Below are 57,671 nucleotides of genomic sequence, written 5' to 3' on the forward strand. Positions count from 1 at the left end.
GGAACTCCGGGCCGACCAGTCCCGGATCATCGCCGGCTACCTCGGCGAGCAGCACGCCTGACCCGGCCGGGCGGCCACAACCGCCGTGCGCCACAACCGCCATGAGCCTCAACCGCTCGGGCCGGCCCACCTGTACAACCCGGCCGGACGCTCAGGGCTGCCCGCGTACCCAAGACAAGGAATCCGATGTTCACCTTCCACAGCGAAGACGGCGTCCAGATCCACGTGCACGAATGGAAGCCGGACACCCCACCGCGAGCCGTCGTGCAGATCGCCCACGGCATGGGAGAGCACGCCGGCCGTTACGCCCCACTCGCGGCAGCACTGACCACTCGGGGCTACGCCGTCTACGCCAACGATCACCGCGGACACGGGCTGAGCAGGCACGCCGAGCCCGGTCATCTCGGAGACGACGGCTGGAACCGACTCGTCGGTGACATGGTCACCCTGTCAGAGACCATCCGCGAGCAGCACCCCGGCCTGCCCCTGGTGCTGCTCGGACACAGCCTCGGTTCCTTCGCCTCACAGCAGTACGTCCTGGACCACGCCCACCTGATCGACGCCCTTGCCCTCGCCGGTACCACCGCGGTCGACGTCATGCTCGCGGCACAGGCGCAGGCGGACGCGGAGGGAGGAGACCCGCTGCTCGCGCTCAACCAGGCGTTCCAGCCCAGCCGCACGCCGTTCGACTGGCTCAGCCGGGACGAACCGGCCGTCGACGCCTACCTCGCCGACCCCATGTGCGGCTTCAGCCTCGACGCCCAGGGCATGGCCGACATCACCATCGCCTCGGCGTCACTTGCCCAGCCCAAAGGCATCCCGGCAGATCTGCCCATCTGCGTCCTGGTCGGGGATCACGACCCGCTGAACGCCGATCTCTCACTCAGCAACCTGCTTGTCGAACGCTACGGCGAGGCCGGCCTCACCGACGTGACCTACCTCATCTATCCCGCAGCCCGCCACGAGTTGTTCCACGAGACCAACAAACAGGAGATCGTCAGCGACCTGCTGGCCTGGCTGAAACGCGTCCTCGCCCGCTGACCCCGGCGCTGGAGACAGCGTCCCCAGGACCGCAAACAGTTATGGGGCGGGCGGCTGCCAGGACCACGCCCCCATGCAAGTTGGCTACCCGGGGCCGCAACCCGTCGAAGCACCCGCCGACGGGATCGCCGACGCAGGCGAGGTCGTCGATCGAGGCACTGTGGATCACGCTTCTGAGCCGGCGGGGAGGCGCTCGTAGTCGCGGGCCGAACGTCGGCGGAGCATGATCCCTCCCAGGCTGGTCGCGGGCCTTGGTCGGTTACTGCTTCCTGACGAAAGCTGCCGGTGTCGATCTCGGTGAGGACGCCGAGCCTGACGAAGCGTTTCAGCGTGGTGCGGGTGCCTTCGATGCTCTTGGGCAGCGGTGCTCGGGCAGGTCGGGCGAGGCGGGGCTGGGTGGGAAGCCTGTACCAGTGGATTCCGCCCGCGCCCACACCATCAGGCGACACCAGAACCACCCACTCACGAACCGCTCCCAGCCGACGGCGGCGGCAGCCCCGGTGAGCCGGAAGTCGCCCAGCATCCCGGTGGCCCGCCACCACACCGCACCGACCCCGCCGCCCACGGCCAGAGCAGCGTAGGCGAAGGTCCCCAGGCAGCCACTTCCGCTGACCTGCGTCCCATCAGCGTCCCAACTTCGGCGTCCACTCGCTCGCAGAGCCCTCCTGCGGCGGCTTGCGCCGGCAGTGGGCTGATACGTGTATGCCGGTCAGAGCGGTTCCAACCAACACCGATCACCACGCCCTTTGAACTCACCAGCAGCGGATTTCCCTTCCAACGCGCAGAGGCCCCGACCCTCTACTCCGGGCGGAGCCTCTGCGGCCATTTCCGCAGGCCAAACGCTGCCTCGTCACCCTATCCAGCTCAGTAGCCTTCTCCCAGGGCGAGCTGACGGGATCGGGGGACGTCTGACCCTCGGGTGGTCGGCCCTGTGTCGGTCGACCGCGGTCGGGCTTCCGGGCGCCGTGCCGCCGGCTGATCGCTGCTGCCGTGCGCCAGCGCGCGCTTCAGTTCCTCGACGAGTAACCAGCCGCGCGCGAAAGGCGAACGGCACGTCCTGGGCGTGTCCCCCACCCCCGAAGAACCACTTGAGTGGGGCCCGGGGTGGCGGCCGGCGGCCGGCTGGACGAGTGAAGGAGGCGCGGGGCCCGATACGGGCGAGAGCGCAAGCAGGAGACGCGGCGGCGGATCATCGAGACGGCTGGGCGTCGGTTCGGGAGCGACGGGATCGACGGCTCGGGGATCGCCGCGCTGATGGCCTGATGCCGGTCGCTCTTGTGGGGGCTGGACACGATTCGCCCCGCCCCCGGCGGCTGTCAGAACATCGTGTTGTCGTTGGCGGCGGTCTCGGGCACGGCCTGTTCGGAGTTCCAGTGCTCGACGATCCTGGCATCGCGGACCCGGAAGAGGTCGATGACCGACCGGCCACGCTCGCCCGGCGTGTCGACGTAGTGGCTGTGCACGGCGACCAGGTCGCCTTCGGCGATGACGCGTTTCGGTGTGACACTCGACTGCGGGAACTTGTCGAAGTAGCTGCCCAGGTCGGCCTTGAGGCCGGCCGCGCCGTCGGAGATGTTCGGGCTGTGTTCGTGGTAGTCGGCGCCGACGTAGGCGTCGATGGCGGTCAGGTCCTTGCGGACCAGCAGCTGGTCGACGAACGCGGTGACCAGTTCCTTGTGGTAGGCGGTGAACCAGCGCTGCCCGACCGCGTCGGTCCGCGGCTCGCTGAGCGTGGCGAACATGTCGTTGCCGCTGGCCGTGCTGGCGGGCACTTCCTGAATGACGTCCCAGTGCTCGGCGATCTTGCCGTCCTGGAAGCGGAACAGGTCGAACACGGCCAGACCCTCGGTGCCCGGCACCATGACGTAGCGGGAGTGCAGCAGCACCAGATCGCCGTCGGTGATGATCCGGCGGGGCTCGAAGGCGGCCTGCGGGAACTGCTGTCGCATGGCGCCGCTGAAGTACTTGAGGGCGTCGGCTCCGTCGGGCGCCAGGGGGTTGTGCTGGATGTAGGAATCGGGCCGCACGACCCGATCGACGATGGCCGTGTCCCCGAGGACGAACACGTCATGCAGCAGTTGGCTGGCAAGTTGCGCCTTGCTGTCTCGGACGGTCAGCACGATCTTGCCGGTGGTGCGGCCGGTCTCGCCGAGCGTGTGCGCCTTCGCGGCCTCGGCGAGCGGGAAGGTGGCGTCGACGTGGGCGCGCAGTGCGCCGGTCTCGACGAGGGCGGCGATGGCCTGCATGCCGGCGTGGTCGGCCTCGACCAGCAGCGACTCGTAGCGGATCCCCCGCTCGGCGATCGCCGCCAGTTCGCCGGCGTCGACGGGTACCGGAAGGATCGAGACGAGGGTGCCGCCCGGGCGCAGCACGGCCACGGATCGGGCGCGGGCGGCGGAGTCACGGGAGATCGGGTCGAGGACCACGTCGATGTCGCTGAGCACCTCGGTGAAGTCGACGCTGTGGTAGTCGATGACCTCGTCGGCACCGAGGGATCGCAGGAAGTCGTGTTTGGCGGCGCTGGCGGTGCCGATCACGTACGCGCCGCGGTCCTTGGCGATCTGGACGGCGAGGTGACCGACGCCGCCGGCCGCCGCGTGGATCAGGACTCGCTGCCCGGCCCGGACGCCGGCGGTGTCGACCAGTGCCTGGTAGGCGGTCAGCGCGGCCAGCGGCAGCGCACCCGCCTGGACGTGGTCGATGCCGGCGGGCTTGTGCGTGAAGACGCGGGCCGGCCCGGTCACGTACTCGGCGTGCGAGCCGACTCCGCCCGGGTAGGGCAGCATGCCGAAGACCTCGTCGCCGGGCTTGAACAGCGTGACGCCCACGCCGACGGCCTCGATGACGCCGGAGACGTCCCAGCCGAGCACCAGCGGCATCCGGGCGATGGTCGCGGACTGGGCACGGTTCCCCCAGTCGGTCGGGTTGACCCCGGCCGCGTGGACGGCGACCAGGATCTCGCTCACCCCTGGCGCCGGTTTGGGCAGCAGGGTCTCCTGCAGCACGTCGGGGGCGCCGTAGGTGTCCTGGCTGATGGCTCGCATGGTCTCGGTGTCCGTCATGGGCCCAGCCTGGCCGCCGTCACAGGCCCCTACAATGGCGTGATCGCCAATTTTCGACGGGATCCTGCCGTGATCAAGGTGCACCGGGTCGTTGTCCTCGCCTCACACGGGGTGTACCCGTTCGACCTGGGCATTCCCCACCGCGTCTTCGGCGCCGCGGACGGCCGCTACGAGGTCGTGACCTGCACCATCGACGGTCACCCGGTGCGCACCAACGCGGACTTCTCCATCAGCGTCGATCATGGCCCGGAGGCGTTGCGCACCGCCGACACCGTCATCATCGCGCCGTTCCACACCGGCAACCCCCGCCGGCAGACGTCGGTCGACCTGGCGCAAGTCCTCGCGTACGTGGCCCCCGGCACCCGGATCGTGTCGACCTGCACCGGCGCCTTCGTGCTGGCCGCGGCGGGGCTGCTCGACGGGCACCGGGCCACCACGCACTGGCACGCCACGGGCCTCTTCCGGGAGTGGTACCCGCAGGTGGAACTCGACCCGAACGTCCTGTTCGTCGACGAAGGCGACGTGCTGACCTCGGCCGGTGCCGCTGCCGGCATCGATGTCTGCCTGCACCTTGTCCGCAAGGACCACGGCAGCGAGATCGCCAACCGTGTGGCCCGCACCTGCGTCGTCCCCCCGTGGCGCGACGGAGGCCAGGCGCAGTACATCGAACACCCGGTCCCCGACGCAACGGCGAACGACACGTCCGCCGCCCGGCAGTGGGCGCTGCAGAACCTGCACAAGCCGCTGACGCTGAGCGACCTTGCCGAGCAGTCGAACATGAGCCAGCGCACCTTCGCCCGCCGCTTCAAAGAAGAAGTCGGCTTGAGCCCCGGACGCTGGCTCATCCAGCAACGCGTCGACCGGGCCCGGCAGTTGCTGGAATCCACCGACCTGCCGGTCGACGAGATCGCCGGCCAGGTCGGCTTCGCCGGCGGCACCTCGCTGCGCGAACACCTGCACGCCGCCATCGGCGTCACACCACTGGCCTACCGGCGCACCTTCCGAGGCCCACTGGCAACGAGCCGTGCCGCCGCGGCGGATGCCCGGCGGGACGGTCAAGTATGTGGCCCTGGATCGTAAAATTATGTACGCCATACCATCAGCTGTACCGGGGACCGATATCGGTCGCGGGTATGACAGCAAACGCACCCGTGAGTCGAGCTGTGTCCTGACACGCTGATCCTCAACCCGGGCCGGCACCGAAATCGCCGCCCGCGCCAAGGGCGTCGACAACGGCATCGCCGACGTCGCCACCGTGGGCTCGATGGCCCTCGCCGACCCCGACCTGGTCGAGCGCATCCGCGCCGGCGCACCCCTGAGCACCCCCGACCCCGCCACCTTCTACGACGGCGGCACGGCCGGCTACACCGACTACCCGGCCTACGCCGCCTGACCGGAACGCCTTGTGCCCGAGGAAGTCGCCTTCCTCGGGCACTTCGGCGTACGTACGACCCAGTCGGGCACCGGTGTACCGGCGATGACCGCGAGGTCGCGCCGCGCGGCTCCGATCCCCGCTGGTGAAGCAGTTCGGCGGGCTGCGGCCCGGCCGCGTGGGACTCGAGGATCCGCAGTCCGCCCGCGGCCAAGCGATCGGGCTCTTCACGATGATGGTGGGAACGCTGCAGCTGTCCCGCGCGCTCTCCGACCGGAAGTTCTCCGACGAGGTCCTCGAGCTGGGAATCGAGAACACCGGCCTCGAACAGATCGTGCGCCGGTACCTGTCCCCCTGGCACCGTGACAGCCGTGACCTCGGCTGCCCCTCCGCCGCCCTGCTCGACGAGATAGGGCGCTGCACCCACCCGGCCAGGCTGGCTTACACCGAGGGCGTACTGGTGGTCGCCGACGGCATCGCCGCCCGCCTGGCGCCGGGCGACCCACTCCCGGTCCGCACCATGGCACTCGGCGCGTACGCCATGATGGCCGGCACGCTCCAGCTCGCACGAGCCCTCGCCGACCCGCATCTCGCCGATCAAGTCCTCGAACAGGGCATCCGCAACGCCCTCGCCCTCCTCGGCGTCGAGCACGAAGGGGACACCAGGACGGCGCACTGACAGACGTACACACGGACGCCGCGGAGCGCGCGCCGCGCCCTCCGCCTGCCGGTGACGATGCACGAATGGCCGTCAGAGCAAGGGCATGAGGACGTCGCCGACGATCGCCGCGATGTCGTCGCCGCTGACCCGCCGGTCGCGGACAAGCCCCCAGTGGAGCAGCAGAGCGACGGCGGCGGAGACCGCCATCGAGCGACCTCCTGATGGATCGGCCTGGCGCGGGGGCAGATCGCCGCGCTCCACCGCGTGTGCCAGCACGCCCTCGATGACCTGGTGCAGGGAGTCGACATATCGCCGCCTGATGAGACCGCACAATTCCGGCTCCTGGCGAGCCGTGTCATGCAGGGCCTCCGCGGCGAGCTCCGCCCGGGACTTCCAGCGCCGGTACACGTTCGCATCGCGGACCGTGATGTGGTCCGGCCGTGCCACGCCCCCGCCCGGAGGGATTCCAGCGGTCGTTGCAACACGTGGTCAGTGTGAGGCGGTCGTGAGGAGTGTATGCAGGCGCTCGGCTGTGGTTTCCCAGCCGAGCGTCTTGCGTGGTCGGCCGTCGAGTTCGGCGGCGACGGCGTCGAGGGGCTGCGCTCCAGCTCGGCCGCGATCCTCCTCAACGGCGCCAGATGGTGCGCTGACCGCACGTGGCTCAGCCTTGACGAACGCGGTGCGCCGTCCACGGGACCGTTTCCTCTTCGGGCCGTTTCCCTGACCTCGGGCCTGTCTGCCCGACGCACACATCCGCGCCGCCTCCAGTGCCGGCCCGGCACTCGACCGTCCGCACGGTGGACGGCAGCTCCATGCCTCCGAACCAGCAAACGGGACAACGAAATCGGCCCGGAAACACTCTCGGCCTGACCCCGGCCGCGCCCTCCCGGCCCCTGTATGGCCCCTGGGTCTTGGGGACGACCCGCAGCGCAGTCGCCCGGACCGAGAGCGGCAACCTTAGACAACTACTCCGCCGCAGGTCAGAGGGGTTGGATCTCCCCGGAACGCTGCCGGACCTCAAACCTACGAGCAGCGGATTCAGCCCGCTCAGGCAAAGTTGACGCTCCGCCAGGACAAAATGAACGTTTCCGCAGGTCAGAGACCTACTGAAGTGGGGCGGGTGGGACTCGAACCCACGGCCGACGGATTATGAGTCCGCTGCTCTAACCGGCTGAGCTACCGCCCCGTACGGCGTGTCGCGTACATGTGTGCGCGCCGTCTGCCGCAGCATAGCCGCTCATACGATCTCCTGCTTCGGATGGTCGGCCTTCGCATGCGCTTGTTGACCTTGAGGACTTCGGCGGCGCGCACGCGGTTCCCCCGGACATGAAAAAGGACCCCGACGGGGCCCCTCCTCACTGCTCTCCCGACTGGACTCGAACCAGTAACCTGCCGGTTAACAGCCGGCTGCTCTGCCAATTGAGCTACGGAAGATCGAAGCTCCCCCGACTGGACTCGAACCAGTAACCTGCCGGTTAACAGCCGGCTGCTCTGCCAATTGAGCTACGGAGGATTGCCTCGCTGCATCGAACGTGACTCCCTGGGTATTCGCCAGGGGGCGTGCGCTCGCTGCGACACATACATTAGCGCAAGCAGGGGGGTGCTCCGCCAATCGGTATCCCCCGCGCCCGTCGCGCGCGCAGGGCACGCAAGGGACCGACGCAGACGTAAGGGAAGGGTGGCCGCCATGCGCTATCGGCTCACGTTCTTTGCCGGACTGGCCCTGGGCTACGTACTCGGGACGAAGGCCGGACGCGAACGCTACGAGCAGTTGAAGAAGTCCGCGCGACAGGTCGCGCAGAACCCCGCCGTGCGCAACACCGCCGAGTCGGCCGCCCAGCAGGGGCGCGTCTACGCGGGCAAGGCGTACCACGTGGTCAGCGAGAAGGTCGGGGACCGTGTGCCCGACCTGGTCGCCGAGCGGGTTCGCTCGCTGCGTGAACGCAACGCGAACGGCTCCGCCGCGGACGACTGGGGAACGAGCAATACCTAGGGACCGGATCGGGTCGGCCGGACCGACGCGCGGCGCCCCCACCCCTTCCGGTGCGGCAGAATTTCCGCCATGGGGATAGTCGCCGGGCTGGACAGTTCGCCCGATTTTACGCGCATTGTCGTCTGTGACTCGGACACAGGGGCCGTGCTCAGGCAGGGGTATGCCCCGCACCCGCTGGAGCCGGCGGAGGGCGGGGGGCGTCCGGCGGACGTCGACCCGCAGGCCTGGCTGCTGTCCCTGGGCGAGGCGGCCACCGGTGGGCTGCTGGAGGGTGTGCAGGCGATCGGGGTCTCGTCCCAGCAGAACGGGCTGATCGCGCTGGACGCACAGGGCAACAGCGTGCGTCCGGCGATGGTCGGCGCCGACAAGCGGACCCAGGTCGCGGCGGCCGACCTCGTCGACGCGCTCGGGGGACGCGGCGCGTGGGCGGAGGCCGTCGGCTGCGTACCGGGAGCCGCTCAGCCGGTGACGAAGCTGCGCTGGATGAGCCGTACGGAACCGGATGCCGCGATGCGGACGGCCGTCCTGCTGCAGGCGCACGACTGGCTGGTCTGGCAGTTGCTGGGGCGGCCGGTCAGAAGGACGACGGACCGGGGCGGGGCGTCCGGGACCGGGTACTGGAACGCGGCGACCGGGCAGTACCGCACGGACCTCGTCGAGATGGCGCTCGGGCACCAGGTCATGCTGCCGGAGGTGCTCGGCCCCTCCGACGCCGCCGGGACGACGCCGGAGGGGCTCCTCATCTCCGCCGGCACCGGGGAGACCATGGCCGCCGCGTTCGGACTCGGCATCGGGCTCGGGGACGCGGTCGTGTCGCTGGGGGCCTCCGGATCGGTCATGGCCGTGCACACGACGGCGCTCGTCGACTCCTCCGGGATGATCACCTCGCTGGCCGACGCGACCGGGATGCATCTGCCGGTCGTCACCACGCTCAACGCCGTACGGACCTTGCGCGGGGCCGTCGATCTGCTGGGCGTGCCCGATCTGGAGGCGCTGTCCGACCTGGCGATGAAGTCGACGCCGGGGTCGCACGGGCTGGTGATGCTGCCGTACCTGGAGGGCGAGCGGACGCCGAACCTTCCGCACACGGCGGGGACGCTGGCCGGGCTGCGGCGGGAGTCGATGAAGCCGGAGCACTTCGCGCGGGCCGCGTTCGAGGGCATGCTGTGCGGGCTCGCGGACGCGCTGGACGTGCTGCGCGGCCGGGGTGTCGACGTACGGCGGATCTTCCTGCTGGGCGCGGCGGCGGAGCTGCCGGCGGTGCAGGCGGCGGCGCCGGCGCTGTTCGGGGTGCAGGTGGTGGTGCCGCAGCCGGCGGACTACGCGGCGGTGGGCGCGGCGCGGCAGGCCGCGTGGGCGCTCGGGGTCTCGCAGGGGGCGCTCGATCCGCGTACACCACCGATGTGGCCGGGGGCGGCGGCACAGGTGCTGGACCCCGGGGACGAGCTGGCGGTGGGGCAGGCGGTACGGCAGCAGTACGTGGCGGTGCGTGAGCAGACGCATCCCGGGGCGTTCCGGGCATGAGGACCCGGCTCCCGGCCGCGCGGTCCGGTCACCGGAGCTTCACCGTCGGGTTAATTCGGTTGAGGTAACGCGGGGGGAGTGTTCGACGATGGGGGGTGGTGCGTCCCGAACCCCGTCGACTCCGAGAGATCTCGCGTGCTCATACGATTGCTGAGAAGTCATCTTCGTCCTTACCGGACACCGATCACCCTGCTGGTGCTGCTGCAGTTCGTGCAGACGTGCGCCACGCTCTACCTGCCCACACTGAACGCGGACATCATCGACAAGGGCGTGGTGGAGGGGGACACGGGCTACATCCTGTCCTTCGGCGCGCTCATGATCGGCATCTCGCTGGTGCAGGTCGTCTGCAACATCGGGGCCGTGTACTACGGCGCCCGCACCGCCTCGGCGGTCGGCCGGGACATCCGGGCGGCCGTGTTCGACCGGGTGCAGTCGTTCTCGGCGCGTGAGGTCGGTCACTTCGGGGCCCCGTCGCTGATCACGCGGACGACGAACGACGTGCAGCAGGTGCAGATGCTGGTGCTCATGACGTTCACGCTGGTGGTGTCGGCGCCGATCATGTGCGTCGGCGGCATCGTGCTGGCGCTCGGGCTGGACGTGCCGCTGTCGGGGGTGCTCCTCGCCGTCGTACCGGTGCTCGGCATCTCCGTCAGCCTGATCGTGCGCCGGCTGCGCCCCCTGTTCCGGGCCATGCAGGTGCGGCTGGACACCGTGAACCGGGTACTGCGGGAGCAGATCACCGGCAACCGGGTGATCCGAGCCTTCGTACGGGACGACTACGAGAAGGACCGGTTCCGGAAGGCGAACGCCGAGCTGACGGAGGTGTCCCTGGGCACCGGGCGGATGCTCGCCCTGATGTTCCCGATCGTGATGACCGTCATCAACCTGTCGTCGATCGCCGTGGTCTGGTTCGGCGCCCATCGCATCGACAGCGGCGGGATGGAGATCGGCGCGCTCACCGCGTTCCTCGCCTATCTGATGCAGATCGTGATGGCGGTGATGATGGCCACCTTCATGTTCATGATGATGCCGCGCGCGGAGGTGTGCGCCGAGCGCATCCAGGAGGTGCTCGACACCGACACCAGTGTGGTGCCGCCGGTCGCGCCCGTCCGGGAGCTGCGGCGGCACGGGTTCCTGGAGGTGCGGGGCGCGGGCTTCCGCTATCCGGGCGCCGAGGAGCCGGTCCTCCGGTCGATCGAGGTCGTCGCTCGGCCCGGTGAGACGACCGCCGTCATCGGGTCCACGGGCAGCGGGAAGTCCACGCTGCTGGGGCTCGTCCCCCGGCTGTTCGACGTCACCGAGGGCGAGGTGCTGGTGGACGGCGTCGACGTACGGACGCTCGATCCGCAACTGCTGGCCAGGACCGTGGGGCTGGTGCCGCAGAAGCCGTACCTCTTCTCGGGGACCGTGGCGACGAACCTGCGGTACGGCAATCCCGACGCCACCGACGAGGAGTTGTGGCACGCGCTGGAGGTGGCGCAGGCCAAGGAGTTCGTGGAGCGGCTGGAGAACGGGCTGGACTCCCCCATCGCACAGGGCGGGACGAACGTGTCCGGGGGGCAGCGGCAGCGGCTCGCGATCGCGCGGACGCTGGTGCAGCGGCCGGAGATCTACCTGTTCGACGACTCGTTCTCCGCGCTGGACTACGCGACCGACGCCGCCCTGCGCGCGGCGCTGGGGCGGGAGACCGCCGAGGCGACCGTGGTGATCGTGGCCCAGCGGGTGGCGACCATCCGGGACGCCGACCGCATCGTCGTCCTCGACGAGGGCCGGGTCGTCGGCACCGGACGCCACCACGAGCTGATGGCGCAGAACGAGACCTACCGGGAGATCGTCCTCTCCCAGCTCACGGAAGCGGAGGCAGCCTGATGGCCGGGCCGTTGGCACGGATGGCGGGGGCCGGGGCTCCCGATCAGCACTCCATGGACTTCAAGGGGTCCGGGAAACGGCTGCTCGCGCAGTTCAGGCCCGAGCGGTTCACGATGTACGCGATGATCGTGTGCGCGGTGCTCAGCGTCGGTCTCTCGGTGCTGGGGCCGTACATCCTCGGCCGGGCGACCGACCTCGTCTTCGCGGGGGTCGTCGGGCGGGAGATGCCGGCGGGTGCCACGAAGGCCGAGGTCCTGGCCTCCATGCGCGAGCGCGGGGAGGGCGCGGTCGCCGACATGCTGTCGGGCACGGACTTCACCCCGGGCAAGGGCATCGATTTCGACGCCGTCGGCGCGGTGCTGCTGGTTGCCCTCGGCATCTTCCTGGTCGCGGGGCTGTTGATGGCCGCGGCGACCCGGCTCTCCAACCGGGCCATCAACCGGACCGTCTACCACATGCGCGAGGAGCTGCAGGCGAAGCTGTCGCGGCTGCCGCTGTCGTACTTCGACCGGCGGCAGCGCGGTGAGGTGCTGAGCCGGGCGACCAACGACATCGACAACATCGGCCAGACGCTCCAGCAGTCCATGGGGCAGCTGGTCAACTCGCTGCTCACCATCATCGGTGTGCTGGTGATGATGTTCTGGGTGTCGCCGCTGCTGGCGCTGGTCGCGCTGGTGACCGTGCCGGTGTCGTTCGTGGTCGCCACCCGCGTCGGCAAGCGGTCGCAGCCGCACTTCGTGGCGCAGTGGCGGGTCACCGGGAAGCTCAACGCGCACATCGAGGAGATGTACACCGGGCACACGCTCGTGAAGGTGTTCGGGCGGCAGGAGGAGTCGGCGCAGCAGTTCGCCGAGGAGAACGAGCGGCTGTACGAGGCCGGGTTCAAGGCCCAGTTCAACAGCGGGATCATGCAGCCGCTGATGTTCTTCGTGTCGAACATCAACTATGTGCTGGTCGCGGTGGTGGGCGGACTGCGGGTCGCTTCCGGTGCCCTGTCCATCGGTGACGTGCAGGCCTTCATCCAGTACTCGCGGCAGTTCTCGATGCCGCTGACGCAGGTCGCCTCGATGGCGAACCTGGTGCAGTCCGGGGTCGCCTCCGCCGAGCGGATCTTCGAGCTGCTCGACGCGGAGGAGCAGGAGGCCGACGCGGTGCCCGGGGTGCGGCCGGAGGAGCTGCGGGGGCGGGTCGCTCTGGAAGGGGTGTCCTTCCGGTACGAGGCCGACAAGCCGCTGATCGAGGATCTGTCGCTGGTGGTCGAGCCCGGCCACACCGTGGCGATCGTGGGGCCGACCGGGGCCGGGAAGACGACCCTGGTGAACCTGTTGATGCGGTTCTACGAGGTCACGGGCGGGCGGATCACCCTGGACGGGGTCGATGTCGCGTCCATGTCCCGGGACGAACTGCGGGACGGGATAGGGATGGTGCTCCAGGACACCTGGCTGTTCGGGGGGACCATCGCGGAGAACATCGCGTACGGGGCGTCCGCCTCGCGGAAGGTGACGCGCGGGGAGATCGAGGAGGCGGCTCGGGCCGCGCACGCGGATCGGTTCGTGCGGACGCTGCCCGAGGGGTACGACACCGTGATCGACGACGAGGGGAGCGGGGTGAGCGCGGGTGAGAAGCAGCTCATCACGATCGCTCGGGCGTTCCTGTCGGATCCGGTGATCCTGGTGCTGGACGAGGCGACGTCTTCGGTGGACACGCGTACCGAAGTGCTGATCCAGAAGGCCATGGCCAAGCTGGCGCACGGGCGTACGTCGTTCGTGATCGCGCATCGGCTGTCGACGATTCGGGATGCGGACACGATCCTGGTGATGGAGAACGGTTCCATCGTGGAGCAGGGGGCGCACGAGGAGCTGTTGGCGGCGGACGGGGCGTATGCGCGGCTGTACAAGGCGCAGTTCGTCGAGGCTGTGGCCGAGGTGGACTGAGGGGGGTGGGCCGAGGGGGGCGTTGTCGGGTGCGGGTGTGTGGGGGCTGGTCGCGCGGTTCCCGCGCCCCTGAGAAGCAGGGGCTGCGCCCACCGCTTCTCAGACCCACCCGAGTCGCGCTCGGCGACGCGCCCCCTCAGTCCAGGTAGCCCCGCAGCTGGTCCGCGAAGGCGTGGTCGCGGAGTTTGTTGAGGGTCTTGGACTCGATCTGCCTGATGCGTTCCCGGGTCACCCCGAAGATGCGGCCGATCTCCTCCAGCGTGCGGGGGCGGCCGTCCGCCAGGCCGTAGCGGAGTTGCACCACCTTGCGTTCGCGTTCGCCGAGGGTGGAGAGGACCGCCTCCAGGTGCTCGCGCAGGAGGAGGAACGCCGCCGACTCCACGGGGCTCGCCGCGTCGCCGTCCTCGATGAGGTCGCCGAGGGCCACGTCGTCCTCCTCGCCCACGGGGGCGTGCAGGGAGACCGGTTCCTGGGCGAGGCGGAGCACCTCGCTGACGCGTTCGGGGGCGAGGTCGAGATGGGCGGCCACCTCGTCCGGCGTGGGCTCGTAACCGCGCTCCTGGAGCATGCGGCGCTGGACGCGGACGACCCGGTTGATCAGCTCGACCACATGGACGGGGACACGGATCGTGCGGGCCTGGTCGGCGAGGGCGCGGGACATGGCCTGACGGATCCACCAGGTCGCGTACGTGGAGAACTTGTAGCCGCGGGCGTAGTCGAACTTCTCGACGGCGCGGATGAGGCCCAGGTTCCCCTCCTGGACCAGATCGAGCATGGTCAGCCCGCGGCCGACGTAACGCTTCGCCACCGACACCACGAGCCGCAGGTTCGCCTCGATGAGGCGGCGCTTGGCCATGCGGCCCATGACGACCAGCTTGTCGAGGTCGAGGGCGAGCCGGGTGTCGAGGTCGGAGGCGTTGCCGAGCCGCTCCTCGGCGAAGAGGCCGGCCTCGACGCGGCGGGCCAGCTCGACCTCCTCCACGGCCGTCAGGAGGGGGATGCGGCCGATCTCGCGCAGGTACTGGCGGAACAGGTCGGAGGACGGGCCACTGGTGTCCGTGCGGACGCGCGGCAGTTCCACGGGCTCGGACTCGGGGAGTTCGGCCGGCCCGTCGAGTTCGGGCGGGTCGTCCGGGGCCGCCTCGGGGTGGTGCGCGGCGCGGCTCTGGGCGGGCACCGCGCCGATGACATCGGTCTGCGCGTCCGGCTCCGCGCCGTCGCCGCCGACGGCCGTACCGGTGTCGTTCTGTACGAGGGTCTGGGTCTGCACGGGGGCGACCTCCAGGAATGTCGCTGCCCGGGCATGCGGCAGCGGTACGTCTGGGATGGCGCGGGCGGCCTCTCCGCCGTCCATCCCGTACTCATCGAGCGGAACCGCGGGGATCTCGGACCCATGGGGGACGGGTCGGCCGCGCTCCGAGGACTCAGGCACCGCCACCCAGTGTGGAGTACGACACACAGCCGCCACGAGGGGCGTGCGGTGACTTTTTGCGTCCGGCCCGTGACCGCGCGGTCACCGTGGCGTACGAGTGCGCTGCTGGGAGGGCCGTGCAGCGCTGGTGGGCCGTTCGGAGCGGGGTGGCTCCGGCGCGGATTGGCATGTGCTCCGGGGACGTGCGCGGCGGGGGGCGCGTGCCGGCACGGGCTCAGAGCGCCTCCGCGCCCCGCTCCCGCAACGCCTGGTCGTACTGCTGGAGCACCCACAACTCGTTCTGTACGGCGGCCAGCTGGGCCGGGTCGCCCTGGGCGGCCGCCCTCGCCAGGCTGCCCTGGACGTCGCGCACCCGGCGCTCCACGGCCCGACGGCGCACGGTGACCAACTGCGCGCCCGCGTACACCTCGTCGACCGTCTTGCGCATGATCGCCTCGACCGCCAGCTCGGTCACCATGGCCCGCACCGTGTCGTCCGGCGCCGCCTCGCGGACCCGGACCAGATACTCCTGCGGGTCCTCGGCGCCGTACTCGACGCCACCGGCCTCGATGATCGCCACGCGGACGGCCGCGTAGGGGGCGGCGGTGAACTCGTCGACCCCGTACGCGTCGAAGGCGGGGGCGACCAACTCCGGGCGCTGGAGGGCGAGTTTGAGGAGTTCGCGCTCGGTGGCGTAGACCGGGTTGCGCAGGGTGAGGGCCGGGCCGGAGGGGGGCCGGGCGGTGGACTCGTACGGCCGGGCCGAGCGCTGTGCGGTGGGGGCGGGGCCCTGGCCGCCCCGGTCGCGGGCCCAGCGGGCGAGCTGGGCGACGCGCTTGACGACGAACTGGGTGTCGAGGATGCCGAGCATGCCGGCGAGCTGTACGGCGACCTCGTGCTGCGCGCCGCTGTTCTTGATGCGGGCCACGACGGGCGCCGCCTCGTCGAGGGCGGAGGCACGGCCCGCCGGGGTCTCCAGGTCGTAGCGGGCGACGATCTGGCGGAGCGCGAACTCGAAGAGCGGGGTGCGGGGTTCGGTCAGTTCGACCACCGCGTCGTCGCCCTTGGCCAGGCGCAGCTCGCAGGGGTCCATGCCGTCCGGGGCGATGGCGATGTAGGTCTCGGCGGCGAACTTCTGGTCGTCCTCGAAGGCGCGCAGGGCCGCCTTCTGACCGGCCGCGTCGCCGTCGAAGGTGAAGATCACGCGGGCCGAACCGTTGTCCATGAGCAGCCGGCGGAGGATCTTGATGTGGTCGCCGCCGAAGGCCGTGCCGCAGGTGGCGATGGCCGTGGTGACCCCGGCGAGGTGGCAGGCCATCACGTCCGTGTAGCCCTCGACCACGACGGCCCGGCTGGCCTTGGCGATGTCCTTCTTGGCCAGGTCGATGCCGTAGAGGACCTGGGACTTGCGGTAGATCGCCGTGTCCGGCGTGTTCAGGTACTTCGGGCCGTTGTCCGACTCGTAGAGCTTGCGGGCGCCGAAGCCGACCACGTCGCCGCCGATGTCGCGGATGGGCCACATCAGCCGGCCCCGGAAGCGGTCGATGGGGCCCCGGCGGCCCTCCTGGGACAGCCCGGACAGCAGCAGTTCCTTGTCGGCGAAGCCCTTGCCCCGCAGGAAGCGGGTGAGGTGGTCCCAGCCCTGGGGGCTGTAGCCGACGCCGAAGTGGACGGCGGCGGCCTGGTCGAAGCCGCGCTCGGCGAGGAAGATCCGGCCGGTGTCGGCCTCGGGGCTGGTGGCGAGCTGTTCCGCGTACCACTCGGCGGCGATCTTGTGGGCCTCGACCAGGCGGATGCGCTCTCCGCGCTGGTGGGAGGGGTTGTACCCGCCCTCCTCGTAGCGCAGGGTGATGCCGGCCTGGGCGGCGAGGCGCTCGACGGCCTCCGAGAAGGAGAGGTGGTCGACCTTCATCACGAACGTGATGGTGTCGCCGCCCTCCTGGCAGCCGAAGCAGTGGAACAGTCCCTTGCTCGGGCTGACCTGGAACGACGGCGACTTCTCGTCGTGGAAGGGGCAGAGGCCCTTGAGGTTCCCGCCGCCCGCGTTCCGCAGCTGGAGGTACTCGGACACCACGGCGTCGATCGGGACCGCGTCCCGAACCGCCTTCACGTCCTCGTCGTTGATCCGTCCTGCCACGCGGTGATTCTACGGTGGCCCACTGACACGGATGTGCTGCGGAAGGGGCGCGGGGACCCGCGGGGCCGGTCGCACACGGTCCGCGGCCGCCCCGGCCCCCTCCGGCGGTCGGCTAGGCGATCAGGCTCTCCAGCGGTACCTGGGGGTTGGCGAGCGCCTCGACGTCCACGGCGGCCCGGGACCGGATCAGCTTCCGGATCGGCTCGGTGACATCCCACACGTTCACGTTCATCCCGGCGAGCACCCGCCCCTCCTTCACCCAGAACGCGATGAACTCGCGCTTGCCGGCGTCCCCGCGGATCAGCACCTGGTCGTACGACCCGGGCGGCGCCCAGCCCGAGTACTCCATTCCCAGGTCGTACTGGTCGGAGAAGAAGTAGGGCACCCGGTCGTAGGTGACGTCCCTGCCGAGCATCGCGCGCGCGGCGGCCGGGCCGCCGTTGAGCGCGTTGGCCCAGTGCTCGACCCGCAGCCGGGTGCCGAACAGGGCGTGCGGGAAGGAGACGACGTCACCGGCGGCGTAGATGGAGGGGTCGGACGTGCGGAGCTGCGCGTCCACCGCGATGCCCCCGCCCTCGGACCGGTCGGCCAGCTCCAGTCCGGCGGCCTCGGCGAGGCCGACCCGGGGTGCCGCTCCGATGGCCGCGAGGACGTCGTGCGCCGGGTGCTCCTCGCCGGTGTCGGTGCGGGCCGCGAGGACCATGCCGTCCTGGCCGACGATCTCGGTGAGCCGCGCGCCGAACCGGAAGCGGACGCCGTGCTCGCGGTGCAGTTCGGCGAAGAGGTTGCCCAGCTCGGGGCCGAGCACGCCGTGCAGCGGGGTGGGTCCCGGCTCCACGACGGTGACCTCCGCGCCGTACTCGCGGGCCGCGGCGGCAACCTCCAGCCCGATCCAGCCTGCGCCCGCGATCACGAGGTGGCCGTTGTCCCGGCCGAGCGCGGCGAGGACGCCCTTGAGGCGTTCGGCGTGGGCGAGACGGCGCAGATGGTGGACGCCCGCGAGGTCGGTGCCCGGGATGTCCAGGCGGCGGGGCTCGGCGCCGGTCGCCAGCAGGAGGGTGTCGTACTGGACGAGGGTGCCGTCGTCGCCGAAGCGGACGGTCTTGGCCGTACGGTCGATGCGGTCGACGGTCTGGCCGAGGTGCAGCTCGATGTCGTGGCGCGCGTACCAGGACGGTTCGTGGACGAAGACGCTGTCGCGCTCGGTCTTGCCGAGGAGGTAGCCCTTCGACAGCGGCGGGCGCTCGTAGGGGTGGTCCCGTTCGTCGCAGATCAGTATCACACGGCCGGTGAAGCCCTCCGCTCGGAGCGTCTCGGCCGCCTTCGCGCCGGCGAGACCGCCACCGACGATGACGAATGTCTGATCCGCGTCGACCACTTGATGCCTCCTCTTGAGGGTGCGTCCACATGCGAGCGTCCCGCACACAGCGTGATGCGGGAAGAGGGAGTGACCCGATCAGGCCACGGAGGGTCACGTGTCAGTCATATCCCCGTATACCCCTGTCCCGTCCGTCCCGTCAGTCTCGCGTGCAACGTGCGCGCGGAGGGGTCGGTGAGCGAGGCGATCTGGTCGACGATCACCCGCTTGCGGGCACGGTCGTCCGGCGCCTCGTCGAACAGTGCGCGGAACTGGGGTTCGAGCCCCTCCGGTGCGCGGGCGGTGAGCGCCTGCGCCAGTTCGGCGACGACGATCCGCTGGTCGGCGCGGAGCCGTTCCTGCTCGGCGCGCTGCATCACGTACCGGTCGGCGACGGCCTTGAGGACCGCGCACTCCAGGCGCGTCTCGCGCGGGACGACCAGTTCGGCGGCGTACCGGGTGAGGGGGCCGCTGCCGTACGCCTGCCGGGTGGCGCCCTCGGCGGCGAGGCAGAAGCGGCCGATGAGCTGGCTGGTGGCGTCCTTCAACCGGGCCTGGGCGACGGCCGTCCCGTCGTAGCCGTGCGGCCACCACTCCTGGTCGAGGAGGCGGTCGAGGGCCGCGGCGAGCTCGGCCGGCTCGGTGCCGGCGGGGGCGTAGCGGCCGCGCGCGACCTCGAAGACCGCCTGGCGTTCGGGCTCGGCGTGCAGGCAGTTGGGGTCGATGTGGCCCGCGTGCAGGCCGTCCTCGACGTCGTGGACGGAGTACGCCACGTCGTCGGACCAGTCCATGACCTGGGCCTCGAAGGTCGTGCTGGTGCCGGGGGCGTCCTTGCGGACCCAGTCGAACACCGGGCGGTCGTCGTCGTAGACACCGAACTTGGAGGACGCCGGGTCGGTGGGGTGGGCGCCGCGCGGCCAGGGGTACTTGGTGGCGGCGTCCAGGGCGGCGCGGGTGAGGTTGAGGCCGACGCTGACGAGTTCGCCGGTGGCGTCCGAGGGTGCGAAGCGCTTGGGTTCGATCCTCGTCAGCAGGCGCAGGGACTGGGCGTTGCCCTCGAAGCCGCCGCAGTCCTCGGCGAACTCGTTGAGCGCCTGTTCGCCGTTGTGGCCGAACGGGGGGTGGCCGAGGTCGTGTGAGAGGCAGGCCGCCTCGACGAGGTCCGGGTCGCAGCCGAGGGCGGCGCCCAGCTCGCGGCCGACCTGGGCGCACTCCAGGGAGTGGGTCAGGCGGGTGCGGGGGCTGGCGTCCCAGGCGAGGTTGCGGGTGCCGGGGGTGACGACCTGGGTCTTGCCGGCGAGTCTGCGCAGGGCGGCGGAGTGCAGGACGCGGGCGCGGTCGCGTTGGAAGGCGGTGCGGCCGGGGCGTTTGTCGGGCTCGGGGGCGTAGCGCTCCGCGGAGGGCGGGTCGTAGGCGGGCGGGGTGTCGTGGCTCGCGGGGGTGGCGTGGCTGGGGGGTGTGGTGCCTTCCATGATTCGACAGTACGGGGAGGGTGTGACAAATGGGTGCCTACTCGTCTGCCGGGTGCGGCTCTTCGGCGGGTGTGGGTCGGTTCGTGGCCGGTCGCGCAGATCCCCGCGCCCCAGAGGGGGCGCTCCTGCCGCTCGACGCTTCCACGGCCCCCTATGCCGTGGCCAGCGCCGGCAGTGGCCTCGTCCTGCTCGTCAGGGACTCGTCGTAGCGGTGGAGGACCAGGGCCGCCATGGCCGGGTGGGCGCCCAGGGGGGCCGCGGTGATCCAGGGGGCCGCTTCGGCGCATTCCCTGGCGAAGCGGCCGGGGGCGGTGAAGTAGGAGGCCACGGCTATGCGGGTGCGGCCCTGGGCGGTGAGGGCGCGGACGGCTTCGGGGACGGTGGGGGCGGCGGCGGAGGCGTAGGCGGGGAGGACGGGGACGCCGAGGCGGTCGGCGAGGAGGCGGGCCGTGCGGCCGGTGTCCTCGGCGGCCTCGGGGTCGCGGGAGCCGGCGGCGGCGAGCACCACGGCACTGGTGCGGCGGGTGGCGGCGCTCATCCGGGTGCGCCAGCCGGCCTCGACGAGACGGGCGTGCAGGGTCTCCACGAGGAGGGGGTGCGGGCCGAGGGGGGCGGCCATCCGGGTGCGGGCCTCGGCGGCGGCCGCCATCTCGGGGATGTCCTGCTTGACGTGGTAGCCGCGGCTGAGGAGCAGGGGGACGAGGACCGCTTCCCGGTCGCCGAGGGCGGCGAGGGTGTCGGGGAGGAGGGGCTCGTTCAGCTCGATGTGGCCGAGGTGCACGGCGAGGCCGGGGCGCCGCTCGCGGACGCGCTCCATGAGGGTGCGCACGGTCGCCAGGGCGCGCGGGTCCCGGCTGCCGTGGGCCACGAGGACCAGGGCGGGCGGTGCCGGGCGCCGGTTTCCGTCGCGGGAGACGCGGCTGAGCTGGGCGGCCAGCTGGTCGGTGATCAGGTTCATGATGTGCGCCGTACTGTCGAGGTCCGCGTTCGACTTGCTCGTCGTCGCCGTCATGGAGCAATGGTGCCGGGGGGAGGTTGCCTGCCCGTTGCACGGTGGTCACGGGTGTTTTCCAGCGGTTCACCGCGCGGGATGAGGGTGTGTGAACCCACGTGACCTGGCGTTTCCACTCGTTCGAGTGAAGCTTGTCACGCCTGGCGGTGAACCGGAGCGACACGGATGACGTCTTCGTTGGTCGGAAGGACGGGCGTGGTGGGGCCCGTCGGAAACAACCAGGACACATTCGCCGGACGCCTTCGGGGTCCGGGAGACGGGGGTGGGCCGCCGTGAGGCGTGTCGGGCGGGTGGTGCGGCTGCCGCGTACGCGGACGGGCCGGCGGCGGGCCGTGCAGGTGGTGATGCTGCTGTGCGTGCTGGCACTGCTGCCCTCGACATGGATGTTCACGGCGGCCGGCGACCGGCTGCGGAGCACGGCCGACGTGCCGCGCACCGAGGTCGCGATGGTCTTCGGCGCGGGGCTGTGGCAGGGCGAGCCGTCCCCTTACCTCGCGCGCCGGCTGGACGCGGCGGCCGAGCTGTACCGCTCGGGGCGGATCAAGGTGGTGCTGGTCACCGGGGACAACAGCCGCGTGGAGTACGACGAGCCGGACGCGATGCGCGGTTATCTCACCGAGCACGGCGTGCCCGACGACCGCATCGTCAGCGACTACGCCGGCTTCGACACCTGGGACTCCTGCGTCCGCGCCAGGAAGATCTTCGGCGTGGACCGCGCGGTGCTCATCAGCCAGGGCTTCCACATCCGCCGGGCGGTCGCGCTGTGCCAGGAGGCGGGCGTCGCGTCGTACGGCGTCGGCGTGCAGGACCGGCACGACGCGACCTGGTACTACGGGGCCACCCGTGAGCTGTTCGCGGCGGGCAAGGCCTCCCTGGACGCGCTGTTCGAGCCGGACCCCCGTTTCCTCGGTCCCGAGGAAACGGGGGTCTCGAAGGCGCTGGCGTCAGCGGGTCGGTGAGCGCGCGTCAGTGCTGGACGGTGCCCCAGGTGCCCTGGTCCACGGCGCAGCCCCACTTCTTGCCGTCCGTGGTCTTGCCGTGGACGGCGAACTTCACCTCGTAGAGGTCGGTGCGCAGCATGCGGGTGCTGACCTTGAAGGCGGCGCTCTTGCCGGGCTTCAGCGTCTTGGCGGCGACCTTGACGATCTGGTTGGTCTTCTGCGTGATCCTGGCGCCCTTGGTCGTGACCGTCGCCTTGCCGAAGCGCAGGCTCTTGGTGTTGGTCACCTTGAGGCTGACGTCCTTGAAGGTCACCTTCTTGCTGGAGTTCTTGAGACCGAACCGGAGACCGCCGTTGGTCACCCAGTTGTTGTTGTCCACGTAGAACTTCTTCAGGTAGGTGATCTTGATCGGGCAGCTCGCGGCCGCCTGCGTCCCGACGGTGGGCTGCGACCCGGTGGACGCGGCGGACGCCGCACCGGCGAGGCCCAGCTGGGCGGCGGTGAGAGCGCCGGCGGCCCCCAGGACGGCGACGGTGGTGCGCATACGGTTCACGGTGTTTCCTCTTCCCCCTACGGCCCTCGCACGGGCCCTGTGACAGGACGTACGCCACGCCGGGGCTCGCGGCTCGGTCCCCGTTCGATCCCCGTTGTCGGTGGCGCCTGTAGTTCTTAGCACGCACGGGCCGAACACGTGGACGGTAAGTGCTTGCGCGGCCGCCTACGGTGACAGAACCGGGACATCGTCACACCCGTCGTTCACCCCTCGCGCCGCGACGGCGCCGACCGGCTCCTCACGCCGGGCGCGGGCGCGCCGGGAGGTCCCCGTGCCGGTGGCGTAACGGGGAGCGTCCCGGCGCGTAACACGTCCGCCGCACGCTGGGCGGTATGCCGAACTCCGCGACGCCCACCCACTGCCCGTACTGCGCCCTGCAGTGCGGAATGAACCTGACGCCCGGTGCGGACGGGACCGAAGGGGTCGTAGTGGTCACGGAGCGCGCGGACTTCCCGGTGAACCGGGGAGCGCTGTGCGGCAAGGGCCGTACGGCGCCGGCGGTGCTCTCGTCCCGGGTCAGGCTGACCGGTCCCTTGGTCAGAAGGGCGGGCGTCCTGGAGCCCGCCACCTGGGACGAGGCACTCGACCGGATCGCCGAGGGGCTCACCCGCACGCGGACGGAACATGGCCCGGACGCGTGCGGAGTGTTCGGCGGCGGCGGGCTGACGAACGAGAAGGCCTACGCGCTCGGCAAGTTCGCGCGGGTGGTGCTCGGCACCTCGCAGATCGACTACAACGGCCGGTTCTGCATGTCCTCGGCGGCGGCCGCCGGGATGAAGGCGTTCGGGCTCGACCGGGGGCTGCCGTTCCCGCTGGAGGACATCCCGAGGACGGGGTGCGTGATCCTCGTCGGCTCCAATCTCGCGGAGACCATGCCGCCGGCGCTGCGGTATCTGACGGAACTGCGCGAGAACGGCGGCACGTTGATCGTCATCGATCCGCGCCGCACCCGTACGGCCGAACAGGCCGACCTGCATCTGTCGCCGCGTCCCGGCACCGATCTGGCCCTGGCCCTCGGCCTGTTGCACCTGATCGTGGCGGAGGGACGCACGGACGAGGAGTACATCCGCGAGCGGACGAGCGGGTGGGAGGAGGCCCGTGCGGCGGCCATGGCGCACTGGCCGGAGTACGTGGAACGGATCACGGGGGTGTCCGTTCCCGAACTCCGCGAGGCCGTACGGCTGTTCTGCGAGCCGGAGCACGCGATGGTGCTCACCGCGCGCGGACCCGAGCAGCAGTCCAAGGGCACGGACACCGTCGGCGCGTGGATCAACCTCACGCTGGCGACGGGCCGGGCCGGCCGGCCGCTGTCCGGGTACGGCTGCCTCACCGGGCAGGGCAACGGGCAGGGCGGGCGCGAACACGGCCAGAAGGCCGACCAGTTGCCCGGCTACCGCAAGCTCGTCGACCCCGAGGCACGCCGGCACGTCGCCGAGGTGTGGGGCGTGGACCCCGACAGCCTCCCCGGACCGGGCCGCAGCGCGTACGAGCTGCTGGACGCGCTCGGCGGCGACATCAAGTCGCTGCTGCTGATGGGCTCCAACCCGGTGGTGTCGGCGCCGCGTGCCGCGCACATCGAGGACCGGATCAAGTCACTGGACTTCCTGGCCGTGTGCGATGTGGTGCTGTCGGAGACGGCGGCGCTCGCGGACGTCGTGCTGCCGGTGACGCAGTGGGCGGAGGAGACCGGCACGACGACCAATCTGGAGGGCCGGGTGCTGCTGCGGCGGCGCGCGATCAGCCCGCCCGACGGGGTCCGCAGCGATCTGGAGGTCATGCACGGGCTGGCCGACCGGCTGGGCGTGGAGAAGGGCTTCGCGACCGATCCCGAGGAGGTCTTCGAGGAGTTGCGGCGGGCCAGCGCCGGTGGCCCCGCCGACTACTCGGGGATCACCTACCGCCGGCTCGCGGAGGAGAACGGGGTGTTCTGGCCCTGCCCCGCGCCCGTCGGCGACCTGCCCGCCGGCGACCTGCCCGCCGTTCCGGACGCCGAGGCGCACCCCGGCACCCCGCGGCTGTTCCTCGACCGGTTCGCCACGGATGACGGCCGGGCCCGGTTCGTGCCCGTCTCGCACCGGGCGGCGGCCGAGGAGCCGGACGCCGAGTACCCGGTGCTGCTCACCACCGGGCGCGTGGTCGCCCAGTACCAGTCGGGCGCCCAGACCCGGCGGGTCGACGAGCTGAACGCCGCCGCGCCCGGCCCGTTCGTGGAGCTGCACCCCCGGCTGGCCGAGCGGCTCGGCGCGGTGGAGGGTGCCCCGCTGGCCGTGGTCTCCCGCCGGGGCCGGGCGGTGGCCCCGGCGCGCATCACGACCGCCATCCGCCCCGACACGGTCTTCATGCCGTTCCACTGGCCGGGCGAGGGCCGTGCCAACACCCTCACCAACCCGGCCCTCGATCCCACCTCCCGCATGCCGGAGTTCAAGACGTGCGCCGTGCGGGTGGAGACCGTGGGCGAGTGAGGTCGCGCCCGGGGTGGGGCTGACGGCGCTTGAACGTTCATGCTTTCCCTTACGTTGATCCCGTGTGGTTGTCCCGACGCGTCGCCGTGGTGGGGACGGCGCGGGCGCGGCTCGCCGTGACCACATGGGAGTGCAGCCGACCCGGGGGGATCGCATGCCGGAACAGGACAACGACAGTCACCGCTGGACCGACTCGTTCCCGTGGAGCCTCTCCTACCGCTGGGGGCACTCCGCGCTGACCGCCGACTTCGACCTGAGCGGTGACACGCCCCGGCTGCTGCGCGTCCGCCACCCCGGCGAACCCGAACCCGAACCCGAGCCGGGCCCCGGGGAGGCCGGGACCGACCATTCGCTGCCCTTGGTGGACCTGGTTCTGCTCGGCGACGGCACGGGCTGGGCCAGACCCCGCTTCACGGGGACGGCGATCGGGGGGCGTCTGCGGTACCGGGCGCACCACTCGACGTACGGGGCGGGGCTCGACGCGGCGGGGTCGGCCGCGGCGTCAGGGTCCGCCGCCGACTCCGGGTCCGGGTCCGCCGCCGACTCCGGGTCCGCCGCCGACTCCGGGTCTGGTTCTGGTTCGGGGGCTGGTTCCGGCTCGGGGGCTGGTTCCGGCTCGGGGTCTGGTTCCGGATCTGGCGAGAGTGACGGCTGGCATCGGCTGACGTTCGAACTGCACGACCCGGTCAGCGGGTTGACCGCCTTCGTCGAGTACGCCTCGCCGGACGGCGTCCCCGTGCTGCGTTCCCGGGTCCGACTGCGCAACGACGGCGCCGGGACGGTCACCGTGCGCTCCGTCGGCAGTCTCCTCCTCGGCGGGCTCCCCTCCCCCGACGAGCTGTCCGTCCTGCGGGCGCGCAACGACTGGCTCGCGGAGTGCCGTTGGTACACCGAGCCGCTACGGGACTCCGTGCCCGACATCGACCACCGGGTGCACGGCGGCAACGGACACGCGGCGGCACGCCTCGCCGGGCGCGGCAGCTGGCCCACCGACGGACATCTCGCGATGGGCGCACTCCGGCACCGTACGGACGACCGCACCTGGCTGTGGCAGATCGAGTCGGCGTCCAGCTGGGTCTGGGAGGCCGGCGAGTCGGCGGGCCGGACGTATCTGGCGCTCGGCGGCCCTACGTACGACGAGCACCGGTGGCGCGCGGTCCTGGAACCGGGCGCCGACTTCACGACGGAGTGGGCGGCCCTCGCCCTCGGCACCGGCTTCGACGGCGCCCTGGCGGCCCTGACCTCCTACCGTCGAGCCGTACGCCGCCCCCACCCGGACCACACCCGGCTCCCGGTGGTCTTCAACGACTACATGAACACCCTGATGGGAGACCCGACCACGGAGAAGCTGCTGCCGCTCATCGACGCGGCGGCGGAGGCGGGCGCCGAGTACTTCTGCGTGGACGCGGGGTGGTACGACGACGGGGACGGCGGGGAGGACGGCGGGCGCGGGGAGAGCGCGGGGACGGACGACGCCGACTCGCCCGGGGGGTGGTGGGACAGCGTCGGCGCCTGGCTCCCCTCGGCGCGGCGCTTCCCCGGTGGTGGTGACGTGGGGGGCACCGGCGACGGTGGCGGTGGTGATCCCGCCGCGGGCGTCCGGGGCGTGCTCGACCGGATCCGGGAGCGTGGGATGGTGCCGGGGCTGTGGCTGGAGCCGGAGGTCATCGGGGCCCGCAGTCCGCTCGCCGGTGAGCTGCCCGCCGAGGCCTTCCTCCGGCACGAGGATGGCACCCGGGTGACCGAACAGGGCCGCCATCAGCTGGATCTGACCCACCCGGCGGCCCGCGCCCACCTCGACGGGACGGTCGACCGCCTCGTCGGTGAGTGGGGCGTCGGCTATCTGAAGCTCGACTACAACATCACCACCTCGGCGTCGGCCCACCTCGCCCACTCCCGGGCCTGGTTGTCCTGGCTGACCTCGATCCTGGACCGCCATCCCGGGCTCGTCGTCGAGAACTGCGCGTCCGGCGGTATGCGCATGGACGGCGCGTCGCTGGCCGTGGCCCAGCTCCAGTCCACCTCCGACCAGCAGGACCCCCTGCGCTACCCGCCCATCGCGGCCGCCGCCCCCACCGCCGTGCCCCCGGAGCAGGGTGCCGTCTGGGCCTACCCCCAACCGTCCTTCACGGACGAGGAGATCGCCTTCACGCTCGGCTCCGCGCTGCTCGGCCGCATCCATCTGTCCGGCCACTTGGATGGCATGACGAATCATCAGATCGGGCTGGTGCGCGACGCGTTGACGGTGCACAAGGCGATCCGGGCCGACCTGCGCACCTCCCTGCCCTTCTGGCCCCTCGGACTTCCGGGCTGGACGGACGACTGGATCGCGCTCGGGCTGAGACCGCCGGTGGCGGGCGCGGGGCCGGTGTACGTCACGGTCTGGCGGCGGGGCGGCCACACCGAACGGTCCCTCACCATGGGGCCCTTCGCGGTCCCCCGCGCCGGCACGGGCGCGCCGCGGGTGGACGTCCTGCATCCGTCCGCGACCAGGGGTACGGCCGCCTGGGGCGGACCGGACCTGCGCGTGCGCCTGCCCGAAGCCCCGTCGGTCCTGCTGCTGAGGCTGACACCCTCCGCGTCGCCGGAAGGGGTACGGGGCGGCGCGGCCTAGGCGGAGGGCGGCAGGCGGCGGCCCCGCCAGTCGCCGTCCTCGATCAGCTTCCCGCCGGCCCGCAGCCCGGCGGCGACGGCCGGGGCCGCGACATACACCCAGGCCCGTACGACCGTGCCGTCGTCGAGGGTCGCCGGGCGTACCACCCGTTCGTAGAGGTTCGCGGGGTCACCCGGGGCGTACTCCTCCAGCTCGTCCAGGGCGCGCAGGAGTTCGGCGTAGGCCTCGGTCCGGGCGGTGACGAGTTCGCCGGTCACCGCGCCTCCTCCCCCGCGGCCCCCGCCGGTCTCCTGCACGGTCTCCTCCACGGCGTAGGGGTACCCGGGGCCGTCGTACAGGGCCATGCCGCGCATGCTGGCGGGGCGCTCGGCGCGGGTGCGGCCGCGCAGGAAGAGGTCGTGGTTGACCTCTCCGGGGCGGAGGGTGCCGTAGACGAAGAAGGGGAGCACCGTACTCCTCGGGCGGGTCGAGCGGATCAGGAGGGTGGGAGGGGGAGGCCGTCCGTGTAGTCGTTGTACGGGCGGGGGATCTTCTTGAGGCTGTGGGCGTCGAGGGCCGCCTCGGCGGAACTCGTGCCGAGGGTGCCGGCGTGGTGCCAGGTACCGGTGAGGGTGACCCAGGTGTCGGCGGGCGGGGCCGGGGTGTCGTGGACGCGTACCTTCACGAACTGGGCGTCGGCGGCACAGCAGCTGAAGATGACGCGGGTGAGGTACCAGCCGGCGTCCCCGGCGCCGCCGCCCGTCCCGGAGGAGGTTGCCTTGTCCGGGGTGACGAAGCCGGTCAGCTCGACCGTGCGGCCCGCGATGGCCCGGTCGCGGTCCTGCTGCACCCGGCGGGTGAAGTCCGTGAGGGTCATCGGGAGCGGTGAGGTCTTGGGCAGGGGGTCGAACGCGTCCTGCTCGGTGATCGTCACCGCCTTGGGGGGCTCGCGGGAGGCGGTGTACGCGCCGATGGCCGGCGGGGCGTAGAACAGCAGGCTCAGGGCGGGGAGGAGCAGGAGCCAGGCGACTCGGGGCGGGGTGGAGTGATCGTGACCGTGGCCGTCCTCGTGCTCGCCGTGGCCGTCCTCGTGCTCGCCGTCGCCGCCCTCGTGCTCGCCGTCGTGCTTGCGCTCGCCGTCGTGCCTGTGCCCGTCGTCGTGGCGGTCCTGGGCGACGGTCCTGCTCCGCCTCCACAGTGACCACGCCTCGGCCGCGCCCAGCACGAGCAGCAGCGCGCCCGAGGCGACGAGGAGGGGATGCATGCCCTTCTTGACGTATCGGAGGTAGTGGTCGGTGAGGAGGGTGGCGTGCAGGAGGCCGAGGCCGCAGAGGAGGAGAAGGAGCGCCTGCAGGGGTCGTTTCACAGCAGGACGGCTCCGATCAGGACGCTGCACAGGATCGCGACGACGACGGTCGCGCTGGAGAAGCGGACCGCGAATGCCCGGCCGAAGGTGCCCGTCTGCAGGGCGATCAGCTTGAGGTCGACCATGGGCCCGACCACCATGAAGGTCAACCGCGCGGTCGGTGAGAAGCCGGTGAGGGACGCGGCGACGAAGGCGTCGGCCTCGGAGCACACCGAGAGCAGGATGGCGAGCGCGGCGAGGAACAGCACCGACAGCCAGGGCGAGTCGGCGAAGGTGTCGAGCACCGTACGCGGGACGAGGACGTTGAAGGTGGCCGCGGCCATCGCGCCGACGACGAGGAAGCCACCCGCGTGCAGGAAGTCGTGCTGGAAGCCGGTGCGGAACTCGTTCCAGCGGCTCTGCCCGGGCCGGTGTCCCGTGTGCCGCGCGACCGGCTTGAGCCACTCCTCACGCCCCAGCCAGAGCCACAGCCAGCCCATTCCGGCGGCCGTGACGAGGGAGGCGAGCAGCCGGGCCAGCACCATCTCGGGGCTGCCGGGGAAGGCGATGGCCGTGGCGGTCAGGACGATCGGGTTGATGGCGGGCGCCGACAGCAGGAACGCGAAGGCGGCGGCCGGACTGACCCCTCGCCGGATCAGACTGTGCGCGACCGGCACCGAGGCGCACTCGCACCCGGGCAGGATCACCCCGGCGGCACCGGCGACCGGGACCGCGAGCGCCGGCCTGCGGGGCAGTACCCGGGTGAACACCCGCGCCGGTACGAACGCGTTGATGGCACCCGACAGAGCCGTACCGAGCAGCAGGAACGGCAGCGCCTGCACGGCGATGGAGAGACAGACGGTCCGCCACGCCTGTACGGCCGGTTCCTCCATCCACCTCGCCATGGCGAACAGCGCGACACCGGGGACGACGGCCGCGCCGAGGAGCAGCAGGGGCCAGTGACGGGGCCAGGTCTGGTCGGCGGGCGCGTCGGTGTCGGCGGGTACGTCGGTGCCGGGGGCCGCGTCGGTGTCGGCGGGTACGTCGGTGCCGGGGGCCGCGTCGGTGCCGGGGGCCGCGTCGGTGCCGGCGGGTGTCATCCGCCCGGCCGTCGCCGCTTCCGGGTCGGCCGCCGTCCCGTGTGGCCCGGCCGTCGCCGCCGCTTCGGCCGGTTCATCTGTCTTCTGCATGCCCACTCCGCACATCCGGACGTTCGGGTCGAACATAGCGGGCGCTCCGGGCGGCCCGTCTCAGACCCCGTCCAGCAGGGACGCGAGGCCGCCTTCGAACGCCGGACCGAGGGTCTCGCCGCCGAGCGCGACGACGGCGTACGAGCGGCGCAGGAAGCGGCGCAGGGTGGGTGTGTCGAAGCGGATCATGGCCATGCCGTGCGGTGAGCGGAGTTCCACGACGGTGTGGGCCGAGCCGTAGGGCCACAGGTGTACGTCGCCGATACCGGTCGGCCTGTCCAGCCCCTCCGCCAGCAGGGCGCGAGCGAACGCCCAGGTCACGTTCACGTCGTCGGCGGAGACGCCGGCCGGGAAGTCGATGTGCACGGCGAAGGGGTCGTCCGGGGTGTAGCGCAGGGTGGTGCGGACCGGGACCTCGTCGTAGTCGGGGGTGATCAGGCGGGCGCGGGCGCGTTGTTCGAGAGCGGGGGGTGTGGGCATGGTGGGCTGCGCGGGGTGCATGAGCGGTCTCCAGTTCAAGCACGTCAGGTCCTTCGGGTGCCGCGCGTTCCTCGGCTGCTGCGCGTTCCTCGGGTGCGGCCGGTGCTGCGGGTCCGTCGGGGGTTTCGGGTTCTTCGGGCGCTTCGACTTCTTCATGCGGTTCAGGCCCTTCGGATGCTCGGAGGCCGCGGGCTCGTGTGTTCGTCAGTTGTCTCTTCGGGTGACACCCGGTCCGACTGCGCCAAGTCCCCCTGTATTACGCCGCCATGGAAGTAACCCGCTGTGATGCGCGTCACTTTGTGTGATTACTTGAGATTTTTGTCATTGCGACATACAAAATCAGCCACAACCCATCAGCAGGTGACTGGAGAGCGTCCCCGCCATGACCGACGGCCCGTCCGCGACCGCCGCGTACACCCGGATCTTCGAGGAACAGCACCCGCGCCTCGTCGCGTACGCGCGCTCCCTCACCAGGAACTCCTGGACCGCCGAGGACCTCGTCGCGGAGGCGCACTTCCGTGTGTGGCGGAGGCTGTCGGCGGGGCACGAGATCGACAACGTCCCGGCCTATCTGACGACGACGGTCCGGCATCTCGCGACCGCCGCGGGGACGGCCGCCACGCGGGAGACGCCGCTGGATCCGACGGCTCCCGAGCGGGTCGAGGCCGACGTGCGGGTGGCCGCCGGTGCCGCCGACCTCGCCGACCCCGCCGAACAGGTCTCCTCCGTCGATCTGCTGGTGCGTGTGCTGGGCCAGCTGCCCGAGCGGTGGGTGCGGGCGCTGTGGCTGGCCGAGGCGGAGGGGCAGCCGCTGGAGACGGTCGGGCAGCGGATCGGCGCCAAGCAGGGCGCGACGGCGGTGCTGCTGCACCGGGCGCGTGAGGGGATGCGTCAGGCCTTCCTGCGCGAGCAGCCGGGGGCGCCGGTCGATCCGGCGTGTCAGGTGCGGTGGGGGCGTATGCCGGCGTACGTGCGCGGTACGGCGACCTCGCGGCAGTCCGAGCAGTTGCTCGGCCATGTGGACGTGTGCGACGACTGCCGGGCGCGGCTCGCGGTGCTGATGCGCACGAACGACCGGCTGCCCGCGCTCGTCGGTCCGGCGCTTGTGGTGTTCGTCGTGGGTGGGGGTGGGGGCAAGTTGCTGCTCTCCCTGACGGCGGGGTCCGCAGGGGCGGTCACCGCGCTGGGTGGGGCGGGCGGGACCGGTGGGGCGGGCGCGTATGGCGGACAACTGCTGCATGCGGTGCGGCAGGTGGCTACGAGTGGGGCGAGTGGGGCTGGCGGGGTGAAGGTGCCCGCGGTTGCGGCCGTGGGGGTGGCTGCGGCGGCCGTCGTCGTGGTGGCCGGTGCCCTTCTCGCGCCCCTCGACTCGGACGCGGGGGCGGCTCGGCGGGTGCCGGTCGCGCAGGCTCCGGTGCCGCATCGGCCCGAGGGGCGGTCGCCGGAGGTTGTCGAGCGCCGGGGTGTGGTGGTGGGGGTGGGGTCGCGTCTGCCCGGTGGTCTCGGTGCGGGTGGGGGTGAGGGGGTGTCGGTGCGGGTGGGGGTGCCGGTGGAGGGGGCGCCGCCTGTGCGGGGGGTGCCGCCGGTGCGTGAGGCGCCGCCGGCCGAGGAAGCGCCGCCCGTGCAGGAGGCACCGCCGGTGCGGGAGGCGCCGCCCGTGGAGGAGGCACCGCCGGTGCGGGAGGCGCCGCCCGTGGAGGAGGCACCGCCGGCCGAGGAAGCGCCGCCCGTGCAAGAAGGGCCGCCGGCCGAGGAAGCGCCGCCCGTGACGGAACCACCTGCGCAAGAGGCGCCGCCCGTCGAGGAGGCGCCGCCCGTGCAGGAGGCGCCGCCGGCCGAGGAGGTGCCGCCCGTCGAGGAGGCACCACCTGTGCAAGAGGTGCCGCCCGTCGAGGAGGCGCCGCCCGTGCAGGAGGCACCACCTGTGGTGGAGGCACCACCCGCGGAGGAGGTGCCGCCCGTCGAGGAGGCGCCGCCCGTGGTGGAGGCGCCTGGGCCGCCCGAGGTGGTTGTGCCGGGGGCGGAGGTGCCTGTTCCTCCGGTGGAGGAGGTGCCTGAGGTTCCGGAGCCTGGGCATGGGGGCGGGTGCTGAGGTCTTGGCCGGGGTGGGGTGGTGGCGGTGTCTTTTCTCGCCCCCGCCGCCCCTACCCGTCCCATCCCCAGGGGCGGTGCCCCTTCGACCCCCTTGGGGCGGGAGGTCAGGAGGCCGGGGGGTGTGAGGCTCGTGGGTGGGTGCGGGTGCGTCGTGGTCGCTCGCGCAGTTCCCCGCGCCCCTGAAAGCGAAGCGGGGCTTCGTCCCGCTTCGCTTTTCGGACCGACCGGCCCGGCATCCCGGCGGACCATCATGTACGCCCCGCCGGACCGGCGCCTCCGCGCCCGTCCACCTCGCCAGAGTCCCGGGGCCACCCCCGAGAGGCCCCGCCCGTCCACTTCGCCGGACCGGGCCGGACCACCACTCCCAGGCCCGCCCGTCCACCTCACCGGACCACCACCCCCAGGCCCGCCCAGGCCTCGCCTCCCACACCCGGCCGACCTCCCCGGGTCAGCGTCAACCCCCTTCATGCCCTCAACTCCCGTACGGGCGGCTCTTCTTGGCCTCGCGTAGGGCGTGGGCCCACCAGGACAGTTGGTCCAGCATCGCGTGGGCCGCGGAGTTGGGGGCGGACGGGTCCTTGAGGTGGCCGGTCTCGTCGAAGGCGGTGTGGGCCTGGTGGAAGGAGACGGTGTCGCGGACGGTGGTGGCGTGGAGTTCCGCGAAGACCTGCCGGAGGTGTTCGGTCGCGCGGAGGCCGCCCGACATGCCGCCGTAGGAGACGAGCGCGACCGGCTTGGCGCGCCATTCGTGGAAGTGCCAGTCGATGAGGTTCTTCAGGGCCGCCGGGTAGGAGTGGTTGTACTCGGGCGTCAGCACGATGAACGCCTCCGCCGCCGCCAGCTTCGGGGTGATCTCGGCCAGCCGTGCCGTGCTCTCGGGGGTCGTCGCGAAGGTCGTCGGCAGGTCGGCCTCGGCGACGTCCACCACGTCGACCTCGAAGCCGTCGTGCCGCCGCACCCTCCCCAGCAGCCACTCGGCGATCACCGGGCCGAAGCGGCCGGTGCGGTTGCTGCCGATGACCAGCGTCACCCGGACCGGGGTGGCGGAGGAGGAGACGGGCGCGATGTCGGTGTGCGTGTCCGTTGTGGTCTGCATGGGGACCACCCTCGTACCTCGACCTTGCTTGAGGTCAAGCCCGTGGCCGCCACGACCCACCGAGGCCCCGTCCCGACCTCCGGTCACCCGTTCACACCCCCGGGCCCCCTCGATCGCGTTCTCTGCCGCCGGACCCTCACCTCACCTCGGTGACCTGGCCAAACACCTCGCCACTCGCCCTGCTCCTCCGCCCCCCTGACACCCATTCACATCATTTCTGACGGGCCATCAGCAGGCGCTCGACACGGTGTGCCACTTACCTCGGAAAGGAACGGAGGACTCTCGGAGGAGCCAGCACGATGCGACGTACCGTCCGGCCGCTGACCGCAACCGCGCTAGCCGTCGCCCTCGCGGCCCTCGCCGCCGCACCCGCGTACGGCGGTGAGGGCACCGGGCGACTCGACGTCTCGCCGGCCGGTGTCGTCCCCGGCGACGAGGTCACCGTCCGTACGACGGCCTGCGGCGCGGGCGGCACGGCGACGGGGGACGCCGGCGCGGTCGGCGCCGGCTCCTTCCCGCTGGCGCCCGACTCAGGACGGCAGCGGCTCGACGGACGGTTCGAGGTGCCGCCGAGCGCGCAGCCGGGGACGTACGAGATCGTCGCGACCTGCGCCGACGGTGGCCGCAGGGTCACCGGCGACCTGGTGGTCTCGCTCACCGGCACGCGCACCGCGCCGTCGGCGTATCCGAGGGGAAGTGTGAAGACGGGGGTCGGTGGCGCACTCGGTCCCGACCCCGTGCAGACCGCGGCGGGCGTGGCGGCTCTGGCCGTCGCCGCCGCGGGCGGTACCTGGCTCCTGCATCGCCGGGCGAGAGGCGACGGGATCTGACGGACACCCTCCGCCGTCCGTCCGCCGGTACCGCCGTCCCCCTCCCCTCCGGGCCCGATGCCCCTCGGCCCGGAGGGGAGGACACGGGACCGTTTCGAACGCCCGCACGGCCGTGAGGAGGTCCTCGTGCGTCGGCTCTCCGACTCCGTCATAGCCGGGGTGACCGTGGTCGCCCTCTTCTGCGGCGCGTGGCTGGTGCGCAGCGGCACCGCCTCGCACGCGCCTCCCCAGCCGTCGGCCGCGCAGGCCCACCTCCGGTCCGGTACGCCGAGTGCCTCGCCGGAGCCGGGCGGCGCGTCCACGGCCCCGGCAGCCGTGCCACTGCCGCCCTCTCCGCCCGACCGCATCCGCATCCCCTCCCTCCGCGTGGACGCGCCGCTGATGGGTCTCGGCCTCACGCCCGCGGGCAGCCTGGACGTCCCGCCCGCCGCGAAGGAGAACCTCGCGGGCTGGTACGAGGCCGGCACCAGCCCCGGCGCCCGGGGCACCTCGATCGTGGCCGGACACGTGGACAACGCCGAGGGGCCCGCCGTCTTCTTCCGCCTCGGCGCCCTGAAGCGCGGCGCCATCGTCGAGGTGGACCGGCGGTACGGCGGGACGGCCGTGTTCACGGTGGACGCGGTGGAGGTGTACGACGCACGGGACTTCCCCGACGAGAAGGTCTACGGGGCGGCGACGAGGCCGGAGTTGCGGGTCATCACCTGCGGCGGGGGGTATTCGCGGGCGACCGGCTACCAGGGCAACGTGGTCGTCTTCGCCCATCTCACGGGCAGTCGCCCTGGCTGAGCACCGGCACCGGCCGCCCCCAGCACCGGCGAGCGCCGCACCCCCCACAACCCTCAAACCCGCACGCCCTCAAACCCGCACGCCCTCAACCCTCACGCCCTCACGCCTTCACGCCTTCACGCCATCCACTGCTCGTACCCCATCTTCGCCACGAGCGTGAACACCACCGTCAGCAGTACGACCCGGACGAAGCCGCTGCCCTTCTTGAGGGCGGTCCGAGCGCCGACGGTGCCGCCGACGAGGTTGAAGACCGCCATCAGGGCCGCCAACTGCCAGTACACCGTGCCCTTCCAGGCGAACGTGGCGAGCGCGCCCGCATTGGTGCAGCAGTTGACGATCTTGGCGGTGGCGGAGGCGGTGACCAGGTCCAGGTGGAGGAGGGCGGTCAGGGCGAGGACGAGGAACGTGCCGGTGCCGGGGCCGATGAGGCCGTCGTAGAAGCCGATGCCGACGCCCGCCAGGCCGATCGCGGCGAGGACGCGGCGTGCCGGGACAGGGCCCGTGGCGGGGGCCGTCGTGCCGAAGGAGGGGCGCAGGATCACGAACGCGCCGACGGCGAGCAGGACGACCATGACCACCGGCTTCAGCACCTCGGTGCTCAGACCGGCGGCCACGAACGCGCCGGCCGTCGAGCCCGCCAATGCCGCCAGGCCGATGCGTACGGCGATCCGCACGTCGACGGGCGTGCGGCGGGCGTACGTGACCGCCGCGCCCGTGGTGCCGACGATGGCGACCGCCTTGTTGGTGCCGAGCGCGTACTGCGCGGCCGAGGCGCCGTTCGGCAGACCCAGGAGGAGGGCGGGCAGCAGCAGAAGCCCGCCGCCGCCCACCACGGCGTCGATCCAGCCGGCCGCGAGGGCGGCGAGGCAGAGGACTACGACCATGGTCAGCGATATGTCGGGCACGACCGCGACCCTATGCGGTGCGATACGTGCGCTGTCCATCGACCTGAGGATCTTCTGAGGTGAGGTCTGAGGTGAGGATCCTCACGGGTTCGGCACCCGGCACCCGGCACCCGGCACCCGGCACCCGGCACCCGCCGACGTGCCTGATGTCGCGCCGTGACTGCCCGCCCGACGTGACCTACGGCACCGCGGCCCGGCGCGCCCCCGCCTCCCCGCGCCCCGCCCCGTCCTCCCGTATACGCCCGCGCGGCCGTCGTATGGCCAGGTCAGCAGCGTGATCCCGGGTGTCCTCACACCCCATCGCACCCTCCCGGAAACCCCTCACACCCGGACCGGGGCCGCGGGGAGGGCAGCGTTCCTCGTGGGAAACAGACGCGATGCGGTCGGGTAACACCGGCACCGCAGGCTCAAGGACATGACCTCGAATGAGCGTGTGGTGGTGATCGGCTCCGGCCTCGCGGGCGTACGTCTCGCCCGGCGGCTCGGAGAGTTCGGCATGCCCGCCACGCTGGTCGGCGAGGAGGAGCACACACCGTACAACCGGGTGCTGCTCGCCGAGGTCCTGGCCGGGCGGTACGCCCCCGAGGTCATCGCGTTGCCCGCCCCCGCCGAGCCCACGCGGCTGGTGAACGGCCGGGTGGTCCGGATCGACCGCGAGATGCGAGCCGTACATCTCGCGGACGGTACGGAGATCGCGTACGACAGACTGGTCCTCGCGACCGGTTCGAACCCGGTGCTGCCGCCGCTGCGCGGCCTCTGGGACCCGGAGCGGCACGAGTTCCCCGACGGGGTGCACGCGTTCCGGACCATGGACGACTGCCTGCGGCTGTCCAAGGCCGTACGGCCCGGGGCACGGGCCGTCGTCATCGGGGGCGGGCTCCTCGGGGTCTCCGCCGCCCGCGCGCTCGCCCTGCGCGGCGCCCAGGTCGTCCTCGCCCAGCAGGGCGAACGACTGATGGAACGTCAACTCGACCCGTCCGCCTCAAAGTTGGTCCGACGCCACCTCACCGACCTCGGCGTGGAGGTGCACACCGAGACGCGTGTCCGTGCCGTGCGCAGCGTCGGCGGGACCGTGCGGTCGGTGTCGATGGCCGACGGATACACGCTCGACGCGGACCTGGTCGTCATCGCCTGCGGGGTCCATCCCCGGGTGGGTCTCGCCCAGGACGCGGGGCTCGCCGTGCACAAGGGCGTCATCGTCGACGAGGAGCTGCGCAGCTCCGACCCCCACATCCACGCGATCGGCGACTGCGCCCAGTTCCGGGGCACGGTCTACGGGCTCGCCACCCCGGCGCTCGAACAGGCCGACGTCCTGGCCGAGTTGCTGGCCGGCGACGCCGCGTCCCCGGCCGCCCGTTACACCGGCACCCGCGCCCTGACCCGGCTGACGCTCGCCGGAGCGGACTTCCTCGACCTCGCCGCGTTCGGCGAGCCCGAACCGCTGCCCGGCGACGACGTCATCCAGCTCACCGACGCCACACGCGGCACCTACCGCAAGGTCGTCGTCCGCGAGAACCGCCTGGTCGGCGGGGTGCTCGTCGGCGAACTCGGCACGGTGGGCGCGCTCGCCCGCGCCTGGGAGGGAGCGGAGCCGCTCCCCGGAGACGGCGCTCCCCTGCTCCACCTGCTCACCAACGATGGAGGCTCCTGAATGTCCGCCACCCTGGGGCCCACCCCCACGATCGTGCTCGTCGGCCACGGCATGGTCGGCCAGCGCTTCCTGGAGGCGCTCGCCGAGCGCGGTCTGACCGCCACGCACCGCGTGGTCGTGCTGTGCGAGGAGCCGCGCCCGGCGTACGACCGCGTGGCGCTCACCTCGTACTTCGCGGGCAAGACGCCCGAGGACCTGTCGATGACCGACATGGAGTTCATCGAGACGCACGGCATCGAGCTGTTCGTCGGTGACCCGGCGGAGACGGTCGACCGCGAGGCCAGGAAGGTCACGGCCCGCTCCGGGCAGGTCTTCGAGTACGACATCCTCGTCCTCGCCACCGGTTCGTTCCCCTTCGTGCCGCCGGTCCCGAACAAGGACGCCACCGGCTGCTTCGTGTATCGCACGATCGAGGACCTGCTCGCGATCGAGGAGTACGCGAAGACGGCCGAGACCGGTGCCGTGGTCGGCGGCGGTCTGCTCGGACTCGAAGCGGCCGGCGCGCTGAAGGGCCTCGGACTCACCTCCCACATCGTGGAGTTCGCGCCCCGGCTGATGCCCGTGCAGGTGGACGACGGCGGTGGCGCCGCGCTGCTGCGCACGATCGAGAGCATGGGCCTGAGCGTGCACACCGGCGTCGGCACCCAGGAGATCGTGGTCGACGAGCAGGGTGCCGTCACCGGGATGAAGCTCTCCGACGGCAGCGAACTCGCCACCGACCTCGTCGTGTTCAGCGCCGGCGTCCGCCCCCGCGACCAGCTCGCCCGCGACTGCGGCCTGACGGTCGGCGAGCGCGGCGGCATCAGCGTCGACGAGCAGTGCCGGACCGTGAACGACCCGCACGTGTTCGCGATCGGCGAGTGCGCGCTGGCCTCCGACGGCCGCGTGTACGGCCTGGTGGCCCCCGGTTACGAGCAGGCCGAGACGGCCGCCGCGACCATCGCCGCCGACGAGGCCGCGTTCACGGGCGCGGACATGTCGACGAAGCTGAAGCTGCTCGGCGTGGACGTGGCCTCCTTCGGCGACGCGCACGGCGCGAGTGCCGACTGCCTGGACGTCGTGTACTCCGACTCCCGTTCGGGCGTCTACAAGAAGCTGGTCATCGGCCGCGACGGCGAGCTGCTCGGCGGCATCCTGGTCGGCGACGCGGAGGCGTACGGCACGCTGAAGGCGTTCACCGGGTCCGTCCCGCCGGTCTCGCCCGAGTCGCTGGTGCTGCCGGCGGGCTCCGGCGGCGGCGCCCAGCTCGGCCCGTCCGCGCTGCCGGACGAGGCGATCATCTGCTCCTGCCACAACGTGTCCAAGGGCGCGATCCGCGGCGCGGTCACCGACCACCAGTGCACCACGGTGCCCGAGGTCAAGAAGTGCACCAAGGCCGGCACCGGCTGCGGCAGCTGTGTGAAGGTGCTGGGCCAGCTGGTCACCGCCGAGCTGGAGGCCGGCGGCATCGTCGTCGACAAGGGCCTGTGCGGCTGCTTCTCGCAGACCCGCGAGGAGCTGTACGAGATCGTCCTCGCCCTGCGCATCAACACCTACCAGCAGCTGCTGGACCGCTACGGCCGCGACGAGGCCAAGGGCGGCGACGGCTGCGAGGTCTGCAAGCCCACGGTCGGTTCGATCATCGCCTCCCTCGCCCCGACGATCGGCGCCAGCGGCTACGTCCTGGAGGGCGAGCAGGCGGCCCTGCAGGACAGCAACGACCACTTCCTGGCCAACCTGCAGAAGAACGGCTCGTACTCCGTCGTCCCGCGCATCCCCGGCGGCGAGATCACCCCCGAGGGGCTGATCGTGATCGGCGAGATCGCCCGCGACTTCGGTCTCTACACGAAGATCACCGGCGGTCAGCGGATCGACATGTTCGGCGCGCGCGTCGAGCAACTCCCCCTCATCTGGGCCCGGTTGGTGGACGCCGGCTTCGAGTCCGGCCATGCCTACGGCAAGTCGCTGCGCACGGTGAAGTCCTGTGTCGGGCAGACCTGGTGCCGCTACGGCGTCCAGGACTCGGTCCGCATGGCGATCGACCTGGAGCTGCGCTACCGGGGCCTGCGCTCCCCGCACAAGCTCAAGTCGGCGGTCTCCGGCTGCGCCCGCGAGTGCGCCGAGGCCCAGTCGAAGGACTTCGGCATCATCGCCACCTCCAACGGCTGGAACCTCTACGTCGGCGGAAACGGCGGCGCCACCCCCCGCCACGCGGACCTCCTGGCCCAGGATCTCGACGACGCCCAGCTGATCAAGCTGATCGACCGGTTCCTGATGTTCTACATCCGCACCGCGGACCGCCTGGAGCGCACCTCGACCTGGCTGGAGCGGATCCCCGGTGGCCTGGACCACGTCCGGGACGTGGTCATGGAGGACTCCCTCGGCATCTGCGAGGAGTTGGAGTCCCTGATGACCGACCACGTCTCGGCCTACGCCGACGAGTGGGCCTCCACCATCAACGACCCCGAGAAGCTCGCCCGGTTCGTGTCCTTCGTCAACGCCCCGGACACCCCGGACCCGGTCGTCGGCTTCGTCCCCGAGCGCGACCAGATCAAGCCCGACCTGCCGCTGCTGTCCATCGGCCTGCGGCCCGCCGATGTCCTGGAAGGAAGCGCCCAGCGATGACGATCGCCCCCGAGAAGACCGATGTGAAGGTCCAGCTGCGGCTAGCGGACGGCTGGTTCACGGTCTGCGACCTGACCCTGCTGATCCCGGGCCGCGGCGTGGCCGCCCTGCTCCCCGACGGCAACCAGGCCGCGCTGTTCCTCGACCGCGCGGGCAGGCTGTACGCCATCGACAACCGCGACCCCTTCGGCGGCGCCGCCGTCCTCTCCCGGGGTCTCACCGGCAGCCACCAGGGCCGCCCGTTCGTGGCCTCGCCGCTGCTGAAGCAGCGCTTCGACCTGGCGAGCGGGGAATGCCTGGACGACGAGGCGGTACGGATCACGGCGTACGAGGTGCGCGCCGCGTAGGCAGGGCCACGGCTGCCGCGTCACGCCTTCAGTTGCTCGTACGTGACGCCGGTCAGCTGCTCGGAGGCCGTCCAGAGGCGTTCGCCGGCCCGGTCGTCGTGGGCCCAGGGCGCCCTTCTGGACGGGCCGGGCGCGCCGCGCCACATCAGGAAGGACGGCCCGATGAAGGCGTCGGGGCGTACGCCGGGGGCGGTCGCCGCGTACAGCGTGGGCAGGGCGCCCGCTTCGGCGGACTGGGCGAAGACGCTGTTGCCGACGCGCATGAAGCGCTCGACGCCCTTGCGGCCCTCGGCGGTGGCTCCGGCCGTCTGGAGGTTGGTCGCCGCGTAGCCCGGGTGCGCGGCCGCCGCGACCACCTCGAAGTGGTGGGCGGCCAGCCGCCGGGCCAGCTCGTGGGTGAACAGCAGGTTGGCGGTCTTGGAGCGGCCGTAGGCGACCCAACGCCCGTACTTGCGCTCGCTGTTGAGGTCGTCGATGTCGATGTTCGACCTGAAGTGCATGGTGCTGGAGAGGGTCACGACCCGGGCGCCGGGAGTGGCCAGGAGCAACGGCAGCAGCAGGCCGGTCAGCGCGAAGTGACCGAGGTGGTTGGTGCCGAACTGCGTCTCGAAGCCGTCGGCCGTGCGGCCCTGCGCGACGGCCATCACGCCCGCGTTGTTGACGAGCAGATCGAGGCGGTCGCGGGTGCGGGCGTAGGTGTCCGCGAAGTCCCGGACGGAACTCAGGTCGCCGAGGTCGAGCCGGATCAACTCCAGACTCCCGTGCGGGACTTCGGCGCTCATCCGGTCCAGTGCGGCCGCGCCGCGCTTTTCGCTGCGGCAGGCGAGGACGACGTGGGCGCCGCGGCGGGCGAGTTCCCGTGCCGCCACGTATCCGATGCCGCTGTTGGCGCCGGTGACGACCGCGGTGCGGCCGTGCTGGTCGGGGATGTCGCGTACGTTCCAGCCGCCGGTCATGACGCCACCTCCCGAAACGCTCCTGAGCGGGTGTTCAGCGTAGTCTCGCCGAGGGGGTTGCGGGAGGGTGTCGGCCCCGGTTGCGGGGGGGGTCGGGCTCGGCCGCGGGTCCGGTGGGGCTGCTCGCGCAGTTCCCCGCGCCCCTGGAAAGCAGGGGCTGCGCCCACTGCTTTCCAGGCCCGCTGGCCTGTCGTCCTGCCGGCCCGGGGGAGCCCGAGCGTTCAGGGCCGCAGGGGCTTGGGCCTGGGGGCCCGCAGGGTCCTGTCTTTCAGGGGCGCGGGGAACCGCGCGAGAACCCCCACCGGGCCGCGGCCGCCGACGAGCCGAAGGTCAGTCCGCCCAGTCGCGCCCCCGGCGCAGCAGCGGCGGCGGGGCGCCCGGGACGTCCGGCACGGGGCGGGTGTCGAGGTAGAACCACTCCGCGTCGGGGCCGGGCCCGGGGCCGGGGGGCAGCGGTCCGGTGCCCCCCACCGCCGCCGTCCCGACCGTCGCGTAGTCCCACACCGGCGCCGGCATCGGCGTCGACACCGGGTCCGGCGCCGGCGCCGACGTGGCCTCCGGCTCCTCCTTCGCCCCCGGCGGCCTTGTGAGGTCGGGCATCAGCAGCTCCACCCGCACCCCCGCCCCCCGCTGCTGCGCCACGAACTCCTCGACCTGGCTGCGGCACGCATGGTCGAGGTGGGTCACCCCGAGCAGGTCGAGCCGGATACGGGGCTTGCCGGAGGCCGCCGCGCCCTCCAGCGCGTCGATCAGCTTCGGCAGCCGCAGGAACGTCGCGTTGCCCGCCATCACCACCTTCGCCGTGTCGTCCTCGATGTGCTGGCGGACGACGGTCTGCGACATGCGCAGCGCGGCCAGCACCACACCCGCCGCCAGTCCGAACAGCACCCCTTCGAGCAGCGCGGTCACCGTGATGACCAGCGTCGTCAGCGTCATCACCGCGAACTCGCCCCGGTCCTGGCGCCACATCTTCGGGAACTCGTCCGGCGCGAACAGCTTCCACCCGCTGTGCACGAGGACACCCGCGAGCACCGAGATCGGGATCAGTGCCAGCACCTGCGGCAGCAGCAGCGCGAAGGCGAGCAGCCACAGGCCGTGCAGGGTCCGGGAGAGGCGTGTCTTGGCACCGGCCTGGACGTTCGCCGAGCTGCGCGCGACGACCGCCGTGATGGGCAGCGCGCCGAGCAGACCGGCGATCGTGTTGCCCGCGCCCTGCGCGATCAGCTCGGTGTTGTAACGGGTGCGCGGACCGTTGTGCATCCGGTCCACGGCGGCGGCGGTGAACAGGCTCTCCGCCGAGGCGATCACGGTGAACGTGAGGATCGCCGTGATGATCCCGGCGTCGGCCAGCCCGGACAGCTGCTCCGCCCCGGGCACGTCCACGGACGCCGCCAGATCGCCGACCTGGAGCGTCTTGACCTCGATGCCCGGCAGGGAGGCGACCGCGATCCCGATCCCTACGGCCACGAGTGCGGCGGGCACCTTCCGGAGAGGCCCGGGCACCTGCTTCCACAGGAAGCTCAGCACGATCGTGACGACTCCGAGCCCGAAGGCGATCAGCGCCTGCGGATCGGTGACGGTGTCGGCGATCAGCCCGGGGACGCCCGCCATGTTCTCCAGGGGGGTGCCCGGCGCCTTGGAGTCCGACATCGGGTACAGCTGGCTGAAGATCAGCGGCAGACCGATGCCGGCGAGCATGCCCTGGACGACGGCGAGGGAGATCGCCTGGAACATCCGGCCCAGTTTCACCAGGCCCAGCACGATCTGGAGGAGGCCGGAGAAGAGGACGATCACGCCGAGCATCGCGACGCCGAACTCCATGACCGTCTCCGCGACGAGTGCCGCGAGCCCGGCCGCCGGCCCGCTGACCTGGAGCGTGCTGCCCCGCGCCGCGCCGACCACCAGACCGCCGATCACCCCGGAGATGATGCCCAGCTCGGCCGGCACACCGGAGGCCACGGCCACGCCGATACAGAGCGGCAGCGCCACGAGGAAGACGACGAGGGACGCGGTGATCTCCGTAGCGAAGTCGACCCGGCCGCCGGGGGCCATGGCGCGCAGGGCCGCGGCGGGGCGGGCGGCCGTGGCGCGGGGGCGCCGGGAGCCGTTCGGTTCCTGCGAGGCGTCCGCGGCCTCCGGGTCACCGGCCGCGGTCCGGGTGCCCGCCTCATGGCGTCGGCCGTGGGCGCCACTCATGAGTCGTGCACCTGGAAGTCGCCGTCGGCGTCCAGTTCGTGGATCTTTCCGGTGTCGATCTCGTAGTACCAGCCGTGCAACCGGAGCCGTCCGGCGTCGAGTTGCCGCCGGGCGCCCGGATAGTCGCGCAGCACGGCGAGCTGGTTGCGGATGTTGAGCTGGACGACCTCGCGCAGGGCGGGGTCCTCGGACGAGGAGGTGGTGCCCGGGGTACTGTCGCCGCCGGGTTCGCCGCCCTGTCCGCCGCCGCGTTCACCGCCCTGTCCGCCGCTGTGCTCACCGAGCACGGGTTCGAGCGCGGGACGGGCGTAGTCGAGCCAGGCGTCCACCCTGGGCAGGCCGGACAGGTCGGCGCCGTACGTCAGCGCGCCCATCGCGCCGCAGTGGGAATGGCCACACACCACGATCTCCTGAACGCCGAGCACCTCCAGCGCGTACTCGATGGTGGCGGCCTCACCGGAGGCGGTCCCGTACGCGTCGTGCGGCGGCACGATGTTGCCCGCATTTCGCAGTTCGAATATCTCACCGGGCCGCGCCCCGGTGATCAGGGCGGGAATCACCCGCGAGTCCGAGCAGGTGATGAACAGCGCCTCGGGAAATTGCCCGACGGCGAGTTTCCGGTATTCGTCGCTCTCGAAGTCGACCCGTCGCTTGAACGACCGGGCACGATCCAGCAGCGCCTTCATCCTGCCTCCCTGAAGCGGTTCCGACCAGCTCTTACGACCGTAGGGCGGCGATGACCAGAGGAAGGTTAAGCGAACACTAAAGCGGTGCCAGGTTTTCCACAGATTTCAGCCACACACCCCTTCTCCGCAGGTCGGGCCGCCGAATACAAGCGATTTCTGAGGGTCATTTCACAATGCTTCGGATTCCCCACGCGTTCTTGTCCGCTCTCTTGTAGCGTGGCGCCCCACAGCACGGGTCCCGTGTTGTCCCGACTTTCTGGAGAGACAGGCGGCCATGGGCGTACGAGTGCTGCTCATCGAGGACGACGAGACGATCGCCGAGCCGCTCGCCGACGGGCTGCGGCACTTCGGCCTGACGGTCCACCACGTGGCCACCGGTGCGGACGGGTTGAGAGGTCCGCACGGCGATGTCGTCCTGCTGGATCTCGGTCTGCCCGACATGGACGGCATCGACGTCTGCCGCGGTATCCGCCGGGTCTCCGACGTCCCCCTCATCATCCTCAGCGCGCGGGGCGAGGAGGCCGACCGCGTCCTGGGCCTGGAGCTGGGCGCCGACGACTACCTGGCGAAACCATTCAGCATCCGCGAACTGGTCGCCCGTATACGGGCGGTGTCACGCCGCCGCCGGCGGTCGACGAACGGGACCGCACCCGACGTGGTCGCCGGGGGCGTGGTGGCCGAGGCGGGGCCGGGGAGGGTCGGTTTCGGGGCTGAGAACGACTTCACGGCCACGAGCGCCTTCGAGGTGGGGGACGGCCTCGGGAGCGAAGGCGCGGGCACGGGCGCGGGCAGCTTCGGATCCGCTGAGTCGGGTGGTCTCGCCGTCGGGGCCGAGGGCGGTGGGGGACGTCCCGACGGTGGGGGCACGGGCCGCCGTAGGGCCGGTTTCGGTGTGGGGGCGCGTGGGCCGGAGTACGACTGGTCCGCCGCGCACGAGGCACCGGCACACGAGACACCTGCCCACGAGGCACCGGCGTACGAGACACCTGTGTACGAGGCACCGCCCACCCCCGTCGACCCGGTCTTCGGTGACCCGGCGTTCGACATCACCCCCGCGCAGGCCACACCCCCGCACGGCTCGCCGAGGTACGGAAGCCCGGCGTACGGCAACCCCGCCTACGCACCCTCCTCCTACGAACCCCCTGCCTACGCCCCCTCCGTCCCCCCACCCCCCGCCTACGAGCCCCCCATGTACGAACAGGCCCCGCCCGGACCGCGTCCCCCCACCGCCGGGCCGGCCGCCGGTGACGACGGCTCGGCTCCGCCGCCCGGCCCGTTGGTCGTGGACCGGCGGACCCGGCAGGTGTGGGTGGGCGAGGTGCCCGTCGCGCTGACGCCGAAGGAGTTCGAACTGCTGGCGCTGCTCACCGAGGACCCCGGCGCCGTGTACTCCCGGCAGCAGATCCTCAACCGCGTCTGGGACGACCACTACCAGGGCCCGACCAAGACGCTGGACGTCCATGTCGCCACCCTGCGCCGCAAGTTGGGCGACCCGGCATGGATCCAGACCCTGCGCGGCGTCGGCTTCCGACTGGCCGTGCGCGCCCCCGGGCAGGCGCCGGGGCAGGGCCTGCCCCAGAGTTCCGGGCCGGGGCGCGGCCGTGGCCTGGGCGCGGGCTCCGGGAGGCATCGCACCCCCGGCGCCAGGGCGTCGGCGTCATGACCCGACGCCTGCTGCTGAGTTACCTCAGCCTCGCGGCCCTGGTCCTGCTGGGCCTGGAGATCCCGCTGGGCTTCGTCTACTCGCGGGCCGAACGCGAGCGGATCGTCAACTCGGCCAACGACGAGGCCGAGTCGGTGGCCGCGTACGCGGCGCTCTCCCTCGCCGCCGGCCGGCAGGACGAACTCGTCGAGCGGGCCAGGCACTGCGCCGAGCGCATCGGCGGGAAGGTCGTCATCGTCGACGCCGGCGGAAGGCTGCTGGCGTCCTCCCACTCCCTGTCCGACGACGAGGAGCAGACCCTCCCCTCCCAGCCCGAGATCTCCGCCGCGCTCCGCGGCCGGGCCACGACGGACGTCCGTACGACGACGACCGGCGGCGTCCACTACCTGTCGGTGGCGGCTCCGGTCGGCCGCACGACGCCGAGCGCGCCCCCGAACACGACCACGGCCGCCGCCACGACCACCACCACGGCCATGACCGCCGCGCCGGCCCAGGGCGCCGTGCGCGTCACCCTCCCGACGACCATGGTGCACGCCCGGGTGTTCGCGGTCTGGCTGCTCCTGGTGCTGGCCGGGCTCGCGGTGCTCACCGGGGTCGCCGCGGTGGCGTTCGCGTTCGCGCGCTGGACCGGGCGCCCCATCCGGCAGTTGGAGGAGGCCACGCACCGGCTGGCCGAGGGCGGTGCGGCCACGAGTGTGGTGGTCACCTCGGGCCCGCCGGAGGTACGCAGCCTCGCGGCGGCCTTCAACACGACCGCGGCCCGCCTCGAACACCTGCTGGCCTCCCAGCGGGCCTTCGCCGGCGAGGCGTCGCACCAGCTGAAGACCCCGCTGGCGGCGCTGCGGCTGCGGCTGGAGAACCTGGAACCGGACATCGCCCGGCGCGCCCGGCCCAGCCTCGACGCCGCCGTCACGGAGACGGACCGGCTGGCCCGGATGGTCGAGGGTCTGCTGGCGATGGCCCGGCTGGAGGAGGCGGCGGCCGTCCCGGCCCGGGTCGACCTGGGTGCGGTCTGCGCGGAACGGCACCGTACGTGGGGGCCGTTGTTCGAGCGCGGTGGGGTCTCGCTGGTCCTGTTCGCCGGGGTGGTCGGCCCGGTGACGGCCGTCCCCGGCGCCGTGGAGCAGATCCTCGACAACCTCCTCTCCAACGCCCTGCGCGCCTCCCCCGCCCACAGCACGGTCACCATGGAACTGCGGCTCCACGTCCCCGCCCGCCGGGCCCTGCGCGATGCCCGGCCGCACTGGGTCGACCTCCATGTCACCGATGAGGGCCCCGGTATGACGCCCGAGCAGCGCGCCCGAGCGTTCGACCGCTTCTGGCGCGCCCCCGGCGCTCCCAAGGGCGGCACCGGTCTCGGTCTCTCCCTCGTCCAGCGCCTCGCGCACGCCAGTGGCGGGGAGGTGGCGCTGCGGGAAGCGGCCACGGGCGGGCTGGACGCGGTCGTCCGCCTTCCCTCGGCGGAGCCGCCGACCCATCCCCACGGACACGGGCAGGGGCATGGGCAGGGACAAGGGCACGGTCAGGGGCACGGGTCCGGAGGACGGCCGGGGAAACGACGCCGTGAGGCCCCGCCGCTGCCGGCGTGAACTGGCGCCGGCCCGCCCCTCCCCCTGCGCCACCCACGTCCCACCCATGTGCCATCCGTGAACGCCGCCGTAGAGTCACGGGTTGTCCATGCTCTGTCAATCAGAGTGCCCTAAGGTCCATCAGCGCGCGACCCCGCCGCCGACCGGCAGGCGGGCCGTTCGAAGTACCCCTTGGAGCGACAGTGGAACGTCGTACTCTCCTGCGCGCGGCCGTGCTCGGCGGCACATCGACCGCCTTCGGCGGAACCCTCTGGCGCGGCGCCGCGTACGCCGCGCCCGCCCAGCCCGGCGCGGGCCCGTACGGGGCGCTCGGTTCGGCCGACGCCAACGGCATCAGGCTTCCGGGCGGCTTCACCAGCCGGGTGATCGCCCGCTCCGGCCAGACGGTCCCCGGCACGTCGTACACCTGGCACAACGCCCCAGACGGCGGCGCCTGTTACGCGGACGGCAGCGGCTGGATCTACGTCTCCAACTCCGAGATCAACCCGTCCGGCGGCGCGAGCGCGGTGCGGTTCTCCTCGACGGGCACGGTCACGTCGGCGTACCGCGTCCTGTCCGGCACCCGGCAGAACTGCGCCGGCGGCAGGACCCCGTGGAACACCTGGCTGTCCTGCGAGGAGGTCGACCGCGGCTACGTCTACGAGACCGACCCGTGGGGCGTGAACACCGCGGTCCGCCGGGACGCGATGGGCCGCTTCAAGCACGAGGCGGCGGCCGCCGATCCGGTCCGCCGGGTGGTCTATCTGACGGAGGACGAGACGAACGGCCGCTTCTACCGCTTCGTCCCCACGACCTGGGGCGACCTGTCCGCCGGCACCCTCCAGGTCATGGTCGCGGGCACCGCCGCCTCCGGCTCCTACACCTGGGCGAACGTCCCCGACCCGGACGGCTCCCCGACGAGCACGCGCACCCAGGTCTCGGGTTCGAAGTCCTTCAACGGGGGCGAGGGCTGCCACTACGCCGACGACACGGTCTGGTTCACCACCAAGGGCGACAACCGTGTCTGGCAGCTCAACCTCGCGACCAACACCTACGAGTTGGCGTACGACGACTCCCTGGTCACCTCCGGCACGGCTCCCCTCACCGGCGTCGACAACATCACCGGGACCTCCTCCGGCGACCTCTACGTCGCCGAGGACGGCGGCACCATGGAGATCTGCCTCATCACCCCGGACGACACCGTCGCCCCCTTCCTCCGCGTCGACGGCCAGTCCGCCTCCGAGATCACCGGCCCCGCCTTCTCCCCCGACGGCCGCCGCCTCTACTTCTCCAGCCAGCGCGGCACGAGCGGCAGTTCGTCCGGCGGCATCACGTACGAGGTGACGGGCCCGTTCCGCACCTGATAATAAATCCCTACAACCGCACGCACCCATTCATCAAAAACCCATGAATGACCATCCCAGAAGTATTCGAACTCATCATCAGGCAAAACTCGTTCGAATTCTCTTCTGCTAGGTTCGGCGCGTGGTCATGCCCAAAGAATCGGGGCCGGAGAGCCTCGGAGTCGGCGCTCGCCCGCGCAAGGTTCTCCTGGCGGCATGCGGTACTCGCGGGGACGTACAACCCTTTCTCGCATTGGCCGTGGCGCTGCGTCGCCACGGCCATCACCCGTTATTGGCCGCCCCCTCCTCATACGCGTCCGAAGCCGCCGCGTACGGAGTCGATTTCGCCGCGATCGACGACGGCCCCACCAGAATCCTCGACGAGACGCCCACCCGCAGGGTCATCGACGACGGCCTGACGGGGGTACGCGGCAAAGTCGCGGCCGCCCGGACCGTCGCCCGCCTCAAACGCCTGCTCATCACTCCGCTGCGGGACGTGGCGGCCATCGCCCACGACCACGGCGACCTGGCGGCGGTGGTCCATTCGGCGGCGCTCCCCGCCCAGCACGTGGCCGACATACTGGACGTACCCGCCGTGGTCGTGGCGCTGCAGCCCGGCTGGATCCCCACCGACACCTTCCCCTGCCCGCTGCTGCCGCTCCCCCGCGTGCCGCGCCTGCTCAACCGGAGCACGTACGCCGTGGTCGTGGCGGCCCAGCGGTCCCGCGAGGTGGAACGCTGGCGAACCACCGAACTGGGCCTGCCCCCAAGCCGCCACGGTGCCCGGCGGTGGCTGCGGGACCCCGAGGGCAGGCGGCGCCCGGTCCTGCAGTCGTTCAGCCGGCACGTCACACCGGTCGACCCAGCCTGGGGCGACTCCGTGCGCACCACGGGTTTCTGGTACCTGCCCGCCCGCCCCGACTGGACGCCCCCCAGGGAGCTGGCCCGCTTCCTCGACGAGGGGCCGCCCCCGGTCTACATCGGCTTCGGCAGCATGACCGGCACCCGCGCCGACCGCAACCACGCGCTGGTCACCGAGGCGATCCGCCTGACCGGCGTCCGCGCGGTGGTCGCGACGGGCTGGGGCGGCATCGGCGCGGCGGCGGGCCCGTCCGCCTCCCCGGCCACGACCGGCTCCCCGTCACCGAACATCCTGACGATCGACCAGGCCCCGCACGACTGGCTCTTCCCCCGTACGGCCGCGGTCGTCCACCACGGCGGCCCCGGCACCGTCGGCGCCGCCCTGGCCGCGGGCCGACCTCAGGTCCTGTGCCCCCACATGGGCGACCAGACGCACTGGTCCGCCCGTATGCGGGCACTGGGCGTGGCTCCCGCCCCCCTCGCCGCCCGCACCCTCACGGCACACGGACTCGCGGAAGCGATCAGTACGGCGGTGACGGACCGGCACCTGCGACACCGGGCCGGTGAGATCGCCCCTCTCGTCCGGTCCGAGAACGGTGTCGACGCAGCGGTGAATTCCCTCTGCGCCCTTCTCACTTGATCAATTCAATATCCCCGGGGAATCCCCTGACTCCCCCTCCCGACTCCCGTCTCCGGAATCCGTCTCCCGAATCCCGACTTTTCCCCACGTCACGAACAGAGAGCCCCCGAGTGCTGCAGATTCCTTTCTCCGACGCCGACATCGAACCTGGGACCGTCATCTCCTGGTCCTTGCGCATGGAGCATTCCCCTCGGGACGGGAAGGATTCCTCTCCCGAATCGGCCTCGTCCCCGCTCAAGTCAGCGTCCTTCAATCAGGACAAGCACCACTCGTCCTCCGAGGCGACGCGGAGCACGAGCGACGGAATCGCCAGCTCGATCACGGTGACCTTCGAGATCGCGGGCCCGCTGGACCTCGGGGCTCTCGAATCGGCGCTCCTGCTCCTCGTACGACGGCACGAGGTGCTCCGCAGCGAGTTCCGGCGCCTGGCCGGTGACCTGAACTGCACGGCGCTGGCTGCCGAGTCCATCGTCCTGGAGGCGGAGGAGGTCGGTCGCTTCCACAGCGGTGACGACCTGCACACCCACCTCGACAAGACGTTCAAGAGCATCGACACGCTGTCCTGGCCGCTGTTCCTCATGGGCGCGGTGGTCCGGGAGGCGAGCGCCACGGTCTACCTCTGCTTCGACCACATCGTGTGCGACGGCCTGTCCATGCCCGTCGTCGTGAACGAGCTCCAGTCCGCGTACGCCGACCTCGTGGCCGAACGGAACCCGCAACTCCCCGCCGCAGGAAGCTACTTGACCTTCGGCGACGACCAGCGTCACCGCTATGCCTCCCTCGGCGCCGACGACGAGCGTCTGACGTACTGGAAGGACTTCATCCGCGGGAACGGCGGCTTCTTCCCCCGGTTCCCCTTCGACCTGGGCGTGCCGGGAGACCAGCTGTACCCCCTGGTGAACCGGGCCCTCCCGCTCCTGGACACCCCTGGCACCGATGCGCTCGCGGCGGGCGCCCGCGCAGCGGGGGGCAGCGTCTTCACGGCCGTACTGGCGGCCGCGGCGACGGCTCAGCACCGCCTCGGAGGGCCGGGGGTCTACCGGGGCCTGCTCCCCATCAGCGAGCGTGCGGACGAGGACGGCGGGGCCGCGGGAGGGTCGCCGAATCCATGGCAGCACTCCATCGGCTGGTTCGTGAACACGATGCCGATCGAGTTCCGGGTGGGTGAGGGCAGCAGCGACCACGCGGCCACGATCGCGCGGGCCCGCACGGCGTACGGCGAGCTGCAGCGGCACGCCGGCATCCCCTTCGTACGGGCGTGGGAACTACTGGCCCCCGAGTCCTTCACCCTCCACCACTGGCCGTTCCCGGTGAACTTCTTCTCCTACATCGACTTCCGCAGGACCCCCGGCGGCCACCGACACCCGCTCTGGAAGCCGATGTTGCACGTCTGGGCCGCCCGGGGCAACGGCATCAGCCACTGGTTCCACCGCACCGCCACGGGCCTTCACGTCAACATGCTGCACGTCGACACCCCCCAAGCACATGAGATCAGCGACGCCCTGCACGAGGAACTCGTACGGGTCCTGCTGGAGGTCGGGGGCGAGCGCGGCGCGGGCCGTCGGCCGGTGTCCATCCCCAGGCCGACCCGGCCGGCGACGACCGTGAGGAGCTGACCCGGGCGGCGGGGGCCGCGAGTGCGGCGGGGGGCGGCGGCGGCCAGGGCGGCGGCGGGCGGCCAGGGCGGCGGGGGGCGGCCCCCAAGCCCCCGCCCGTCACCCGTCACCCGTCACCCGTCACCCGTCACCCGGCTCATCGGAACTCGTGCACGACCTCGATCTCGCCCACGATGTGCGCGTTGAACTCCTCCAGTTCCTCCGCCGGGACCCACAGTTCGAGGATCGTCTCCCCGCCGGCCCGCTGTACCGGATACCGCCGCAGGAACTCCGTCCCGACCTCGAACCGCGTGACGTATCCCGCCCCGTCGTGCTTCACGTTCCAGTCCCGCGCGATCTTCACCGCGTACGCCTCGTCGAGGACCGGATAGAAGATCGGCTGCTCGGGAAGCCGGGGCGGCCAGGCCCGCCACCCCGTCTCCCGCACCAACTCCAACTCCACGGGCCCGGTGGGCCGCCACAGGGTGGTCGTCTCTCGCTGCGTACGCACGGGCTCGGTTCGCTCTCCGGACACACGGCGACCGCGGGTTCGGCCGGCCGGGGCCCGACGGTATCCAGAGACTCGGCGCCCGGGCCACAGGGTTTGTCCGACGCGGAAGGGGCGGCGCCCCACACGGGGTGCTGCCCCTTCCGCACTACCGCCGCGCCGCTCAGTCCCGTCGGATCAGCTCCGGGTCGATCCGTCGCCCGACGAGAGGCAGCGCCCCGGCAGCGGCCACCACCACCGCCCCGACCGCGCAGGCCAGCAGCAGCGGAACCCCGGCACCGTCCCAGTAGATGGCCCCGCCCCCGGTCACGAGATAGCTGGACTCGGCGAGCTTGCCCAGCACCACGGCCAGAGCGAGACCGACGGCCAAGGGAACGACCACCTGGGCGACCTGGACGGTGCGCAGGGTGCGCGGCCGGGCACCGAGCAGCGACAGCGCGGTGACCTGGGGCTTCCGCTCCACGGCACGGTCCGTAGCGGCCACCAGGTAGGCGGCGACCCCGATGATCAGCCCCAGGACCATACCGATGCCCAGAAGACTCTTCACCACGGTGATCTGCTGAAGAGAGGTGACGACGACACCCGGCGTCCCGACCTCCGTGGTCGGGTCCACACCCCCGATCCCGTCGAGGACCGCACGGACGGTTTCGGGGGCGGAGCTGCTGAGGAGGGTGAGGGTGGCGACGTCTGGGCGGTGGCCAGCGGGGATCGCGGATGGGGGGAGCAGGACGGAACCGCTGTGGAAGACCGGGATGTCGATGTCGTCGCTGAACCGAAGCACCTCGCGCGGCACCTTCACTTCCATGGCACGCCGTTGCCCTTCGTGCCGCAGGTCGAAGGAGAAGCTGGTTCCTGGCTTCTGGACCTCGTCCTGGAGCTGGGCCGGGTCCCACAGCCGCATCGGGCGACCGTCCACGCATCCATCAGCCTTCGCCACCATCGCACGCACCTGAGCGCAGGTGGCGACCACCGCTTCGAGCCTTGGAGCCCATCGATCGGCATCGGAAGGGGCCCGTGACAGCATCACGACCACGTGGCCACGGACACCCTTCACCTCTTCCCAGGCTTTCTGCCGGTCTGCCGAGGTCCCCGCGAGGGAGATGTCGTACGTCTGGACGGAGGACGTGTTCTTGGAGACCTGATCCAGCTCGATCAGCACGCCCTGCACCAACGACGCCACGAAGACCAGGATCACCAGTCCGGTCGCCACCCGCAGCGCGCCACCGGGTTCGGTCTCGTTGCGGCGCATGGCGAGCCCGAGGGAGACCGAGCGGGTGGAGGCGGCCACCTTCTGGGCGAGGGTGCGTGAGAAGACCGGCAGGAGCATCACGAGGCCGAGGCCGACCAAAACGACGGCGAGGGGCATGAGGATCGACGAGAGTGCGGTGTCCCTGGGCGGGTGCCCCGTGGCACCTGCCACGCAGTACCCGGCCACGATGCCCAGCCCTGGCACGAGTGGCAGCAGACCCCACTTACCCGGCGGCTTCTCCACGGCGCTGCGCCGCACCGCCAGCGGATTCGCCGCGGCTTTGCTGGCGCTTGCACGGCCCACGAACCAGGCGAGCGCCGGGCAGCCGACCAGGCAGACGAGAGCTGTGGACAGGGACAGCGCACCGTCGGAGGGGTACCACTTGAAACCGGGCAGACCGACTCGCGAGACGAGTTGATTGACGATCGAGTAAGCGCCCAGGCCCAGCACGGCACCGAGCAACGCGGCAGCGACGGTCTCGGCCGCATTGACTCTCTGCGTGCCCTTCCTGCTCAGGCCCAGCAGTCGCAAGGCAGCCAGCCGTCGGACCCGGGCAGCCGCCGAGAGCCGGGCGCAGACGGAGAGGAACACAGCGAGAGGGAGCAGTACGACGCCGGCAAGGGTGAAGCGCACGATGTCTAGCGTCGAGGGTTCCACCGTGGGAATGTCGGGGTAGCTCTTGCCGAACGTCGTCACACGCCGGCCACCGCCATCGAGTTCGTCCACATCGACGCCCACGTACGCGTACAGCTCGTCCGGGTGCGCCAGTCCTTGGGCGCTGATGGTCCCCACGTACGCACCCGGCAGGAGCTGGCCCAGGGCGGGTTCCCTCTGCAGCTCTTCGCGCAATCGGGGAGACACGAACAACTCGCCTGGGGCGGGGGTTTCGGGAAGACCGGGGGGAGGCTCGATGCGCTTGGTGCCTGCGGCAAGAAAGACTCGGGTGAGGGGTTCTCCACCGTAGGGGTCTCTCCTGGTGAGTTCGAACGCGTCTCCTCCGGAGACAACGCATTTCGGTCTGCTCACCTCCCGGATGCAGTCCGGGGCACGATCCGCTTTGCGGCTGTCCTGCGCGTCCAGGATCCCCGGAATCGCAAGGACGACAGCCAGGCAGCACACCCCGATGGCGCTCCCCCCGACCATGAGCAGAAATCGCACACGGCTGCCACGTCCGGCCCCCAGTAACAGCCTGAGTCCTAGTAGGAGTTCCTTCACGACACCTCCCGTACCTCGGCCGCGAGGATGCCGTCGCACATGGTGAACCGGATGTCTGCCTGTCCCGCTACCTGAGCATCGTGCGTCACGAGCACCACGGCCGTCCCCTGGGAACGGGCGAGAGTCAGGAACTCCTCCAGTACGGCAGCGGCGTTGGAGGTGTCGAGCGATCCGGTCGGCTCGTCGGCGAAGACCACTGCGGGCCGGTGCACCAACGCCCGGGCCACCGCGACCCGCTGGCTCTGACCGCCGGAGATCTGTGAAGGGCGTCGCTCACGCAGGTCTGTGAGACCGAGCCGTTCCAGCACCTCTCCGGCTGCGGCGAGCGCCTCTTTCTTGCGTTGTCCAGCGAGCCTCAGTGGAAGGGCGGTGTTCTCCTCCACCGTCAGCTCCGGGAGCAGTTCGCCGTACTGGAAGACGAACCCGAACTTTTCCCTGCGCAGCTCACTGAGCTCCTCGTCGTCGAGTTCAGCCAGCCGACGACCTTCGAACCGAACCTCGCCGCGAGCGACCGGCAGCACACCGGCCAGGCAATACAGGAGAGACGACTTACCGGAACCACTCTGGCCGGTGATCGCCACGACCTCGCCCCGGCGCAGGGAAATCTCCGCGTTCCGGACGGCAGGAGTCTGACCGTAGAGAAGGTCGACCCCCTTGGCGGAAAGGACTTCTGATGTATCGATCTCGTTCCCCCAGGAAGAGCACGAGCCCAGGCGGGAGCGCCTGGGCTGTGGGTACGGGAATGACTCAGTCACGAAGGAACTGGAAGTCCACGGCCGGCGAACAGTTGTCTGGGCGCAGAGATCCACGGTCCCGGCACACTCGCATGCTCGCGTCGTCCGTGTACCGCTGAGCCCCACTCCAGTCCGAGTGGTTCAAGCGGACCGAGCTCCGTTGCCTCCCGTAATACCGGGCCCAGCCGTGCCCTTCGACCCTGACCTGCACGTAGACGTTGTGACCGTCACCGGGCTTGGTGTCCCGGAGCACCCCGGACCACTCGAAGGCTCCGTGGTTGGTACCTGGGGGGTTGAACTTGTAGCGCCCGGCGAAGAATTCGGCGCCCTTCGTGTCCAGCACCGGGATCGCTCCGCGCTGTGCGGCGAGCGCGGCTCCCGCTCCCGTGAGGACCAGTCCTGCAGCCATGATCCCGGCAATCGCCCTCTTCATACGCACCTCCGCACCGACGGCAGCCCCCATGGCCACCACGAGTCACAGAATGTAACTGCACGAGCACGCAAAGAAACGATCAGTCTACCCAATCACCACCGAATCAGGTGATCTTGAAGCACGCCCCCGCGCAACCAAAAGGGCGGCACCCCCCCGCACGGGATGCCGCCCTCTTCGTGATCCGGAACCGCCGCCCATCGGTGAGGGTCGGTCGGGGACGAGCGGTGGTTCCGGGGTCTTGTGCCGTGCCTGTCAGGGATCAGCGGTGGTCGCTGCCTGTGGACTGCGAGGCCGCGCGGCCGGCCTCCAGGCGGGCGACCGGGATGCGGAAGGGGGAGCAGGAGACGTAGTCGAGGCCCACCTCGTGGAAGAAGTGGACGGACTCCGGGTCACCGCCGTGCTCGCCGCAGACGCCGAGCTTGAGGTCGGGGCGGGTCGCACGGCCCGCCTCCACCGCCAGCTTGACCAGGGAGCCCACGCCGTCCTTGTCGATCGTCTCGAACGGGCTGACGCCGAAGATGCCCTTCTCCAGGTACGCCGTGAAGAAGGAGGCCTCGACGTCGTCGCGGCTGAAGCCCCACACCGTCTGGGTCAGGTCGTTCGTGCCGAAGGAGAAGAACTCCGCCGCCTCCGCGATCTGGCCTGCCGTCAGGGCGGCGCGCGGCAGCTCGATCATCGTGCCGATCGACAGCTTCAGGGCCACGCCCGTCGCCGCCTCGACCTCCGCGATCACCGCGTCCGCCTCCTCGCGGACGATCTCCAGCTCCTGGACCGTGCCGACGAGCGGGATCATGATCTCGGCGCGCGGGTCGCCCTTGGCGTTCTTGCGCTCGGCCGCCGCCTCCGCGATGGCCCGCACCTGCATGGTGAAGAGACCGGGGATCACCAGGCCGAGGCGCACACCCCGCAGGCCCAGCATCGGGTTCTGCTCGTGCAGGCGGTGGACGGCCTGCAGCAGGCGCAGCTCGTTCTCGTGGGGCTCCTGGCGGGACTCCGCGAGGGCGACGCGGACCGAGAGTTCGGTGATGTCGGGCAGGAACTCGTGCAGCGGCGGGTCGAGGAGACGCACCGTCACCGGCAGGCCGTCCATCGCGGAGAAGAGTTCGACGAAGTCCTGCTTCTGGAGCGGGAGCAGCGCCTTCAGGGACTCCTCGCGCACGGCCTCCGTGTCGGCCAGGATCAGCCGCTCGACCAGCTCACGGCGGTCGCCGAGGAACATGTGCTCCGTACGGCACAGGCCGATGCCCTGGGCGCCGAAGCGGCGGGCGCGCAGCGCGTCCTCGGCGTTGTCGGCGTTGGCGC

General features: G+C 71.5%; 45 protein-coding genes, 3 tRNA genes and 2 pseudogenes (2 of these 50 only partly in view). 24 read left to right on the forward strand and 26 right to left on the reverse strand.

The window, feature by feature from the left end; translation table 11 throughout:
• Nucleotides 1-61, forward strand: partial view of an ABC transporter ATP-binding protein gene (locus H4687_RS15470; RefSeq protein ID WP_046918972.1) — the 3' portion only. 653 nt of this gene lie to the left of the window's left edge; 61 of the gene's 714 nt are visible here — the last part of the coding sequence; its start codon lies off the left edge, out of view; the stop codon is at nt 59-61.
• A 125-nt stretch (nt 62-186) separates the two neighbouring features.
• A complete protein-coding gene (locus H4687_RS15475; protein ID WP_046918973.1) occupies nt 187-1,041 on the forward strand; it encodes an alpha/beta hydrolase in 855 nt (284 codons plus the stop codon).
• A gap of 1,316 nt (nt 1,042-2,357) precedes the next feature.
• Here the strand turns inward: H4687_RS15475 and H4687_RS46415 are convergent.
• Both H4687_RS46415 and H4687_RS46420 read right to left on the reverse strand, forming a co-directional pair.
• Nucleotides 2,358-3,161 (reverse strand): nuclear transport factor 2 family protein, encoded by an 804-nt coding sequence (locus H4687_RS46415; RefSeq protein ID WP_234317518.1) that lies wholly within the window; start codon nt 3,159-3,161, stop codon nt 2,358-2,360.
• Nucleotides 3,150-4,085 (reverse strand): annotated as a pseudogene (locus H4687_RS46420) (NADP-dependent oxidoreductase); the annotation flags it as partial. The pseudogene H4687_RS46420 and the gene H4687_RS46415, both read right to left, overlap by 12 nt.
• A 90-nt stretch (nt 4,086-4,175) precedes the next feature.
• Here H4687_RS46420 and H4687_RS15485 point away from each other — a divergent pair.
• From H4687_RS15485 to H4687_RS15500, 3 genes are all read left to right on the forward strand, one after another.
• Nucleotides 4,176-5,183, forward strand: a complete 1,008-nt coding sequence (locus H4687_RS15485; RefSeq protein ID WP_373560677.1) for a GlxA family transcriptional regulator — start codon at nt 4,176-4,178, stop codon at nt 5,181-5,183.
• A 184-nt stretch (nt 5,184-5,367) separates the two neighbouring features.
• Nucleotides 5,368-5,496, forward strand: coding sequence for a hypothetical protein (locus H4687_RS47510; protein WP_264086499.1), 129 nt, complete (start codon nt 5,368-5,370; stop codon nt 5,494-5,496).
• Between the two features lie 124 nt (nt 5,497-5,620).
• Nucleotides 5,621-6,154: a hypothetical protein gene (locus H4687_RS15500; RefSeq protein WP_233443352.1), complete on the forward strand. Its 534-nt coding sequence runs from the start codon at nt 5,621-5,623 to the stop codon at nt 6,152-6,154.
• A gap of 72 nt (nt 6,155-6,226) precedes the next feature.
• Here H4687_RS15500 and H4687_RS15505 read toward each other — a convergent pair whose 3' ends face one another.
• The 4 genes from H4687_RS15505 to H4687_RS15520 all read right to left on the reverse strand — a co-directional run bounded on the left by H4687_RS15505 (nt 6,227) and on the right by H4687_RS15520 (nt 7,649).
• Entirely contained in the window at nt 6,227-6,583 is a 357-nt protein-coding gene (locus H4687_RS15505) for a TetR-like C-terminal domain-containing protein (protein ID WP_046918974.1), read from the reverse strand.
• 665 nt (nt 6,584-7,248) lie between these two features.
• Nucleotides 7,249-7,322 (reverse strand) — tRNA-Ile (locus H4687_RS15510).
• A 175-nt stretch (nt 7,323-7,497) separates the two neighbouring features.
• Nucleotides 7,498-7,570: transfer RNA gene (locus tag H4687_RS15515), tRNA-Asn, on the reverse strand.
• Between the two features lie 6 nt (nt 7,571-7,576).
• A tRNA-Asn gene (locus H4687_RS15520) sits at nt 7,577-7,649 on the reverse strand.
• 174 nt (nt 7,650-7,823) lie between these two features.
• Between H4687_RS15520 and H4687_RS15525 the strand changes: the two genes are divergently transcribed.
• The 4 genes from H4687_RS15525 (at nt 7,824) to H4687_RS15540 (ending at nt 13,456) form a co-directional block, all read left to right on the forward strand.
• Complete coding sequence (locus tag H4687_RS15525; RefSeq protein ID WP_037726468.1) at nt 7,824-8,129, forward strand: hypothetical protein; 306 nt, start codon at nt 7,824-7,826, stop codon at nt 8,127-8,129.
• Nucleotides 8,130-8,198: 69 nt separating this feature from the next.
• A complete protein-coding gene (locus tag H4687_RS15530) occupies nt 8,199-9,653 on the forward strand; it encodes an FGGY family carbohydrate kinase (protein WP_078907153.1) in 1,455 nt (484 codons plus the stop codon).
• 135 nt (nt 9,654-9,788) lie between these two features.
• On the forward strand, nt 9,789-11,522 hold the full coding sequence (locus tag H4687_RS15535; RefSeq protein ID WP_050398250.1) for an ABC transporter ATP-binding protein: 1,734 nt from the start codon (nt 9,789-9,791) through the stop codon (nt 11,520-11,522).
• Nucleotides 11,522-13,456: an ABC transporter ATP-binding protein gene (locus H4687_RS15540; RefSeq protein WP_097250224.1), complete on the forward strand. Its 1,935-nt coding sequence runs from the start codon at nt 11,522-11,524 to the stop codon at nt 13,454-13,456. Before H4687_RS15535 ends, H4687_RS15540 begins: the two co-directional genes overlap by 1 nt.
• A gap of 136 nt (nt 13,457-13,592) precedes the next feature.
• On the opposite strand, the gene H4687_RS15545 is transcribed toward H4687_RS15540, so the two are convergent.
• The 5 genes from H4687_RS15545 to H4687_RS15565 all read right to left on the reverse strand — a co-directional run bounded on the left by H4687_RS15545 (nt 13,593) and on the right by H4687_RS15565 (nt 20,845).
• Nucleotides 13,593-14,888, reverse strand: a complete 1,296-nt coding sequence (locus H4687_RS15545) for an RNA polymerase sigma factor (RefSeq protein ID WP_046914544.1) — start codon at nt 14,886-14,888, stop codon at nt 13,593-13,595.
• Nucleotides 14,889-15,102: 214 nt separating this feature from the next.
• Nucleotides 15,103-17,004 (reverse strand): DNA primase, encoded by a 1,902-nt coding sequence (dnaG, locus tag H4687_RS15550; RefSeq protein WP_046914543.1) that lies wholly within the window; start codon nt 17,002-17,004, stop codon nt 15,103-15,105.
• Between the two features lie 112 nt (nt 17,005-17,116).
• The gene (locus H4687_RS15555) at nt 17,117-18,382 is read right to left on the reverse strand and encodes an NAD(P)/FAD-dependent oxidoreductase (protein ID WP_046914542.1); all 1,266 of its coding nucleotides are present in this window, start codon (nt 18,380-18,382) and stop codon (nt 17,117-17,119) included.
• Between the two features lie 104 nt (nt 18,383-18,486).
• Entirely contained in the window at nt 18,487-19,833 is a 1,347-nt protein-coding gene (locus tag H4687_RS15560; protein ID WP_050398249.1) for a deoxyguanosinetriphosphate triphosphohydrolase, read from the reverse strand.
• Nucleotides 19,834-19,984: 151 nt separating this feature from the next.
• A complete protein-coding gene (locus H4687_RS15565; protein WP_050398248.1) occupies nt 19,985-20,845 on the reverse strand; it encodes a sirohydrochlorin chelatase in 861 nt (286 codons plus the stop codon).
• A 344-nt stretch (nt 20,846-21,189) separates the two neighbouring features.
• Here H4687_RS15565 and H4687_RS15570 point away from each other — a divergent pair, with 344 nt between their 5' ends.
• On the forward strand, nt 21,190-21,804 hold the full coding sequence (locus H4687_RS15570) for a SanA/YdcF family protein (RefSeq protein WP_225967540.1): 615 nt from the start codon (nt 21,190-21,192) through the stop codon (nt 21,802-21,804).
• Nucleotides 21,805-21,811: 7 nt separating this feature from the next.
• On the opposite strand, the gene H4687_RS15575 is transcribed toward H4687_RS15570, so the two are convergent.
• A complete protein-coding gene (locus H4687_RS15575) occupies nt 21,812-22,339 on the reverse strand; it encodes a hypothetical protein (protein WP_046919344.1) in 528 nt (175 codons plus the stop codon).
• Nucleotides 22,340-22,671: 332 nt separating this feature from the next.
• Here H4687_RS15575 and H4687_RS15580 point away from each other — a divergent pair, with 332 nt between their 5' ends.
• Nucleotides 22,672-24,801, forward strand: a complete 2,130-nt coding sequence (locus tag H4687_RS15580) for a molybdopterin oxidoreductase family protein (protein ID WP_046919343.1) — start codon at nt 22,672-22,674, stop codon at nt 24,799-24,801.
• 154 nt (nt 24,802-24,955) lie between these two features.
• On the forward strand, nt 24,956-27,415 hold the full coding sequence (locus H4687_RS15585; RefSeq protein ID WP_050398247.1) for an alpha-galactosidase: 2,460 nt from the start codon (nt 24,956-24,958) through the stop codon (nt 27,413-27,415).
• Here the strand turns inward: H4687_RS15585 and H4687_RS15590 are convergent.
• From H4687_RS15590 to H4687_RS15605, 4 genes are read right to left on the reverse strand one after another with little or no spacing between them, the layout of a single operon-like run.
• Nucleotides 27,412-27,864, reverse strand: a complete 453-nt coding sequence (locus H4687_RS15590) for a gamma-glutamylcyclotransferase family protein (RefSeq protein ID WP_050398246.1) — start codon at nt 27,862-27,864, stop codon at nt 27,412-27,414. The genes H4687_RS15585 and H4687_RS15590 overlap by 4 nt on opposite strands.
• A 26-nt stretch (nt 27,865-27,890) precedes the next feature.
• Nucleotides 27,891-28,760: a TIGR03943 family putative permease subunit gene (locus H4687_RS15595; protein WP_050398245.1), complete on the reverse strand. Its 870-nt coding sequence runs from the start codon at nt 28,758-28,760 to the stop codon at nt 27,891-27,893.
• Entirely contained in the window at nt 28,757-29,965 is a 1,209-nt protein-coding gene (locus tag H4687_RS15600; RefSeq protein WP_107082394.1) for a permease, read from the reverse strand. The genes H4687_RS15595 and H4687_RS15600 overlap by 4 nt, the downstream gene beginning before the upstream one ends.
• A gap of 24 nt (nt 29,966-29,989) precedes the next feature.
• On the reverse strand, nt 29,990-30,448 hold the full coding sequence (locus tag H4687_RS15605) for an SsgA family sporulation/cell division regulator (RefSeq protein ID WP_225966708.1): 459 nt from the start codon (nt 30,446-30,448) through the stop codon (nt 29,990-29,992).
• A gap of 343 nt (nt 30,449-30,791) precedes the next feature.
• Here H4687_RS15605 and H4687_RS15610 point away from each other — a divergent pair, with 343 nt between their 5' ends.
• Nucleotides 30,792-32,501, forward strand: a complete 1,710-nt coding sequence (locus H4687_RS15610; protein ID WP_192781676.1) for a sigma-70 family RNA polymerase sigma factor — start codon at nt 30,792-30,794, stop codon at nt 32,499-32,501.
• A 474-nt stretch (nt 32,502-32,975) separates the two neighbouring features.
• On the opposite strand, the gene H4687_RS15615 is transcribed toward H4687_RS15610, so the two are convergent.
• Complete coding sequence (locus tag H4687_RS15615; protein WP_046919509.1) at nt 32,976-33,599, reverse strand: NADPH-dependent FMN reductase; 624 nt, start codon at nt 33,597-33,599, stop codon at nt 32,976-32,978.
• A gap of 299 nt (nt 33,600-33,898) precedes the next feature.
• On the opposite strand from H4687_RS15615, the gene H4687_RS15620 reads away from it, so the two are divergent.
• A complete protein-coding gene (locus H4687_RS15620; RefSeq protein WP_046919508.1) occupies nt 33,899-34,429 on the forward strand; it encodes a hypothetical protein in 531 nt (176 codons plus the stop codon).
• Nucleotides 34,430-34,555: 126 nt separating this feature from the next.
• Complete coding sequence (locus tag H4687_RS15625) at nt 34,556-35,215, forward strand: class F sortase (RefSeq protein WP_046919510.1); 660 nt, start codon at nt 34,556-34,558, stop codon at nt 35,213-35,215.
• A gap of 116 nt (nt 35,216-35,331) precedes the next feature.
• On the opposite strand, the gene H4687_RS15630 is transcribed toward H4687_RS15625, so the two are convergent.
• Complete coding sequence (locus H4687_RS15630) at nt 35,332-36,120, reverse strand: sulfite exporter TauE/SafE family protein (RefSeq protein ID WP_046919507.1); 789 nt, start codon at nt 36,118-36,120, stop codon at nt 35,332-35,334.
• A 415-nt stretch (nt 36,121-36,535) separates the two neighbouring features.
• Here H4687_RS15630 and H4687_RS15635 point away from each other — a divergent pair, with 415 nt between their 5' ends.
• Genes H4687_RS15635 through nirD form a run of 3 tightly spaced genes read left to right on the forward strand, consistent with a single transcriptional unit; the run spans nt 36,536 to nt 40,722 of the window.
• Entirely contained in the window at nt 36,536-37,771 is a 1,236-nt protein-coding gene (locus tag H4687_RS15635) for an NAD(P)/FAD-dependent oxidoreductase (RefSeq protein ID WP_050398244.1), read from the forward strand.
• Entirely contained in the window at nt 37,772-40,375 is a 2,604-nt protein-coding gene (gene nirB / locus H4687_RS15640; protein WP_046916895.1) for a nitrite reductase large subunit NirB, read from the forward strand.
• On the forward strand, nt 40,372-40,722 hold the full coding sequence (gene nirD, locus H4687_RS15645) for a nitrite reductase small subunit NirD (protein ID WP_046916894.1): 351 nt from the start codon (nt 40,372-40,374) through the stop codon (nt 40,720-40,722). The genes nirB and nirD overlap by 4 nt, the downstream gene beginning before the upstream one ends.
• Nucleotides 40,723-40,742: 20 nt before the next feature.
• Here the strand turns inward: nirD and H4687_RS15650 are convergent, their stop codons facing one another.
• The 3 genes from H4687_RS15650 to H4687_RS15660 form a co-directional block, all read right to left on the reverse strand.
• Nucleotides 40,743-41,678 carry an oxidoreductase gene (locus tag H4687_RS15650; RefSeq protein ID WP_046916893.1) on the reverse strand — a complete coding sequence of 312 codons (936 nt, stop codon included), beginning with the start codon at nt 41,676-41,678 and terminating at the stop codon, nt 40,743-40,745.
• A gap of 330 nt (nt 41,679-42,008) precedes the next feature.
• Nucleotides 42,009-43,874, reverse strand: coding sequence for a SulP family inorganic anion transporter (locus H4687_RS15655; RefSeq protein ID WP_046919705.1), 1,866 nt, complete (start codon nt 43,872-43,874; stop codon nt 42,009-42,011).
• Nucleotides 43,871-44,560: a carbonic anhydrase gene (locus H4687_RS15660; RefSeq protein ID WP_046919706.1), complete on the reverse strand. Its 690-nt coding sequence runs from the start codon at nt 44,558-44,560 to the stop codon at nt 43,871-43,873. Before H4687_RS15660 ends, H4687_RS15655 begins: the two co-directional genes overlap by 4 nt.
• 274 nt (nt 44,561-44,834) lie before the next feature.
• Here H4687_RS15660 and H4687_RS48690 point away from each other — a divergent pair.
• The 6 genes and pseudogenes from H4687_RS48690 to H4687_RS15685 all read left to right on the forward strand — a co-directional run.
• A pseudogene (locus tag H4687_RS48690) lies at nt 44,835-45,192 on the forward strand (response regulator transcription factor); the annotation flags it as partial.
• Nucleotides 45,193-45,749: 557 nt separating this feature from the next.
• Nucleotides 45,750-46,223 carry a winged helix-turn-helix domain-containing protein gene (locus tag H4687_RS48695; protein ID WP_408990240.1) on the forward strand — a complete coding sequence of 158 codons (474 nt, stop codon included), beginning with the start codon at nt 45,750-45,752 and terminating at the stop codon, nt 46,221-46,223.
• Entirely contained in the window at nt 46,220-47,812 is a 1,593-nt protein-coding gene (locus tag H4687_RS15670) for a sensor histidine kinase (RefSeq protein WP_046918705.1), read from the forward strand. Before H4687_RS48695 ends, H4687_RS15670 begins: the two co-directional genes overlap by 4 nt.
• Nucleotides 47,813-47,994: 182 nt before the next feature.
• Entirely contained in the window at nt 47,995-49,155 is a 1,161-nt protein-coding gene (locus H4687_RS15675; RefSeq protein WP_046918704.1) for an alkaline phosphatase PhoX, read from the forward strand.
• Between the two features lie 127 nt (nt 49,156-49,282).
• Nucleotides 49,283-50,635, forward strand: coding sequence for a glycosyltransferase (locus tag H4687_RS15680; RefSeq protein WP_078907182.1), 1,353 nt, complete (start codon nt 49,283-49,285; stop codon nt 50,633-50,635).
• Between the two features lie 176 nt (nt 50,636-50,811).
• The gene (locus H4687_RS15685; RefSeq protein ID WP_225966710.1) at nt 50,812-52,251 is read left to right on the forward strand and encodes a condensation domain-containing protein; all 1,440 of its coding nucleotides are present in this window, start codon (nt 50,812-50,814) and stop codon (nt 52,249-52,251) included.
• A gap of 136 nt (nt 52,252-52,387) precedes the next feature.
• Here the strand turns inward: H4687_RS15685 and H4687_RS15690 are convergent, their stop codons facing one another.
• The 5 genes from H4687_RS15690 to ppdK all read right to left on the reverse strand — a co-directional run.
• Nucleotides 52,388-52,741, reverse strand: a complete 354-nt coding sequence (locus H4687_RS15690) for a hypothetical protein (RefSeq protein WP_046918117.1) — start codon at nt 52,739-52,741, stop codon at nt 52,388-52,390.
• Nucleotides 52,742-52,901: 160 nt separating this feature from the next.
• Nucleotides 52,902-55,202 carry an FtsX-like permease family protein gene (locus H4687_RS15695; RefSeq protein ID WP_046918116.1) on the reverse strand — a complete coding sequence of 767 codons (2,301 nt, stop codon included), beginning with the start codon at nt 55,200-55,202 and terminating at the stop codon, nt 52,902-52,904.
• Complete coding sequence (locus tag H4687_RS15700; RefSeq protein ID WP_046918119.1) at nt 55,199-55,885, reverse strand: ABC transporter ATP-binding protein; 687 nt, start codon at nt 55,883-55,885, stop codon at nt 55,199-55,201. Before H4687_RS15700 ends, H4687_RS15695 begins: the two co-directional genes overlap by 4 nt.
• A gap of 64 nt (nt 55,886-55,949) precedes the next feature.
• The gene (locus H4687_RS15705; RefSeq protein ID WP_046918115.1) at nt 55,950-56,369 is read right to left on the reverse strand and encodes a hypothetical protein; all 420 of its coding nucleotides are present in this window, start codon (nt 56,367-56,369) and stop codon (nt 55,950-55,952) included.
• 259 nt (nt 56,370-56,628) lie between these two features.
• Nucleotides 56,629-57,671, reverse strand: the final stretch of a protein-coding gene (gene ppdK / locus H4687_RS15710; protein WP_046918114.1) for a pyruvate, phosphate dikinase. It continues 1,705 nt past the right edge of the window; 1,043 of the gene's 2,748 nt are visible here — the last part of the coding sequence; its start codon lies beyond the right edge, outside the window; its stop codon occupies nt 56,629-56,631.

This window comes from Streptomyces stelliscabiei, from assembly GCF_014873495.1.
GTDB classification, from domain to species: domain Bacteria; phylum Actinomycetota; class Actinomycetes; order Streptomycetales; family Streptomycetaceae; genus Streptomyces; species Streptomyces bottropensis.

Excerpts from the sequence above, each read along its gene's own strand:
- H4687_RS15475 (WP_046918973.1), top strand. The coding sequence starts at position 187 with ATGTTCACCTTCCACAGCGAAGACGGCGTCCAGATCCACGTGCACGAA.
- H4687_RS47510 (WP_264086499.1), top strand. The coding sequence starts at position 5,368 with ATGGCCCTCGCCGACCCCGACCTGGTCGAGCGCATCCGCGCCGGCGCA.
- H4687_RS15525 (WP_037726468.1), top strand. The coding sequence starts at position 7,824 with ATGCGCTATCGGCTCACGTTCTTTGCCGGACTGGCCCTGGGCTACGTA.
- H4687_RS15530 (WP_078907153.1), top strand. The coding sequence starts at position 8,199 with ATGGGGATAGTCGCCGGGCTGGACAGTTCGCCCGATTTTACGCGCATT.
- H4687_RS15540 (WP_097250224.1), top strand. The coding sequence starts at position 11,522 with ATGGCCGGGCCGTTGGCACGGATGGCGGGGGCCGGGGCTCCCGATCAG.
- H4687_RS15560 (WP_050398249.1), bottom strand. The coding sequence starts at position 19,833 with ATGGAAGGCACCACACCCCCCAGCCACGCCACCCCCGCGAGCCACGAC.
- H4687_RS15565 (WP_050398248.1), bottom strand. The coding sequence starts at position 20,845 with ATGACGGCGACGACGAGCAAGTCGAACGCGGACCTCGACAGTACGGCG.
- H4687_RS15570 (WP_225967540.1), top strand. The coding sequence starts at position 21,190 with ATGCTGCTGTGCGTGCTGGCACTGCTGCCCTCGACATGGATGTTCACG.
- H4687_RS15580 (WP_046919343.1), top strand. The coding sequence starts at position 22,672 with ATGCCGAACTCCGCGACGCCCACCCACTGCCCGTACTGCGCCCTGCAG.
- H4687_RS15585 (WP_050398247.1), top strand. The coding sequence starts at position 24,956 with ATGCCGGAACAGGACAACGACAGTCACCGCTGGACCGACTCGTTCCCG.
- H4687_RS15600 (WP_107082394.1), bottom strand. The coding sequence starts at position 29,965 with ATGTTCGACCCGAACGTCCGGATGTGCGGAGTGGGCATGCAGAAGACA.
- H4687_RS15610 (WP_192781676.1), top strand. The coding sequence starts at position 30,792 with ATGACCGACGGCCCGTCCGCGACCGCCGCGTACACCCGGATCTTCGAG.
- H4687_RS15615 (WP_046919509.1), bottom strand. The coding sequence starts at position 33,599 with ATGCAGACCACAACGGACACGCACACCGACATCGCGCCCGTCTCCTCC.
- H4687_RS15620 (WP_046919508.1), top strand. The coding sequence starts at position 33,899 with ATGCGACGTACCGTCCGGCCGCTGACCGCAACCGCGCTAGCCGTCGCC.
- H4687_RS15635 (WP_050398244.1), top strand. The coding sequence starts at position 36,536 with ATGACCTCGAATGAGCGTGTGGTGGTGATCGGCTCCGGCCTCGCGGGC.
- nirB (WP_046916895.1), top strand. The coding sequence starts at position 37,772 with ATGTCCGCCACCCTGGGGCCCACCCCCACGATCGTGCTCGTCGGCCAC.
- nirD (WP_046916894.1), top strand. The coding sequence starts at position 40,372 with ATGACGATCGCCCCCGAGAAGACCGATGTGAAGGTCCAGCTGCGGCTA.
- H4687_RS15650 (WP_046916893.1), bottom strand. The coding sequence starts at position 41,678 with ATGACCGGCGGCTGGAACGTACGCGACATCCCCGACCAGCACGGCCGC.
- H4687_RS15655 (WP_046919705.1), bottom strand. The coding sequence starts at position 43,874 with ATGAGTGGCGCCCACGGCCGACGCCATGAGGCGGGCACCCGGACCGCG.
- H4687_RS15660 (WP_046919706.1), bottom strand. The coding sequence starts at position 44,560 with ATGAAGGCGCTGCTGGATCGTGCCCGGTCGTTCAAGCGACGGGTCGAC.
- H4687_RS48695 (WP_408990240.1), top strand. The coding sequence starts at position 45,750 with ATGTACGAACAGGCCCCGCCCGGACCGCGTCCCCCCACCGCCGGGCCG.
- H4687_RS15670 (WP_046918705.1), top strand. The coding sequence starts at position 46,220 with ATGACCCGACGCCTGCTGCTGAGTTACCTCAGCCTCGCGGCCCTGGTC.
- H4687_RS15680 (WP_078907182.1), top strand. The coding sequence starts at position 49,283 with ATGCCCAAAGAATCGGGGCCGGAGAGCCTCGGAGTCGGCGCTCGCCCG.
- H4687_RS15685 (WP_225966710.1), top strand. The coding sequence starts at position 50,812 with ATGGAGCATTCCCCTCGGGACGGGAAGGATTCCTCTCCCGAATCGGCC.
- H4687_RS15705 (WP_046918115.1), bottom strand. The coding sequence starts at position 56,369 with ATGAAGAGGGCGATTGCCGGGATCATGGCTGCAGGACTGGTCCTCACG.